The organism is Enterobacter sp. HK-058-C-ECC (genome assembly GCF_047531125.1).
GTDB lineage: Bacteria > Pseudomonadota > Gammaproteobacteria > Enterobacterales > Enterobacteriaceae > Enterobacter > Enterobacter quasiroggenkampii.
This window is the reverse complement of the sequence record NZ_JBLKCH010000013.1, coordinates 57672-100565: the sequence shown is the minus strand read 5'-3', so window position 1 is coordinate 100565 and position 42894 is coordinate 57672. Positions and strand designations below refer to the sequence as shown.

The 42894-nt window shown below is 55.3% G+C and carries 41 protein-coding genes and 1 rRNA gene (1 of these 42 cut by a window edge); 21 read left to right on the top strand and 21 right to left on the bottom strand.

Annotation, left to right across the window (positions count from 1 at the left end):
* Positions 1-94 (top strand): 5S ribosomal RNA (gene rrf / locus ACMWJS_RS19965); the annotation flags it as partial.
* A 98-nt stretch (positions 95-192) separates the two neighbouring features.
* Here rrf and mobB read toward each other — a convergent pair.
* A complete protein-coding gene (gene mobB / locus ACMWJS_RS19960; protein WP_414747463.1) occupies positions 193-696 on the bottom strand; it encodes a molybdopterin-guanine dinucleotide biosynthesis protein MobB in 504 nt (167 codons plus the stop codon).
* The gene (gene mobA / locus ACMWJS_RS19955) at positions 693-1277 is read right to left on the bottom strand and encodes a molybdenum cofactor guanylyltransferase MobA (RefSeq protein WP_414747462.1); all 585 of its coding nucleotides are present in this window, start codon (positions 1275-1277) and stop codon (positions 693-695) included. The genes mobB and mobA overlap by 4 nt, the downstream gene beginning before the upstream one ends.
* Positions 1278-1345: 68 nt before the next feature.
* Between mobA and ACMWJS_RS19950 the strand changes: the two genes are divergently transcribed.
* The 3 genes from ACMWJS_RS19950 (at position 1346) to dsbA (ending at position 3328) form a co-directional block, all read left to right on the top strand.
* Positions 1346-1615, top strand: a complete 270-nt coding sequence (locus tag ACMWJS_RS19950) for a YihD family protein (RefSeq protein WP_008501866.1) — start codon at positions 1346-1348, stop codon at positions 1613-1615.
* A 75-nt stretch (positions 1616-1690) separates the two neighbouring features.
* Complete coding sequence (locus tag ACMWJS_RS19945; protein ID WP_045909080.1) at positions 1691-2677, top strand: serine/threonine protein kinase; 987 nt, start codon at positions 1691-1693, stop codon at positions 2675-2677.
* Between the two features lie 27 nt (positions 2678-2704).
* Entirely contained in the window at positions 2705-3328 is a 624-nt protein-coding gene (gene dsbA / locus ACMWJS_RS19940) for a thiol:disulfide interchange protein DsbA (protein ID WP_045909081.1), read from the top strand.
* 23 nt (positions 3329-3351) lie between these two features.
* On the opposite strand, the gene ACMWJS_RS19935 is transcribed toward dsbA, so the two are convergent.
* Positions 3352-4260 (bottom strand): acyltransferase, encoded by a 909-nt coding sequence (locus ACMWJS_RS19935; RefSeq protein WP_024909221.1) that lies wholly within the window; start codon positions 4258-4260, stop codon positions 3352-3354.
* A 440-nt stretch (positions 4261-4700) separates the two neighbouring features.
* Between ACMWJS_RS19935 and polA the strand changes: the two genes are divergently transcribed.
* Positions 4701-7493 carry a DNA polymerase I gene (gene polA, locus ACMWJS_RS19930; RefSeq protein WP_063622897.1) on the top strand — a complete coding sequence of 931 codons (2793 nt, stop codon included), beginning with the start codon at positions 4701-4703 and terminating at the stop codon, positions 7491-7493.
* Positions 7494-7805: 312 nt separating this feature from the next.
* Here polA and yihA read toward each other — a convergent pair whose 3' ends face one another.
* A complete protein-coding gene (yihA, locus tag ACMWJS_RS19925; RefSeq protein ID WP_048226811.1) occupies positions 7806-8435 on the bottom strand; it encodes a ribosome biogenesis GTP-binding protein YihA/YsxC in 630 nt (209 codons plus the stop codon).
* A 577-nt stretch (positions 8436-9012) separates the two neighbouring features.
* Here yihA and yihI point away from each other — a divergent pair.
* On the top strand, positions 9013-9528 hold the full coding sequence (gene yihI / locus ACMWJS_RS19920; protein WP_414747461.1) for a Der GTPase-activating protein YihI: 516 nt from the start codon (positions 9013-9015) through the stop codon (positions 9526-9528).
* 188 nt (positions 9529-9716) lie between these two features.
* Positions 9717-11090: an oxygen-independent coproporphyrinogen III oxidase gene (gene hemN, locus ACMWJS_RS19915; protein WP_262797370.1), complete on the top strand. Its 1374-nt coding sequence runs from the start codon at positions 9717-9719 to the stop codon at positions 11088-11090.
* 100 nt (positions 11091-11190) lie between these two features.
* Here hemN and ACMWJS_RS19910 read toward each other — a convergent pair whose 3' ends face one another.
* The 4 genes from ACMWJS_RS19910 to glnA all read right to left on the bottom strand — a co-directional run bounded on the left by ACMWJS_RS19910 (position 11191) and on the right by glnA (position 15465).
* Positions 11191-11301: a YshB family small membrane protein gene (locus ACMWJS_RS19910; protein ID WP_032622955.1), complete on the bottom strand. Its 111-nt coding sequence runs from the start codon at positions 11299-11301 to the stop codon at positions 11191-11193.
* Between the two features lie 110 nt (positions 11302-11411).
* Positions 11412-12824: a nitrogen regulation protein NR(I) gene (gene glnG, locus ACMWJS_RS19905; protein WP_023309765.1), complete on the bottom strand. Its 1413-nt coding sequence runs from the start codon at positions 12822-12824 to the stop codon at positions 11412-11414.
* Positions 12825-12835: 11 nt separating this feature from the next.
* Positions 12836-13885, bottom strand: coding sequence for a nitrogen regulation protein NR(II) (gene glnL, locus ACMWJS_RS19900; protein WP_048028344.1), 1050 nt, complete (start codon positions 13883-13885; stop codon positions 12836-12838).
* A gap of 170 nt (positions 13886-14055) precedes the next feature.
* Positions 14056-15465, bottom strand: coding sequence for a glutamate--ammonia ligase (gene glnA / locus ACMWJS_RS19895; RefSeq protein ID WP_008501856.1), 1410 nt, complete (start codon positions 15463-15465; stop codon positions 14056-14058).
* 376 nt (positions 15466-15841) lie between these two features.
* Between glnA and typA the strand changes: the two genes are divergently transcribed.
* Complete coding sequence (typA, locus tag ACMWJS_RS19890) at positions 15842-17665, top strand: ribosome-dependent GTPase TypA (RefSeq protein WP_023331638.1); 1824 nt, start codon at positions 15842-15844, stop codon at positions 17663-17665.
* Between the two features lie 162 nt (positions 17666-17827).
* On the opposite strand, the gene ACMWJS_RS19885 is transcribed toward typA, so the two are convergent.
* Positions 17828-18604, bottom strand: coding sequence for a hypothetical protein (locus tag ACMWJS_RS19885; protein WP_262752630.1), 777 nt, complete (start codon positions 18602-18604; stop codon positions 17828-17830).
* Between the two features lie 405 nt (positions 18605-19009).
* On the opposite strand from ACMWJS_RS19885, the gene yihX reads away from it, so the two are divergent.
* The 4 genes from yihX to fabY are packed head-to-tail and all read left to right on the top strand — an operon-like array spanning position 19010 to position 21904.
* Complete coding sequence (gene yihX, locus ACMWJS_RS19880) at positions 19010-19609, top strand: glucose-1-phosphatase (RefSeq protein ID WP_414747460.1); 600 nt, start codon at positions 19010-19012, stop codon at positions 19607-19609.
* Complete coding sequence (locus tag ACMWJS_RS19875; RefSeq protein ID WP_414747459.1) at positions 19603-20484, top strand: virulence factor BrkB family protein; 882 nt, start codon at positions 19603-19605, stop codon at positions 20482-20484. The genes yihX and ACMWJS_RS19875 overlap by 7 nt, the downstream gene beginning before the upstream one ends.
* Positions 20481-20918, top strand: coding sequence for a D-aminoacyl-tRNA deacylase (dtd, locus tag ACMWJS_RS19870; protein WP_008501836.1), 438 nt, complete (start codon positions 20481-20483; stop codon positions 20916-20918). The genes ACMWJS_RS19875 and dtd overlap by 4 nt, the downstream gene beginning before the upstream one ends.
* 44 nt (positions 20919-20962) lie before the next feature.
* Positions 20963-21904, top strand: a complete 942-nt coding sequence (gene fabY, locus ACMWJS_RS19865; RefSeq protein ID WP_023309755.1) for a fatty acid biosynthesis protein FabY — start codon at positions 20963-20965, stop codon at positions 21902-21904.
* 8 nt (positions 21905-21912) lie between these two features.
* Here fabY and ACMWJS_RS19860 read toward each other — a convergent pair whose 3' ends face one another.
* A complete protein-coding gene (locus tag ACMWJS_RS19860; RefSeq protein WP_414747458.1) occupies positions 21913-22833 on the bottom strand; it encodes an alpha/beta hydrolase in 921 nt (306 codons plus the stop codon).
* Between the two features lie 198 nt (positions 22834-23031).
* Here ACMWJS_RS19860 and ACMWJS_RS19855 point away from each other — a divergent pair, with 198 nt between their 5' ends.
* Both ACMWJS_RS19855 and ACMWJS_RS19850 read left to right on the top strand, forming a co-directional pair.
* Positions 23032-23274 (top strand): ribbon-helix-helix protein, CopG family, encoded by a 243-nt coding sequence (locus ACMWJS_RS19855; RefSeq protein WP_045909092.1) that lies wholly within the window; start codon positions 23032-23034, stop codon positions 23272-23274.
* A 2-nt stretch (positions 23275-23276) separates the two neighbouring features.
* Positions 23277-23648 (top strand): type II toxin-antitoxin system VapC family toxin, encoded by a 372-nt coding sequence (locus ACMWJS_RS19850; protein ID WP_080347348.1) that lies wholly within the window; start codon positions 23277-23279, stop codon positions 23646-23648.
* Between the two features lie 39 nt (positions 23649-23687).
* On the opposite strand, the gene fdhE is transcribed toward ACMWJS_RS19850, so the two are convergent.
* The 4 genes from fdhE to fdnG are packed head-to-tail and all read right to left on the bottom strand — an operon-like array spanning position 23688 to position 29211.
* The gene (gene fdhE, locus ACMWJS_RS19845) at positions 23688-24617 is read right to left on the bottom strand and encodes a formate dehydrogenase accessory protein FdhE (protein ID WP_008501833.1); all 930 of its coding nucleotides are present in this window, start codon (positions 24615-24617) and stop codon (positions 23688-23690) included.
* Positions 24614-25249, bottom strand: a complete 636-nt coding sequence (gene fdoI, locus ACMWJS_RS19840) for a formate dehydrogenase cytochrome b556 subunit (RefSeq protein ID WP_014172232.1) — start codon at positions 25247-25249, stop codon at positions 24614-24616. Before fdoI ends, fdhE begins: the two co-directional genes overlap by 4 nt.
* On the bottom strand, positions 25246-26148 hold the full coding sequence (gene fdxH / locus ACMWJS_RS19835) for a formate dehydrogenase subunit beta (protein WP_008501831.1): 903 nt from the start codon (positions 26146-26148) through the stop codon (positions 25246-25248). The genes fdoI and fdxH overlap by 4 nt, the downstream gene beginning before the upstream one ends.
* Positions 26149-26160: 12 nt before the next feature.
* A complete protein-coding gene (gene fdnG / locus ACMWJS_RS19830; RefSeq protein WP_414747457.1) occupies positions 26161-29211 on the bottom strand; it encodes a formate dehydrogenase-N subunit alpha in 3051 nt (1016 codons plus the stop codon).
* Between the two features lie 372 nt (positions 29212-29583).
* Here fdnG and fdhD point away from each other — a divergent pair, with 372 nt between their 5' ends.
* A complete protein-coding gene (gene fdhD / locus ACMWJS_RS19825; RefSeq protein ID WP_414747456.1) occupies positions 29584-30420 on the top strand; it encodes a formate dehydrogenase accessory sulfurtransferase FdhD in 837 nt (278 codons plus the stop codon).
* Positions 30421-30534: 114 nt separating this feature from the next.
* Positions 30535-30747 carry a DUF1471 domain-containing protein gene (locus ACMWJS_RS19820; RefSeq protein ID WP_021242795.1) on the top strand — a complete coding sequence of 71 codons (213 nt, stop codon included), beginning with the start codon at positions 30535-30537 and terminating at the stop codon, positions 30745-30747.
* 40 nt (positions 30748-30787) lie between these two features.
* Here ACMWJS_RS19820 and ACMWJS_RS19815 read toward each other — a convergent pair whose 3' ends face one another.
* Both ACMWJS_RS19815 and ACMWJS_RS19810 read right to left on the bottom strand, forming a co-directional pair.
* Positions 30788-31111: an AzlD domain-containing protein gene (locus tag ACMWJS_RS19815; RefSeq protein WP_414747455.1), complete on the bottom strand. Its 324-nt coding sequence runs from the start codon at positions 31109-31111 to the stop codon at positions 30788-30790.
* Complete coding sequence (locus ACMWJS_RS19810; protein WP_045909098.1) at positions 31111-31770, bottom strand: AzlC family ABC transporter permease; 660 nt, start codon at positions 31768-31770, stop codon at positions 31111-31113. Before ACMWJS_RS19810 ends, ACMWJS_RS19815 begins: the two co-directional genes overlap by 1 nt.
* Positions 31771-31872: 102 nt before the next feature.
* On the opposite strand from ACMWJS_RS19810, the gene ACMWJS_RS19805 reads away from it, so the two are divergent.
* The 4 genes from ACMWJS_RS19805 to ACMWJS_RS19790 all read left to right on the top strand — a co-directional run bounded on the left by ACMWJS_RS19805 (position 31873) and on the right by ACMWJS_RS19790 (position 36984).
* Positions 31873-32421 carry a helix-turn-helix domain-containing protein gene (locus tag ACMWJS_RS19805; RefSeq protein ID WP_023309744.1) on the top strand — a complete coding sequence of 183 codons (549 nt, stop codon included), beginning with the start codon at positions 31873-31875 and terminating at the stop codon, positions 32419-32421.
* A 17-nt stretch (positions 32422-32438) separates the two neighbouring features.
* Positions 32439-33434: a LacI family DNA-binding transcriptional regulator gene (locus ACMWJS_RS19800; protein ID WP_045909099.1), complete on the top strand. Its 996-nt coding sequence runs from the start codon at positions 32439-32441 to the stop codon at positions 33432-33434.
* Between the two features lie 104 nt (positions 33435-33538).
* A complete protein-coding gene (locus ACMWJS_RS19795; RefSeq protein ID WP_414747454.1) occupies positions 33539-35662 on the top strand; it encodes an alpha-galactosidase in 2124 nt (707 codons plus the stop codon).
* A 44-nt stretch (positions 35663-35706) separates the two neighbouring features.
* Positions 35707-36984: an MFS transporter gene (locus ACMWJS_RS19790; RefSeq protein WP_414747453.1), complete on the top strand. Its 1278-nt coding sequence runs from the start codon at positions 35707-35709 to the stop codon at positions 36982-36984.
* Here ACMWJS_RS19790 and rhaM read toward each other — a convergent pair.
* The 5 genes from rhaM to rhaB all read right to left on the bottom strand — a co-directional run bounded on the left by rhaM (position 36972) and on the right by rhaB (position 42124).
* The gene (gene rhaM / locus ACMWJS_RS19785) at positions 36972-37286 is read right to left on the bottom strand and encodes an L-rhamnose mutarotase (RefSeq protein ID WP_048226835.1); all 315 of its coding nucleotides are present in this window, start codon (positions 37284-37286) and stop codon (positions 36972-36974) included. The two genes, ACMWJS_RS19790 and rhaM, sit on opposite strands and share 13 nt — an antisense overlap.
* Complete coding sequence (gene fucO / locus ACMWJS_RS19780) at positions 37283-38431, bottom strand: lactaldehyde reductase (RefSeq protein ID WP_414747452.1); 1149 nt, start codon at positions 38429-38431, stop codon at positions 37283-37285. The genes rhaM and fucO overlap by 4 nt, the downstream gene beginning before the upstream one ends.
* A gap of 41 nt (positions 38432-38472) precedes the next feature.
* Positions 38473-39303, bottom strand: coding sequence for a rhamnulose-1-phosphate aldolase (rhaD, locus tag ACMWJS_RS19775; protein ID WP_048028382.1), 831 nt, complete (start codon positions 39301-39303; stop codon positions 38473-38475).
* Between the two features lie 95 nt (positions 39304-39398).
* Positions 39399-40658, bottom strand: coding sequence for an L-rhamnose isomerase (rhaA, locus tag ACMWJS_RS19770; protein WP_045909105.1), 1260 nt, complete (start codon positions 40656-40658; stop codon positions 39399-39401).
* Complete coding sequence (rhaB, locus tag ACMWJS_RS19765) at positions 40655-42124, bottom strand: rhamnulokinase (RefSeq protein ID WP_414747451.1); 1470 nt, start codon at positions 42122-42124, stop codon at positions 40655-40657. Before rhaB ends, rhaA begins: the two co-directional genes overlap by 4 nt.
* Before the next feature lie 301 nt (positions 42125-42425).
* On the opposite strand from rhaB, the gene rhaS reads away from it, so the two are divergent.
* Positions 42426-42894, top strand: partial view of an HTH-type transcriptional activator RhaS gene (gene rhaS / locus ACMWJS_RS19760; protein WP_262781258.1) — the 5' portion only. The gene runs 368 nt beyond the window's last position; only the first 469 of its 837 coding nucleotides appear in the window; its start codon is at positions 42426-42428; the stop codon falls past the right edge of the window.

Below are 42894 nucleotides of genomic sequence, written 5' to 3'. Positions count from 1 at the left end.
TCCCACCTGACCCCATGCCGAACTCAGAAGTGAAACGCCGTAGCGCCGATGGTAGTGTGGGGTCTCCCCATGTGAGAGTAGGGAACTGCCAGGCATCAATTAAGTGAAGAGGCCATCCGAAAGGATGGCCTTTTTGCGTTTATACGCCAAAAAAACGGCAGGCCGGGTAAGGCAAAGCCGCCACCCGGCACGTCAGAGCGCACTCCACGTCACAATAAAACCCGCAATCCCATCCACATCATTTAAGTCCAGCACCGGAACCTCAAGCGGCAATACCACATCACTGGCCACCGCAATGACATGCTCATCCAGCGTTAACTCGCTGAAATCATGCCCGGCATCGCTTCTGAACAGCAGGATCTTAGGCACTGCCTCATGCTTAAATCCCTCAATCAGCACCAGATCCAGGGTGGAATGATCCATACGACTGACCAGATAAGCGAGATCCAGCGGCGCCTCGTCCGGCGTTTCTGTCATTAGCGCCCAGCGCTGAGGACTTGCTACCATCGTTTGTGCTGCTCCGGCCTTACGCAGCTCATAGCTGTCTTTTCCTGGCGTATCGATATCCATGTTGTGATGACTATGCTTAATCAATCCCGGACGAAGGCCTCTGGCACACAGCGCGGGTATCAGCTTTTTCAGCAGCGTGGTTTTCCCGGTCCCACTCCATGCGGAAATGGCTAAAAGAGGTATCATTTTTTCTCCTGCATCATCTGCAAATCTTCATGCGTATTCACGTTCACAAACGCTGATTTCACATCGCTAAAATCAACGGAATGGCCGCCAGACTCATGCATGAAGACCATCACTCTGCGCTCTCCCGCAGCCAGATAGCTCTGCAGAGCAGGCACTAGCGATCGATGCATCAACGCGATAGCAGGATGGTCACGCTCGCCGTCATGTACCCAAACCACAGGTGCTGTACCACGAAGCAGGAACAGACGCTCGACGAGATCGGAGGGAATAAACGGGTTATCGCAGGGACAGAAGATAAACCACTCTCCGTGCGACTGTTGCATGACCGAAAGCATACCGGCAAGCGGGCCCGGGTAATTCTCAAGGCTATCCTGATAAACGGCGTACCCGCTTTGCCGGTAAATGTCGATATGCCTGTTCGCGCTGATGGCCATTGTCGTCACCTGGCCGGCGAGCGTATCGGCGACATGCTGCCACAAGGGTTTTCCATTAAGAAGCTGAAGCCCCTTATCTTTACCGCCCATTCGCGTTGCTCTGCCGCCTGCCAGAACGACCCCGATGATTTCCTGGCTAACATTCACGAATATCGCCTCTTTTATTGTGGGATTGACCCTGCTAACGTGTCACTCTAAATGAAAGGAGCACCACCATGAAATGTAAACGTCTGAATGAAGTTATTGAACTCCTCCAGCCCGCCTGGCAAAAAGAGCCAGAACTCAATCTGATGCAATTTTTACAGAAACTGGCGAAAGAGTCAGGTTTTGACGGCGATCTGGCAGACCTTTCTGACGACATCCTGATCTACCACCTTAAAATGCGCGACTCCGCCAAAGATGCTGTTATTCCTGGTATTCAGAAAGATTATGAGGAAGATTTTAAGACCGCATTGCTGCGCGCCCGAGGCGTAATTAAAGAGTAAAAGCTTGTAAGCGGCGGCACCGAAATCGCCACAAGATGATATCCTGAATCATTCGTATAATTTCCGGATGATCGGATGAACGACCAGGCTTTTACTTTCCAGACATTACACCCGGACACCATTATGGATGCCCTGTTTGAACAGGGTATTCGGGTGGATTCCGGGCTAACACCATTAAACAGCTACGAAAACCGCGTCTATCAATTTCAAGACGAGGATCGTCAGCGCTACGTCGTAAAATTCTATCGTCCTGAACGCTGGTCCGCTGAACAAATTCAGGAAGAGCATCAGTTTGCTCACGATCTGCTGGATGACGATGTCCCCGTTGCCGCGCCCCTGAAATTCAATAACCAAACGCTCCTCACGCACGAAGGGTATTACTACGCAGTATTCCCAAGCCTGGGTGGTCGTCAGTTTGAAGCGGATAATATTGATCAGATGGAGTGGGTTGCCCGCTATCTTGGGCGTATACACCAGACGGGACGCAAAAAAGCCTTTATTGCCCGCCCGACGATGGGGATTCAGGAATACCTTCTTGAACCGCGCGAACTATTCGAAACGTCTGCAATGATCCCCGCTGCGCTAAAGGATGATTTCCTCAACGCCACCGATAAGCTTATTGCTGCAGTGAAAACCTGCTGGCGCGATGATATTTCCGTCCTGCGCCTGCATGGCGATTGTCACGCTGGGAATATTCTCTGGCGTGATGGCCCGCTGTTTGTCGATCTCGATGATGCGCGTATGGGGCCAGCGGTTCAGGACCTGTGGATGCTGCTCAATGGCGACAAAGCCGAGCAACGCATGCAGCTTGAAACCATTATTGAAGCTTATGAAGAATTTAGCCCGTTTAATTCAGACGAAATTGCCCTGATTGAGCCTTTACGTGCGATGCGTTTTGTTTATTATCTCGCATGGTTAATCAGGCGTTGGGACGATCCGGCATTTCCTCGCAATTTCCCGTGGCTTACCGGAGAGGATTACTGGCGTAGCCAGATATCTACATTTACTGAGCAGGTTAAGGTTCTTCAGGAGCCCCCTCTGCAATTAACGCCGATGTATTAATTGGACACACCCAGGAGAGAGTTAATCATGAAAAAAATTTGGCTGGCGCTGGCAGGTATGATTCTGGCATTTAGCGCTTCTGCTGCGCAGTTTACCGACGGCAAACAGTTCATCACGCTGGACAAGCCGGTCGCTGGCGAGCCACAGGTTCTGGAGTTCTTCTCGTTCTATTGCCCACACTGCTATCAGTTCGAGCAGGTGCTGCATGTTTCTGACAACGTGAAGAAAAAGCTGCCGGAAGGCACCAAAATGACCAAGTACCACGTTGAGTTCCTGGGCCCATTGGGTAAAGACCTGACTCAGGCATGGGCGGTGGCGATGGCACTGGGCGTGGAAGATAAGATCACTTCGCCAATGTTTGAAGCCGTACAGAAAACCCAGACCGTTCAGACCACTGCGGATATCCGTAAAGTGTTCGTTGATGCGGGCGTGAAAGGTGAAGAGTACGATGCCGCATGGAACAGCTTCGTGGTGAAATCACTTGTTGCCCAGCAGGAAAAAGCGGCTGCTGATCTCCAGCTTCAGGGCGTTCCGGCGATGTTTGTTAACGGCAAATATCAGCTGAACATGCAGGGCATGGACACCAGCAGCATGGATATTTTCGTACAGCAGTATGCAGATACCGTGAAATACCTGGTTGAGAAGAAGTAATTTCGTTGATGTAAAAACGCCGGTCACTGACCGGCGTTTTTGTATGAAGATTTTATCTTGTCTATCTGTTCGTCTTTCTCTTTCCAGAGCGTATTAAGCCACTGCTGGAAACGACGTTTGAAGTTCTTATCGTTTACGTAATCACCGTGCAGTTCAGCGTCAATCGGAACCAGATCGACGTGCACGACAATGCGCGTCAGTTTGCCGCTGAGCATATCGAAGAACGGCGTCCTGTCGTTTTCCGGATAGCAGAGCGTGACGTTAAGAAGTTTATCGAACTGTGCTCCCAGTACGTTAAGCGCCATCGCAATCCCTGCCGCTTTTGGCGGCAACAGGTGCTGATAAGGAGAGCGAGTTTGCTGGCGCTTCTCTTCCGTAAACCGGGAACCTTCAACAAAGTTCACGATGGTCGTAGGATGTGCACGAAACTTTTCACAGGAACGGCGCGTGGTCTCCACATCCTTACCGCGACGTTCCGGATGACGAATCAAATAGCTGCGCGAATAGCGTTTCATAAACGGCATATCGAGCGCCCAGCAGGCCAGCCCGATAAAAGGCACCCAGGCGAGCTGCTGTTTCAGGAAGTATTTGTTCATCGGGATGTGTTTGCGAAAAAGCACGCATAACACCACGATGTCCGCCCAGCTGTGGTGATTGCAGATCAGCAGGTACCAGTTCTTTTTGTTGAGACTCTCGAGCCCTTTGACATCCCACTTCAGATGCGGGTTAAGGCACAACAGGATCGCCAGCCCTTCGCACCAGCAATACATCATGAAGTTACAAAATGCGGACACGGCTCGCCACACCACGGGTACGGGCAGCAGCAGTTTAATGATCCCGGCGAGAATGATCGGCACGGAACAGGCGATCGTCACCAGGATAGTTAAAATGATGCTTAGCAGTAATGTTATTGCAGCGAGCAATCTCGACATGATGAGCTTTTTCAAATAGTTAGCTGTAAGTGAGCGACCGGCTAGTCGACGCTGGGCGCTGATTTTACCAGAAAACAGACGAATGAATGGCGCTTTCACATGATGATTTGGCGGCTTTTACCCTGGCGCAGCAGATTTCTCTGGGGTTCTGCGCGAATCAAGGCTTATATCCACATAGACTAAATTGCCATCAGTTGACCATATAGATAAGATCTAACAACATAACAGCATGATAATTAAGATCTAAATATTACCTCATATGTGTTTTTCGCGTCTGTTATTCATATGAAGTGAAAATATTCACAAACTTATCCACAGTTTTATTTTTGCGAGCGATCCTCACGATCGCAAAATCTTTTCCTGTATCTGGCGCTAATAACTGATGTTTTCATCCTTCTGTGGCATCCTTTACTCATAAATTGATTAAAGGCACGGACATTATGGTTCAGATCCCAGAAAACCCTCTTATTCTCGTCGATGGCTCTTCTTACCTGTATCGGGCATACCATGCGTTTCCTCCTCTGACCAATAGCGCAGGGGAACCTACCGGCGCAATGTACGGCGTGCTGAATATGCTGCGCAGCCTGATCCTGCAGTATCAGCCAACCCATGCGGCCGTCGTTTTTGATGCAAAAGGCAAAACGTTCCGCGACGAGTTGTTTGAACATTACAAATCCCACCGTCCGCCAATGCCTGACGATCTGCGTGCGCAGATAGAGCCGCTGCATGCCATGGTAAAAGCCATGGGGCTACCGCTGCTGGCCGTTTCTGGCGTTGAAGCCGATGACGTCATCGGTACGCTGGCGCGTGAAGCCGAAAAGATGGGTCGTCCCGTGCTGATCAGCACCGGTGATAAAGATATGGCACAGCTGGTGACGCCAGGGATCACCCTGATTAACACCATGACCAACACCATTCTGGGGCCTGAAGAGGTCGTCACTAAGTATGGCGTGCCGCCAGAGCTGATTATCGACTTCCTCGCGTTGATGGGCGACTCCTCGGATAACATCCCTGGTGTTCCTGGCGTCGGAGAGAAAACCGCGCAGGCGCTGCTTCAGGGGCTGGGCGGGCTGGATACGCTCTACGCCGAATCAGACAAAATCGCCGGGCTCTCCTTCCGTGGCGCAAAAACCATGGCCGGAAAACTGGAAGAGAACAAAGAGGTGGCTTACCTCTCCTATAAGCTGGCAACCATCAAAACCGATGTCGAACTGGAGCTGGGCTGTGAGCAGCTGGAAGTGCAGCAGCCTTCTGCGGACGAGCTTCTAAGTCTGTTTAAGAAATACGAATTCAAGCGCTGGACCACTGACGTGGAAGCTGGCAAGTGGCTGCAGGCAAAAGGGGCGAAACCTGCGGCAAAGCCGAAGGAGACGATTGTCGTTGATGCAGAAGAGCAGGCGGAAGAAGAAGCTGTGGTGCTTTCCTTCGACAACTACGAAACCCTTCTTGAAGAGTCGCAGCTCATTGCCTGGATCGAAAAACTGAAAAAAGCGCCGGTCTTCGCCTTTGACACCGAAACGGACAGTCTCGATAACATTTCTGCCAATATGGTAGGCCTGTCATTTGCGACAGAGCCTGGTCATGCGGCCTATGTTCCCGTGGCGCACGATTACCTGGACGCGCCGGAACAGATCTCCCGTGAACGCGTGCTTGAGCTGCTGAAGCCGATCCTGGAAGACGAAAAGGCGCTTAAGGTTGGGCAAAACCTCAAGTACGACCGCGGTATTCTGCAAAACTACGGCATTGAACTGCGCGGGATCGCCTTCGACACCATGCTCGAATCCTACATTCTGGACAGCGTCGCGGGCCGCCATGATATGGATTCCTTATCTGACCGCTGGCTCAAGCACAAAACCATCACCTTTGAAGAGATTGCCGGTAAAGGGAAAAATCAGCTCACCTTTAACCAGATTGCTCTCGAAGAGGCAGGACGCTACGCGGCGGAAGACGCTGACGTCACGCTGCAGCTGCACCTGAAGATGTGGCCAAAGCTGCAGAAGCACGAAGGTCCGCTGAATGTGTTCCAGCATATTGAGATGCCGCTGGTGCCCGTGCTGTCCCGCATTGAGCGCAACGGCGTGAAAATCGATCCAACGGTGCTGCATAACCACTCCGGGGAACTGGCGCAGCGTCTGACCGAGCTGGAGCAAAAAGCGCATGAGCTTGCAGGCGAGCCGTTTAACCTCTCTTCGCCGAAGCAGCTGCAAACCATTCTGTTTGAAAAGCAGGGCATCAAGCCGCTGAAGAAAACCCCTGGTGGTGCGCCTTCAACCTCTGAAGAGGTGCTGGAAGAGCTGGCGCTGGATTACCCGCTGCCAAAAGTGATTCTGGAGTACCGTGGTCTCGCGAAGCTGAAGTCTACCTACACTGATAAGCTCCCGCTGATGATTAACCCGAAAACGGGCCGCGTGCACACCTCATACCATCAGGCCGTCGCGGCGACCGGTCGTCTCTCGTCAACCGATCCCAACCTGCAGAACATCCCGGTACGTAACGAAGAGGGCCGCCGTATTCGCCAGGCTTTCATCGCACCAGAGGATTATCTGATTGTCTCGGCGGACTACTCGCAAATCGAACTGCGCATTATGGCGCACCTGTCCCGCGACAAAGGCCTGCTGAGCGCTTTTGCCGAAGGGAAGGATATCCACCGGGCGACTGCAGCCGAAGTCTTCGGTCTGCCGCTGGACAGCGTAACCAACGAACAGCGCCGCAGCGCTAAGGCGATCAACTTCGGGCTGATTTACGGCATGAGTGCATTCGGACTTTCGCGCCAGCTCAACATTCCGCGTAAAGAGTCGCAGAAGTATATGGATCTCTACTTCGAGCGTTATCCGGGCGTGCTGGAATATATGGAACGTACCCGCGCGCAGGCGAAAGAGAAAGGCTACGTTGAAACCCTGGACGGCCGCCGTCTCTATCTCCCGGACATCAAATCCAGCAACGCCGCGCGCCGCGCGGGTGCAGAGCGTGCCGCGATCAACGCCCCGATGCAGGGTACTGCGGCGGACATTATTAAGCGTGCAATGATCGCCGTTGATGCCTGGCTCGAGAAAGAGAAACCGCGCGTGAAAATGATCATGCAGGTACACGATGAACTGGTATTTGAAGTGCACAAGGACGACCTCGACGCCGTGTCGAAGAAGATCCACGAACTGATGGAAAGCAGCATGACGCTGGACGTGCCGTTGCTGGTGGAAGTGGGAAGTGGTGAAAACTGGGATCAGGCTCACTAACGGTTCTTCGCATAACGCGCTGTTTATGTAAGTTTGCAACATAAGAACGCGCGTTTTGTGACGATCATTAGAATTCCCTATGTAAAGAATGAAAAAAAACTACAAAAAGTGCTTTTTCTGCAGCACAAAAAGGGGTAGAGTTATCGGCGTAGGGTACAGAGGTAAGATGTTCTATCTTTCAGACCTTTTACTTCACGTAATCGGATTTGGCTGAATATTTTAGCCGCCCCCGTCCTGAATGACTGGGGCGTTTTTTATTGCGGCAAAGAAACTTTCGGGCAAAAAAAAGCGCGGCCATCGCCGCGCCCGGTATTACTCTTCTTCCGCTTCCGTCGCGGGTTCCAGCTCGTTAAACCAGGTGTCGAGCTTTTGACGCAGCTTGTCCACGCCCTGCTTTTTCAGCGAGGAGAACGGTTCAACCTGCACATCGCCGTTGAACGCCAGCACCGCTTCGCGAACCATATTCACCTGCGCTTTACGCGCGCCGCTTGCCAGCTTATCGGCTTTTGTCAGCAGCACCAGCACGGCGATATCGCTTGCCACCGCCCAGTCGATCATCTGCTGATCCAGATCTTTCAGGGGATGGCGAATATCCATCAGCACCACCAGACCTTTCAGGCACAGGCGTTTTTCCAGGTATTCACCCAGCGCACGCTGCCACTTGATTTTCATCTCTTCGGGTACCTGCGCGTAACCGTACCCCGGTAAGTCGACCAGGCGTTTGCCCTCTGCGACTTCAAACAGGTTGATCAGCTGGGTACGGCCAGGTGTTTTTGAGGTACGCGCCAGGTTCTTCTGATTGGTCAGCGTATTCAGGGCGCTGGATTTCCCCGCATTAGAGCGGCCAGCAAAGGCCACTTCAATACCGGTATCAGAGGGGAGGTGGCGAATATCGGGCGCACTGGTGACAAAATGCGTCTGTTGGTAGTTCCAGGTAGTCACGTGGTCGTCTCCAAAATCGTAATCTGAGGGGGATTATACCTGAATGCAGGCAAAAGGCTTTTCTGATTGCTATGCCCTGTAGGCGAATGCCTCCACCGGTGTGAGAGATCGGCCAGTGATGCTATGGGAGATTTCAGAGAATTCGCAGGCGTTAAAAAATGCAAACTGTTTTAAATCATAAGCTTATTTTCGGGTAATTGTCTGAAAATCTCTTTTTATACCGTTTCGTTGCTTGTTAGTTTAACGGAACAAGGTAAAGTGTGCGTCAGGGCGAGGAAGCCAACAGGAAATCGACTTAAGGATTAGGGTCAGGAGCGCCAGGAGGCGAAGACGCAGGATTGTCAGGACGACCAGCGCCTGGAGGCGTTTTAACAGGAAATGGAACCGTATCACGGACGGTATTAGCCAAGGGATAAACAGGGTTTGTTGTTGGCAAACATGGAATGTCTGACCCGCTAAGGGTTGTGAGTCAGGAAAAAAGGCGACAGATTGCTCTGTCGCCTTTTTTCTTTGCTTGCTTTCTGCTAGATTTCGCCGCAATTCTATACTGAAGAAAACGACTTAAAGATAAAACATCATGAAAAAACCAACCACCGCTGCGGGCGCGAAACGCCCTGCAAAAGCACGCCGCAAAACGCGCGAAGAACTGAACCAGGAAGCGCGCGACCGCAAACGCGACAAAAAACATCGCGGTCATGCTGCGGGTAGCCGTGCCAACGGTGGTGGTGCAGCGGGCGCTTCTGCAAAAAGCAAACAGCAGAAAGATCCTCGTATCGGCAGTAAAACTCCCATTCCACTGGGCGTGACAGACACCCCGGTCACTAAGCAGCACAAACCAAAGAGCGAGAAACCTATGCTTTCACCGCAGGCTGAGCTGGATTTGCTGGAGAACGATGAGCGCCTGGACGCGCTGCTGGAACGTCTTGAAGAGGGTGAAACCCTGACCGCTGAAGAGCAGTCATGGGTGGATGCCAAACTGGATCGCATCGACGAGCTGATGCAGAAGCTGGGTCTGTCTTACGATGATGAAGACGATGAAGAAGAAGACGAAAAGCAGGAAGATATGATGCGTCTTCTGAAGGGTGGAAACTAACATTTGCACCCGGCAGGCACGATAGTCCTGCTTATAACCCTTCCGGTTATATGTTATCTGGTGTGGTTATTCGTTAAACTACGGCGGTTGTCGCGGCGACAGAAGTGGCTGCGCACCCGAATGATGGCCCGCAATGGGGTCAGAACGGGCCGCCGTATACGAACGCGACACCAACGGAAGGAGTGAGCATGTCAGCACCAACTATCGACTGGGATTTGGCCCTAATCCAGAAATATAACTATTCCGGGCCGCGTTATACGTCATACCCCACCGCGCTGGAGTTCTCCGATGCCTTCGGCGAGGGGGATTTTCAGCAGGCTGTTGCGCGCTATCCTGAGCGTCCGCTGTCGCTCTACGTCCATATTCCGTTCTGCCACAAGCTTTGCTATTTCTGCGGCTGCAATAAAATCGTGACCCGCCAGCAGCATAAAGCCGACCAGTACCTTGACGCGCTCGAACAGGAAATTGTGCATCGCGCGCCGCTGTTTAAAGGCCGTCACGTCAGCCAGCTGCACTGGGGCGGCGGTACGCCAACCTATCTGAATAAAGCGCAAATCAGTCGCCTGATGACGCTTCTGCGCGATAATTTCAGTTTTAACGACGACGCAGAAATCTCGATCGAAGTCGATCCGCGTGAAATTGAGCTGGATGTCCTCGATCACTTACGCGCAGAAGGCTTCAACCGCCTGAGCATGGGCGTACAGGACTTCAATAAAGAGGTTCAGCGTCTGGTGAACCGCGAGCAGGACGAAGACTTTATCTTTGCCTTACTCAACCATGCGCGTGAAATTGGCTTCACCTCGACCAATATTGACCTGATTTACGGCCTGCCAAAGCAAACGCCGGAAAGCTTCGCCTTCACGCTGAAGCGCGTGGCCGAACTCAACCCGGACCGTCTGAGCGTCTTTAACTATGCGCATCTGCCGACGCTGTTTGCCGCCCAGCGTAAAATCAAAGATGCCGATCTGCCTTCTGCCCAGCAGAAGCTGGATATCCTGCAGGAAACCATCACCTCGCTGACCGACACCGGCTATCAGTTTATCGGCATGGATCACTTTGCCCGTCCGGACGACGAACTGGCGGTCGCTCAGCGCGAAGGGGTCCTGCACCGCAACTTCCAGGGCTACACGACCCAGGGCGATACCGATTTGCTGGGAATGGGCGTCTCCGCCATCAGCATGATCGGCGACTGCTACGCGCAAAACCAGAAAGAACTGAAGCTGTATTACCAGCAGGTTGATGAGACGGGCAACGCGCTGTGGCGCGGCATCGCATTAACGCGCGATGACTGTATCCGTCGCGATGTGATTAAGGCGCTTATCTGCAACTTCCGTCTCGATTTCAGCGACGTGGAAGCGCAGTGGACGCTGAACTTCAGCGATTATTTCGCGGAAGACCTGAAGCTGCTGGCGCCGCTGGCGAAAGACGGGCTGGTGGATGTGTCGGAGAGCGCGATTGAGGTCACGCCAAAAGGGCGTCTGTTGATCCGCAATATCTGCATGTGCTTCGACGCGTATCTGCGTCAGAAAGCGCGTATGCAGCAGTTCTCGCGGGTGATTTAAACTGCAATGCCGGGTGGCGGCTTCGCCTTACTCGGCCTACAAAAGTGCGAAATGTAGGCCGGGTAAGCGAAGCGCCACCCGGCTTTTCATCGCCAACTCGCTAGCTAAACAGCCCAACCAGCGCCGCGCACAGTACCGCCGCAACGGCAGTTTGTGGCGTGTGGCTTTCAGCGGCTCCGCTAGAGAGCATATTCACGAATGTTTCCAGCATGATGTTCACCCCCAATTTCCGGGCACGATCATACAAAACTCATCGGAACAGTAAAGCGCAAAATAACGGCAATTTGCGCTCAATTAATAACCTTTACACAAGCGCTGATATTACTCCATTCCCAGCTCTTTCAGCTTGCGCGTCAGGGTATTGCGTCCCCATCCCAACAGGCGAGCGGCTTCCTGCTTGTGGCCCTGCGTATGACGAAGCGCGGTAGTTAACAGCGTACGCTCCATCTCAGGCTGCGCTTCAGACAGCAGGTTTTGATGACCGGAACGCAGCGCGCGGTCGGCCCACTGCGCCAGCAGCGTTGCCCAGCTGTCCGGCAAAGCATGCCCGGTGCTGCTTTCAGGCGCGGTCGCTTCAAACAGCTCGGCCGGTAAATCCTGAATCAGCACTTCCTGCCCGGCGGCCATCACGGTTAACCAGCGGCAGGTATTTTCCAGCTGACGCACGTTGCCCGGCCACGCCAGGCGCGTCAGAGCGGCATCGGTTTCCGGATGAAGCTGCTTGGCCTCCACACCCAGCTCGCGGGCGGCTACCTGCAGGAAATGGCGCGCCAGGCGGGGAATATCTTCCCGGCGTTCACGCAGCGGCGGCAGATGAACGCGAATGACGTTCAGTCGATGGAATAAATCCTCACGGAATTTGCCTTCCTGCACGCGCTGCTCCAGGTTCTGGTGGGTCGCGGCGATAATACGCACGTCCACCTTCACCGGCGCATAACCGCCCACGCGGTAAAACTGCCCGTCCGCCAGCACGCGCAGCAGGCGGGTCTGGACATCCAGCGGCATATCGCCGATCTCATCCAGGAACAGCGTGCCGCCATCAGCCTGTTCAAAGCGCCCCTGGCGAATGGTATTTGCGCCGGTAAACGCCCCTTTTTCGTGCCCGAACAGTTCGGATTCAATCAAATCCTTCGGGATCGCCGCCATATTCAGGGCAATGAACGGTGCTTTTGCCCGCGGGCTATGGCGATGCAGGGCATGCGCCACAAGCTCTTTACCAGTTCCCGATTCGCCGTTAATTAAGACGCTGATGGAGGAGCGGGACAGACGGCCAATAATGCGAAACACGTCCTGCATCGCCGGCGCTTCGCCGATGATGTCGGTGGTTGGCCCAAAATCGGGCGCGTGGCGCGGCTGCTGCTGCTCCTGATAGTGGCTAATCGCGCGCTCGACCAGCGCCACCGCCTCGTCGATATCAAACGGTTTTGGCAGATAATCGAATGCCCCTTGCTGGTAAGCGCTCACCGCGGCATCCAGATCGGAATGTGCCGTCATTATGATGACCGGAAGCATAGGGTGGCGTTGTTTGATCTGCTTTAACAGCGCCAGCCCGTCCATGCCCGGCATGCGAATATCCGACAGCAGAACATCGGGCGTTTTGGTGGTGAGTGCGTCGAGCACTTCGCTGCCGCTCTCAAACGTCGTGCAGCTTAATCCCGCCCCCGTGAGCGCGCGTTCAAGCACCCAACGGATGGAGCTATCGTCATCGACTACCCAGACTATCCCTCGTTGCATAAACGTCACCTTTATTTTTTAATCGGCAGGAAAACCGAAAACTCGGTATGTCCCGGCCAACTGGTAAATTCAATTTTTCCAGAGTGTTGATCGATCAAACTGCGGGCAATGGATAAGCCCAGGCCGGTTCCGCCTTCGCGACCGCTGACCATCGGGTAGAACAGAGTGTCCTGCAGATGCGATGGAATGCCGGGCCCGTTATCCTCGACGTCGATTCGGGCCGCAAGCCGGTAGCGCACGCCGTGTAACGTGAGCTGGAAGGCGGTACGGGTGCGTAAAATAATCTCGCCCCCGTCGGACCCCAGCGCCTGCAGGGCATTGCGCACAATGTTCAACAGGACCTGCTCAATCTGATCCGGGTCATGGGCCAGTTCCGGCAGGCTTGGGTCGTAATCACGTACCAGCGTGACGTTCTCTGGCAGCTCCATCGAGACGAGCTTCACCACCCGTTCAGCCACTTTATGGATGCTTTCTGTGACGTGCATTCCCGGCTGCTGTGGCCCGAGAAGGCGGTCAACCAGATTCCGCAGACGGTCCGCCTGCTCAATGATGACGTTGGTGTACTCCGCCAGCGCAGGGTCGGGCAGCGCCTTGGTCAGAAGCTGCGCCGCACCGCGTAATCCGCCCAGCGGGTTTTTGATTTCATGCGCCAGACCGCGCACCAGGTCTCGGGCGGCAATTTGCTGTGCATGCTGAAGCTGTTCCTGGCTCAGTCGGCGCTGATTATCCATCGGCGCCATTTCCAGCAGGATCAGGCCTTCGGGAAGACGTTGCGCGGTCAGCGACAGAATGTGCGAACGCCCGTCGATCACCAGCGTCACTTCGTTATCGGTGAAACCCTGGCCTGCCTGTAAACTTTCCTGCATCAGGCCAATATTCAGCGAAAAATAGCTCAGGAGTTCCGGAAGTGGGGTGCCGAACAGTTTACGTGCGCTTTGGGCAAGCAGCTGCTGTGCCGCCGGGTTGGCGTAATGAACGGCCAGCTCGTCATCGACCAGCAAAATGCTGTTAATCAAAGAATTGAGGATCTGCCCAGCATCGGGCAGCGTGCCAGTTGCCATTCAGCAGTCTCCTGGAGTCGTTTGCACTAATTTAGTGCAGTATAGCGTTTTCGGCGTCAAAAGCGCGTGAGATCAGATTGTTGGTGGAGAAAAAAGCCCATCCGGAGATGGGCTAAAAGTTTCCACGGCAACTACTCCCGGCGCTTGTCACGCCGGGTAAAACAACTTAATTAAACGCTGTAGTACAGTTCGAACTCAACCGGATGCGGAGTCATACGCACGCGGTCGTTCTCTTCAGTGCGCAGCGCGATGTAAGCATCGATAGCGTCGTCAGTGAATACGCCACCTGCAGTCAGGAACTCGCGGTCTGCGTCCAGCGCCTGCAGGGCTTCTTCCAGAGAGCCAGCAACCTGTGGGATCTCTTTCGCTTCTTCTGGCGGCAGGTCGTACAGGTTTTTGTCCATCGCTTCGCCCGGGTGGATCTTGTTCTTGATACCGTCCAGACCGGCCATCAGCAGTGCTGCGAAGCACAGGTATGGGTTAGCCGCTGGATCCGGGAAGCGCACTTCGATACGACGCGCTTTAGGAGACGCCACCACCGGGATACGGATAGAAGCAGAACGGTTACGCGCAGAGTAGGCCAGCATCACTGGCGCTTCGTAGCCCGGGACCAGACGCTTGTAGGAGTTGGTGGTTGGGTTCGCCAGGGCGTTGATCGCTTTAGCGTGTTTGATTACGCCGCCAATGTAATACAGCGCCTGCTCGGACAGACCGGCATATTTGTCACCAGAGAACAGGTTGGTACCGTTCTTGGACAGAGACATGTGGCAGTGCATACCGGAACCGTTGTCGCCAAACATTGGTTTTGGCATGAAGGTCGCGGTTTTACCGAAACGGTGCGCAACGTTGTGCACAACGTATTTGTAGATCTGAATTTCGTCCGCTTTTTTGGTCATGGTGTTGAAGCGGGTAGCCACTTCGTTCTGACCCGCCGTCGCCACTTCGTGGTGGTGCGCTTCAACAACCAGGCCCATCTCTTCCATCACCAGACACATGGTGGAACGAATGTCCTGTGCAGAGTCGACCGGAGGAACCGGGAAGTAACCGCCTTTCACGCCTGGACGGTGACCTTTGTTACCACCTTCGTATTTGGTGGAGGAGTTCCATGCGCCTTCGATGTCGTCGATAGCCACGTGTGAGCCAGAAATAGACGCACCAAAACGGATGTCATCGAACAGGAAGAACTCTGGCTCTGGCCCGAACAGAACGGTGTCTGCGATGCCGGTAGAACGCAGGTACTCTTCAGCGCGTTTCGCGATAGAACGTGGGTCGCGGTCGTAGCCCTGCAGGGTGCCTGGCTCGAGGATGTCGCAACGGATGATCAGGGTAGGTTCTTCGAAGAACGGATCAATGACCGCAGTGGTCGCATCTGGCATCAGAACCATGTCGGATTCGTTAATGCCTTTCCAGCCACCAATGGAGGAGCCGTCAAACATTTTGCCTTCTTCAAAGAATTCGGCGTTCACCTGATGAGCAGGGATTGTGACGTGCTGTTCTTTACCTTTGGTATCGGTGAAGCGCAGATCAACAAACTTCACTTCATGTTCGTTCAGCATCGTCAAAACGTGTTCAGCGGACATACTTAACTCTCCAGATTGGTCATTGTCGTCGTGGTAACGAGGTCTTCAATTTCTGTTTGTACTGGCTGGTGCCATGTATTTTATAAAGCGAAATCTGTGCCAACTTTTAAAACACCCCAAAAAGGCGTTATCATGCGCACCATAGTGCAAAAGGGCTGCACCACGATGGATTTGTTGCACCAGTATAGTGCTTCAATGTGAACATTGAGCACCATATTGGTGCAATTTACGTTAAAGTGCCCTTTTACCGCTCCGTGAAAGCGATCACAAAGCATCTCTGCAATACTTGTTTGCGGGGGATGTTTGTGATCCTGTTTTGTAGTGCGATTAATCCGTGTACAATAACGCGCTATTTCTAAATGCCTGAGGCAAAGTTGTGATCGAAAATTTGCGTAACATCGCCATCATCGCGCACGTTGACCATGGTAAAACTACCCTGGTCGATAAGCTGCTGCAGCAATCCGGTACGTTTGATGCGCGTGCCGAAACCCAAGAACGCGTGATGGACTCCAACGATTTGGAGAAAGAGCGTGGGATTACCATCCTCGCGAAAAACACCGCGATTAAATGGAATGACTACCGTATCAACATCGTTGATACCCCAGGGCACGCCGACTTCGGTGGTGAAGTTGAACGTGTAATGTCCATGGTAGACTCCGTTCTGCTGGTCGTTGACGCAATGGATGGCCCAATGCCACAGACGCGCTTCGTGACCAAAAAAGCATTTGCCCATGGTCTGAAGCCAATCGTTGTTATCAACAAAGTTGACCGCCCTGGCGCGCGTCCTGACTGGGTTGTTGACCAGGTATTCGACCTGTTCGTTAACCTCGACGCGACCGACGAGCAGCTGGACTTCCCTATCGTTTACGCCTCTGCGCTGAACGGTATCGCAGGTCTGGACCACGAAGACATGGCTGAAGACATGACCCCGCTGTATCAGGCGATTGTTGACCGTGTTCCTGCGCCAAACGTCGATCTCGACGGTACCCTGCAGATGCAGATCTCTCAGCTCGATTACAACAACTACGTTGGCGTTATCGGCATTGGTCGTATCAAGCGCGGTAAAGTGAAGCCGAACCAGCAGGTTACTATCATCGATAGCGAAGGCAAAACCCGTAACGGTAAAGTTGGTAAAGTACTGACTCACTTGGGTCTTGAGCGTATCGAGAGCGACATCGCTGAAGCGGGCGACATCATCGCTATCACCGGTCTGGGTGAACTGAACATCTCCGACACCATCTGCGATCCGCAGAACGTCGAAGCGCTGCCAGCCCTGTCCGTTGATGAACCAACCGTATCCATGTTCTTCAACGTCAACACCTCTCCGTTCTGTGGTAAAGAAGGTAAGTTCGTTACCTCTCGTCAGATCCTTGACCGCCTGAACAAAGAGCTGGTGCACAACGTTGCGCTGCGCGTTGAAGAAACCGAAGACGCTGATGCATTCCGCGTTTCGGGTCGTGGTGAGCTGCACCTGTCTGTTCTGATCGAAAACATGCGTCGTGAAGGTTTCGAAATGGCGGTTTCCCGTCCGAAAGTTATCTTCCGCGAAATCGACGGCCGTAAACAAGAGCCGTTCGAAAACGTGACGCTGGACGTTGAAGAGCAGCACCAGGGGTCTGTGATGCAGGCTCTGGGTGAGCGTAAAGGCGACCTGAAAAACATGAATCCAGATGGCAAAGGCCGCGTACGTCTCGACTACGTGATCCCAAGCCGTGGCCTGATCGGCTTCCGTTCTGAGTTCATGACCATGACTTCAGGTACCGGTCTGCTGTACTCCACCTTCAGCCACTACGACGACGTGCGTCCGGGTGAAGTGGGCCAGCGTAACAACGGCGTGCTGATCTCCAACGGTCAGGGTAAAGCGGTTGCGTTTGCGCTGTTCGGTCTGCAGGATCGCGGTAAGCTGTTCCTGGGTCACGGTGCTGAGGTTTATGAAGGCCAGATCATCGGTATTCACAGTCGTTCTAACGACCTGACCGTAAACTGCCTGACCGGTAAGAAACTGACCAACATGCGTGCGTCCGGTACTGACGAAGCAACGGTTCTGGTTCCACCGATCAAGATGACTCTGGAGCAGGCTCTGGAATTCATCGATGATGACGAACTGGTCGAAGTGACTCCACAGTCAATTCGTATCCGTAAACGTCACCTGACCGAGAACGATCGTAAACGTGCTATGCGCGGTGCGAAAGAAGACTAATACGGTTAATCCGTAGGCCGGGTAAGCGCATGCGCCACCCGGCAGGTAAAAAGCCGCTGATCCCTCAGCGGCTTTTTTTATTCGATGATCGCCAGAATACTTCATTACCCGGGACATTATGTCCCAAAGCTAGCTTTTTCCTGCGATTGAGTTCACGCATTATTAATTTTCCTTGCAATAGTGAGCAAAAGGTATACCCATAATATCCATAGACCTTTTCCATACCATTTCACCATCCGTGAATGAAATGTTTTTTACGCCAAAACGCGTAAAATCCTTTTCGCTGTACGTCGACAGACCAGTGTCTGGATCACCAATATTTTCTTTTTGCCCGCAAAGTGGCAACATCCATGACACTTTTATATCTTTGTAGAATGCTTTATCCGTTTTTCTTATTTCTGAGAAAATACGATCTGTTATCGTTGTGTCTGTATTGATTTCACCGTTAATCGTCGTTGTTAACTTATTGTCATCAGAATTAGGCGACCCATGGAAACCAATAATGGAACCATAGTTGATGATTTTGTTTTTTGCCGCTGGGAAAAGATAGTTAGCACAGGAAGAAAGGCATAATCGCCTGACCTCAATGTTAATTTCTTTATCATGAATAACTTGTGCTAGTTTGATTGCTGTTTCGACATCGCCACCACCGCTGTTTATCGATATCGTCCTGACAGGGATAAGGTTTTTTCTGATAAGCCCCACAATCATTTTGTCATCATCTTTGGATATGTTTCCGTCGATATATAACGTATCAAAAACGAGGTGGGTTGAAAGTTTTGGTTCAAGCCCTTGCTTCACAATCAGTTGGCTAGAGAGTTGATATAAAATATCTCTGTTGGCTTTCTTAAATCGGTAGGCATTGTATGAATAAATAGCGGAAGCGCAGAGTATAGCTATTAAAACGGCACTGAGGACGTATCCCTTTTTAATCTTCACGAAAGTGCAGCTCCATGCGTAAAGTAATATAAACTTATCATTATAAAAAAGAAAATAGATAAAACCTTTGTGTCTAAATGTAAATTTAAGTGAAGTCAACTTGTTGCGATTTCGAGCAAAGCCGCGAGAAATGGGATTGCCATGGCAAAAAATGGGGGAATATGGTGATGAGAAAAAAATTTACGGAAGCGTTTTTCTGTAATTTTTTGCAGATAGAACTAAAACGTATATCTTCGCAAAGTCAAACTTAAATAAAACTCATCCCTGCCTATCGCCCGAAAGCCACTATCATCTTCCTGGGCTAAATTTTTTCTTCATACTGCTCCCTCTAAGCTGAATCACGTGCATAGCCAAACTTTAGCTTTCCCGCTACAGTTACCTCTCCACGGCGAGCAGGAGATAAACATGCTTTATATCTTTGATTTAGGAAACGTCATCGTCGATATCGATTTTAATCGCGTGTTGGGTGCATGGAGCGACTTTAGCCGCGTGCCGCTGGCAACGTTAAAGCAAAATTTCGCGATGGGTGAGACCTTCCATCAGCATGAACGCGGCGAGATCAGCGATGAAGAATTCGCTGAACGTTTCTGTCAGGAGATGGATCTACCGTTAAGCTACGAGCAGTTTTCACACGGCTGGCAGGCCGTATTTGTCGCCATCCGGCCTGAGGTGATCGACATCATGCATAAGCTTCGCGAGCAGGGACATCGGGTCGTTGTGCTGTCAAACACCAACCGTCTGCACACCACGTTCTGGCCTGAGGAGTACCCTGAAGTTAAGGCGGCGGCGGATAAGATCTATCTCTCGCAGGAGATGGGGATGCGTAAGCCTGAAGCGCGAATTTATCAGGCTGTTCTGCAGGCAGAGGGATTCAACGCGGCCGATGCGGTCTTTTTCGATGACAACGCCGATAATATAGAGGGAGCTAACCAGTTGGGTATTACGTCAATTCTGGTGACCGGAAAAGAGACGATACCTGACTACTTTGCGAAGCAGCTATGCTAAAAACCGTTCATCAAAAAGCCACGCACCATACTCACCCGCTGCGGGCCTGGCTGAAACTGCTCTGGCACCGGATTGATGAGGACAATATGACCACGCTGGCGGGTAACCTCGCCTACGTGTCATTGCTCTCGTTAGTGCCGCTGGTGGCGGTCATCTTTGCCCTGTTCTCCGCCTTTCCGATGTTTGCGGACGTCAGCGTGCAGCTTCGTCATTTTGTCTTCGCGAATTTCATTCCGGCAACCGGGGATGTTATCCAGAACTACATTGAGCAGTTTGTTGCCAATTCCAGCAAGATGACGGCAGTGGGGGCGTGCGGTCTTATCGTCACCGCGCTGCTGTTGATGTATGCCATCGATAACGCGCTAAACACGATCTGGCGGAGTAAAAAAGCGCGGCCAAAGGTCTATTCCTTTGCCGTGTACTGGATGATCCTCACGCTGGGACCGCTGCTGGCCGGGGCGAGCCTGGCAATCAGTTCTTATCTGCTCTCCCTGCGCTGGGCGAGTGATTTAAACGGCGCTATTGATAATGTGCTTCGCATCTTTCCGTTGATCCTGTCGTGGCTCTCGTTCTGGCTGCTCTATAGCGTCGTGCCGACCACGCGCGTGCCTAACCGCGATGCGGTCGTGGGGGCGCTGGTGGCGGCATTGCTCTTTGAGCTCGGTAAGAAAGGGTTTGCCCTCTACATCACTATGTTTCCGTCCTATCAGCTGATTTACGGCGTGCTGGCGGTGATCCCCATTTTGTTTGTCTGGGTCTACTGGACCTGGTGTATCGTCTTGCTTGGTGCTGAAATAACTGTCACTCTCGGTGTATACCGCGAACTTAAAAAAGCAGCAGCAGCTGAAAAACAACAAGAAGCAGACCAACCATGATTGCATTGATACAGCGCGTAACCCGTGCCAGCGTCACCGTGGAGGGAGAGGTGACGGGTGAAATTGGCCCAGGACTTTTGGTGTTGTTAGGTGTCGAAAAGGATGATGACGAACAAAAGGCCAACCGCTTATGTGAGCGCGTGCTGGGCTACCGTATTTTCAGCGATGCGGAAGGCAAAATGAACCTGAATGTCCAGCAGGCAGGCGGCAGCGTGCTGGTGGTTTCCCAGTTTACGCTGGCAGCGGATACCGAGCGCGGCATGCGCCCGAGTTTCTCCAAAGGGGCCGCGCCGGATCGTGCAGAAGCACTTTACGAGTACTTTGTTGAGCGTTGTCGCCAGCAGGAAATGAATACGCAAACCGGACGATTCGCTGCAGATATGCAGGTATCGCTGGTGAACGACGGCCCCGTCACATTCTGGCTCCAGGTATGAGCATACTTACGGCATGGCCGCGGGTAACAAGAGAGAGTACAGCTATGTATCACCTTCGAGTACCGCAAACGGAAGAAGAGTTAGACGCTTATTACCAGTTCCGCTGGGAAATGCTGCGCAAGCCACTGCATCAGCCAAAAGGCTCTGAACGCGACGCCTGGGACGCGATGGCCCACCATCAGATGGTGATGGACGAAGAGGGCAACCTCGTGGCCGTCGGGCGTTTGTATATCAACGCCGATAACGAAGCGTCTATTCGCTTTATGGCGGTTCATCCCTCCGTGCAGGACAAAGGTCTGGGTACGCTAATGGCGATGACCCTGGAATCCGTCGCCCGTCAGGAAGGCGTTAAGCGCGTCACCTGTAGCGCCCGCGAAGATGCCGTTGAGTTCTTCGCTAAACTCGGTTTTGTGAATCAGGGGGAAATCACGACCCCGCAAACCACGCCGATTCGTCATTTTTTGATGATCAAACCCATCGCCACCCTGGACGATATTCTGCATCGCGCCGACTGGTGCGGACAGCTCCAGCAGGCCTGGTATCAGCACATCCCGCTCAGTGAAAAAATGGGCGTGCGCATTCAGCAGTACACCGGACAAAAATTTATTACCACCATGCCGGAAACCGGCAATCAGAACCCGCACCACACGCTGTTTGCCGGCAGCCTGTTCTCACTGGCCACGCTCACCGGCTGGGGACTGATCTGGCTGATGCTGCGCGAGCGCCATCTGGGTGGCACCATCATTCTTGCCGATGCTCACATCCGCTATAGCGCACCGATCAGCGGCAAGCCGAGTGCGGTGGCCGATCTGGGGTCGCTGGGCGGCGATCTGGACCGTCTGGCTCGTGGCCGCAAGGCTCGCGTCCAAATGCAGGTTGAACTGTTTGGCGATAAAACACCGGGCGCGGTGTTTGAAGGCACCTACATTGTTCTTCCGGCGAAGCCTTTTGGCGCGTATGAAGAGGGTGGGAACGAGGAGGAGTAATCTCCTGTTCACGCTCCCCGGGTGTGCTGAATCCGCCCGGCGACATCCCGCATAACGTCTCGCGCTGACTGGCTAACGCCGCCAAGCTGAAAGAAGCCATGGATGACGCCCAGCCAGCGCTGAGCGGTACACTTCACACCCTGCTCCGTCAGATGCTGGAACAACATTTCGCCCTCATCGCAGAGCGGATCGTACTCTGCGGTAATAACGTGCACAGGCGGAAGACCGTAAAAATCATCGCGCCACAGCGGACTTGCTTCGGGGTGCTGGCGGTCGGTGTCAGCGAGGTACATTTCATACCCACTGAGCAGGGTATCGCGGGTGATGATGTAATCCGTGCCATTGAGGGCATAGCTTTCAAAACTGGCCGTGGCGTCGAGCATGGGGTAGATGAGAATGAGCTGCGCAGGTTGCCACAACCCTTTAACCTTAAGCCGCAGCGCCGTTACCAGCGCAAGATGTCCCCCTGCGCTGTCTCCGCAAAGGGTGATCCGGTTTTTATCCACGCCCAGTTTGTCCGCATAGTGCCAGACCAGATCTGCACCTCTTTCCGCATCGTCATGTGCGGCGGGGAAAGTATGCTCCGGCGCCAGCCTGTACTGAATCGCAATCACCCGGCAGTTGCCGTAGCAGGCTAACTGACGGAGTTGGTTGTCATGGGTATCAAAGCCGCCGCTGATAAAGCATCCGCCGTGGTAGTAGATGGCAGCAGGCAATAGTTCAGGTGCATTGAGAGGTGAAAATACCCGAATGGTAAGACCCTCAAGAACAAGCGTCTCCACCTGAACGCGCGTTTCGGTCTCCCCGGCAAGCCCCGTGCTGGCAATATAGCCTGCTCGTCGCACCTCAATGCTCTGGCGACGTGACGAGGGCCGACCTGCAGCGATAAACCCCTGAACCAGCTGTGCAATACCCTGTTCCAGCGCCATGAATAATCCCTTTTACTGTATGGATGAACAGTTTTATAGCCTGGTTTGATTCAAAAGAAAACAAGAATAGTGTTGAGGGCAACAATCTGGAAAGCGCCTCGCAAATGGAAGGCTAACTATTGCCAGGGACTTTAACCCTACTGAGAGAAAGCGTATGTTGCCTTGAAAATAGACAATGGTGATATACTGAGGTGATATATGAGTTTACTGGCGGAGCTTAACATGGGCAGAATTCTGATCGATTTGTCGGATGACGTTATTCAACGTCTCGATAACCTCAAACAGCTGCGTAACCAACCTCGTGCCGAATTACTGCGTGAAGCAATTGAGCAGTATCTCGATCAGCAAAGCTCGTCCGTTATCCGTGATGCGCTTGGTCTTTGGGGGAACCAGCAAGAAGATGGTTTAGAGTATGAGCGCAAGCTGCGTGAGGAGTGGTAGTGATGGAACACATGGCGGTTTTTGATACCAATATCCTGATCGACCTTTTCAACAATCGCGTCGAGGCAGCAAATACGATCGAAAACACAGCATCGCACCGGTCAATCAGTCTAATCACATGGATGGAAGTCATGGTAGGGGCGCGCAAACATGGCCACGAAGCGAAAACCGCGGCGGTAATGGGCGCATTTGAGGTTATCGATGTAACCCGAGAGATCGCAGAAAGAAGCGTCGTGCTCCGTGAGAAGCATGGCATGAAACTGCCGGATGCCATTATTTTAGCGACTGCCCAAAGCAGAAATTGCCCGTTAATCACCCGGAATACCAAAGACTTTCAGGGGATTGCCGGGGTGGTTTTACCTTATCAATTGTAGGCCGGGCAAGCACGCGCCGCCCGGCACTGTCACAGGGAATTACTCCCCTTCACCCGGGAACAGGAACGGGTTGATCGAGCTGCGGGCAAAGCCCTCCTGCTCCATCTTCGCGTCCAGAATCAGCGAGGCGAGATCGTCGGCCACCGCTTCGACTTTCGGGTCTTTTTCCTGATACAGAATCTTCAGGTAAGTGCCGCAGTCGCCGCAGCTTTCGGCTTTCACCGCCGCGTCTTCATTTTCCAGCGACCAGTAGTTCAGATCGCGGGTCTGTTCGCAGTTGCTGCACTTGATGCGCACCACGTGCCACTCGGTTTCACACAGGTTGCAGTGCAGGTAGCGCAACCCCTGCGTGGTGCCGATTTGCACCATGCTGGAAACCGGCATTGAGCCGCAGACCGGGCAGAACTGGCGCGCTTCGCCGTATTCGGCGCGCGCTTTACCCGGGATCAGGCTCGCCATTTGCGCCCAGTAAAGCGACAGCGCAGCCCAGATAAACGGCGCTTTATCGCTACTGACCAGCGAGAAGTCAGAGGCAAACAGCGCGCTCGCCATCTCTTCCAGCTCTTGTTCGGACGCTTTTTCCAGATTCTCAATGACCGCCAGCGCGGTACCGCTCATCTCCGGCTTCAGCTCGGCAATGAGCGAATGCAGCAGCTTTTGCCAGTGCTTGTCGCGCGGCAGGACGTGAATGTCCAGCGGTGGCTTGCCCTGCGCGTTGGCTTCTTTGATGCGCGCGGTCAGATCCATTTGCAAGGGGTGGTCATACAGCACCACTTCCTGCGCGTGGGCGACCAGTGCGGCAAAACGCAGAAAATCGCCCAGCGGGTTGTTCTCTGCCAGCTCGCGCAGACGCTCTGCGCGGCGGTTGTAGAGGTTCTTGAGTCTGGGGAATAACAACGGCGGAATATAATCCGCCGTGCGTTTCTCGCTCGACCCCAGCTCATCTTGCGGGATTATGCGAATACTCATTCAGATGACTTTTCCTGTTTCTGGCGGACTTCACGGTACCAGCGCGGGTGATGCTTCTTCGCCCACGTACTGGTTACCCATCCTTCCACCATCGCGGTAATGGTGCCTTTCACCCAAAGGGCGGCGTAGATATGCACCATGATAACCACAATTAACGCCACTGCGGCAAATGAATGCAGCATCAGCGCGAATCGGATCACCGGGATTGAGAAAGCAGGCGCAAAGTACGGACGCCAGATGATCACGCCGCTCACCAGCAACAGGACCAGGAAGATAATCGCCGCCCAGAATACGCATTTCTGGCCGAAGTTATAACGCCCGGTGTCACCCACTTCCTCGTTGACGACGATCTTACGAATATTCTTCGCCCAAAAGATATCATCCCGATTGATTAGGTTATGGTGCCAGTAGCGGAAAAACATAATGATGAACGACGCGAACATGATGACGCCCACAAACGGGTGCAGAATGCGCGCCAGCTGTGGTGTCCCCATGATCTGCATCAGCCAGTTGAAGGACGGGAAGAAGAACCCCAGCCCGCTTATCGCCGCCAGCATGAAGCAGAAGGCGGTGACCCAGTGGTTGATGCGTTCCGGCGCGGTGTAGCGCACGATGGTGTCACGTTTTTTCATTTGCGCACCTCGTCTTTCTCTTCATGCAGGTTGTCGTCTTCCTCTTCCGCGCGGTTCGGACCGACGCCGACGTAGTGGAAGATGCTCGCTGCGAAGGTGGCAGCAAAGCCCACCGCTGCCAGCGGTTTCCAGATGCCTTTCCAGAACTTCACGGTGGCGCTGATTTCCGGGTTCTCCGGCAGGCCGTGATACAGATTCGGCTTGTCGGCGTGGTGCAGCACGTACATCACGTGCGTACCGCCAACCCCGGCCGGATCGTACAGGCCCGCGTTGTCGTAACCACGGGTCTTCAGCTCGCCCACGCGCTCTGCTGCCAGCGTTTTCATATCCTCTTTGGAGCCAAAGTGGATCGCGCCGGTTGGGCAGGTCTTCACGCATGCAGGCTCCTGGCCGACGGTAACGCGGTCCACGCACAGGGTGCATTTGTAGACGCGGTTGTCTTCCGGGTTCAGGCGCGGTACGTCGAACGGACAGCCCGCGATGCAGTAGCCGCAGCCGATGCACTGTTCGGACTGGAAGTCGACGATGCCGTTGGCATACTGAATGATAGCCCCTTCTGACGGACATGCCTTCAGGCAGCCCGGATCCGCACAGTGCATACAGCCGTCTTTGCGGATAAGCCATTCCAGTTTGTCGTTCTGCTCCACTTCCGAGAAACGCATCACCGTCCAGGACTTGGCGGTCAGGTCTGCCGGGTTGTCGTACACCCCGACGTTGTGACCCACTTCGTCACGCAGGTCGTTCCACTCAGAGCAGGCCACCTGACAAGCTTTACAGCCGATACAGGTCGTCACGTCGATAAGCTTCGCCACTTCCTGCTGGTGGTCCCGCGCCTGAGGCGCGGGCGTGAAACCGTTAGTCGCGGAACGACGGATAATGTCTTGAGATTGATAAGCCATAAGTCGTCTCCGTTACACCTTTTCCACGTTCACGAGGAAGGCCTTAAACTCCGGCGTCTGCGTGTTCGCATCACCGACGAACGGCGTCAGGGTGTTCGCAATGAACCCTTTCTTCGCCACGCCCTCATAACCCCAGTGAATCGGAATACCGATGGTATCCACCTGCTGACCGTGAACGTTCAGCGTGCGAATACGCTTGGTCACCACCGCCTTGGCCTTAATGTAGCCGCGGTTAGAGGAGACCTTCACGGTATCGCCATGGGCAATCCCGAGCTTGTTCGCCAGCTTCTCGCCGATCTCCACAAACTGTTCCGGCTGCGCGATGGCGTTAAGCAGCGCGTGCTTGGTCCAGTAGTGGAAGTGCTCGGTCAGACGGTAGGTGGTACCCACGTACGGGAACTTGTCTTTTTTACCCAGCGCGTCGAAATCGCCCTTAAAGATACGGGCTGCCGGGTTAGAGACCACGTTCGGGTGCAGCGGGTTGGTGCCCAGCGGCGTCTCAAACGGCTCGTAGTGTTCCGGGAACGGACCTTCCGCCATCTTATCGATAGCAAACAGACGTCCCATCCCTTCAGGCTGCATGATAAACGGCCCAACGTCGCTGCCCGGTGCGGCAGTGCTGTAGTCCGGAATATCCACGCCGCCCCATTTCGCACCGTCCCACTTCAGAAGCTGACGCTTCGGATCCCACGGGTTGCCCTGCGGGTCAGCGGATGCGCGGTTATAGAGGATGCGGCGGTTAAGCGGCCATGCCCATGCCCAGCCCAGCGTATTGCCAAGGCCTGACGGATCGGCGTTATCGCGGTTGGCCATCTGGTTGCCCTTCGGCGTCCAGCTACCGGCAAAGATCCAGCAGCCGCTTGACGTGGTACCGTCATCGCGCAGGTGCGCGAAGGTACTGAGCTGATCGCCTTTCTTCGCCAGTACGGTGCCGGTGGCCGGGTCGATAACGTCCGCCAGCGCCTTACCGTTGCTCTCCATCGCCACTTCTTCTGGCGCAGGGTTTTCCGGCGTCGAGTAGTTCCAGGTCATGTTCAGGACCGGTTCCGGGTTCGCGCCGCCTTCTTCCGCGTACATCTTACGCAGGCGCAAGAAGATTCCGGCCAGGATCTCGCCGTCGTTCATGGCGATGCCCGGGGCGTCCGCGCCTTTCCAGTGCCACTGCAGCCAGCGTCCGGAGTTAACGATAGACCCGTTCTCTTCCGCGAAGCAGGTAGACGGCAGACGGAACACTTCGGTCTGAATCTTCGACGGATCGACGTCGTTCGATTCACCGTGGTTCTGCCAGAAGGTCGAGGTCTCGGTATTGAGCGGGTCAATCGTCACCAGGAACTTCAGCTTCGACAGAGACTCAACAACCTTGTTCTTGTTCGGGAACGAGGCCACCGGGTTAAAGCCCTGGCACAGATAGCCGTTCACTTTGCCCTGGTGCATCATCTCGAAATACTGCAGAACGTCGTAGCCTTTGTCCCACTTCGGCAGCCAGTCAAAGCCCCAGCTGTTTTCCGCCGTCGCTTTATCGCCGAAGAACGCTTTCATCATCGAGACGAAGAACTTCGGATAGTTGCCCCAGTAGTTCACCTGGCCTTCAAGCAGCGGTTTAGGCGTGCTGGCCGTCAGGTAGGTTTGCAGATCGGTCTGTTTCTCGCTTGGCAGGTTCATGTAACCCGGCAGGCTTTGAGACAGCAGGCCGAGGTCGGTCAGACCCTGAATATTGGAGTGACCGCGCAGGGCGTTCACGCCGCCGCCTGCCATCCCCATGTTGCCGAGCAGCAGCTGAACCATCGCCATGGTACGGATGTTCTGCGCGCCGATGGAGTGTTGCGTCCAGCCGAGGGCGTACAGGAACGACGCGGTTTTATCTTTCGCGCTGGTTTCGGCGATCAGCTCGCACACCTTCAGGAAGTCCGCCTTCGGCGTACCACAGATGTTTTCGACAACCTCCGGCGTGTAGCGGGAGACGTGCTCTTTCAGCAGGTTCCACACGCAGCGCGGGTGTTGCAGGGTGGTGTCGCGCTTCGCAAAGCCTTTCTCATCCAGCTCGTAGTTCCAGCTGGTTTTATCGTATTTGCGTTTTTCGGCGTCGTAACCGCTGAACAGGCCATCTTCGAAGTGGTAATCCTCACGCACGATCAGGCTGGCGTTGGTATAGGCTTCGGTGTATTCGCGGTTGTATTTTTCGTTGGTCATCAGGTACAGCAGTACGCCTGACAGGAAAGTGATGTCAGTACCTGAACGAATAGGGGTGTAGAAATCCGCCACTGACGCAGTACGCGTAAAGCGGGGATCGATCACAATCAGTTTCGCACCGTTGTGGATTTTGGCTTCCATCGCCCAGCGGAACCCGACAGGGTGCGCTTCAGCGGCGTTACCGCCCATCACCACAATGAGGTTGGCGTTCTTGATGTCGACCCAGTGGTTGGTCATCGCACCGCGACCAAATGTTGGAGCAAGACTTGCTACCGTTGGTCCGTGTCAGACACGCGCCTGGTTGTCGACCGCGAGCATACCGAGTGCGCGCGTAAATTTCTGGGTTAAATAACCGGTTTCGTTACTGGAAGCAGAAGCACACAGCATCCCGGTGGAGAGCCAGCGGTTGACCGTGACGCCGTCGGCGTTCTTCTCAACAAAGTTGGCATCGCGGTCTTCTTTAATCAGTTTAGCGATGCGGTCAAACGCCTCTTCCCAGCTGATTTGCTGCCATTTGTCGGAACCCGGCGCGCGATATTCAGGGAATTTCAGACGGCTTTCGGAGTGGATAAAGTCCACCAGACCGGCCCCTTTCGGGCATAATGCGCCGCGGTTAACCGGGTGATCCGGGTCGCCTTCGATATGGAAAATAGACGCTTTGGCGTTTTTAGCACCGTCGCCGAGGCTATACATTAACAGCCCGCAACCGACAGAGCAGTACGTACAGGTATTACGGGTTTCACGGGTGCGCAGCAGTTTATACTGCCGCGTTTCCGCCAGCGCTACGCCGGGCGCAAAGCCCAGTGCCGCTGCCGTGGTGCCTGCCATACCGCCAGCGCAGATCTTAAAGAACTGCCTTCTGCTGACCTGCATGGGTCACTCCTTGTTTCGACATTGCTTACATATGTAGTTTTGACTTCGCGGTTGAAGAATGACCGCAAAGGAGAAAAATTTGCGTTAATCCCTCAATTCCACGAGGGATATCATCAGAATACCACATTGTCGGTACCGCTGTTCTAATGGCGTTAATACAAAGTGAACGTATTATCACCATGTTGATTATAAAGTGTGATATCGATCACATTAACAGCTCTGCATGTTAAAGCGATGTAGCCGGTGTCAGGTTGCACCCCTGCTAAATGAGTAGGAGAATGGTTGTCGAAAAGTTGATCCATACTATGCGTACAGCCTGTGGTTTATGCTGCAATAGCACGCTCGCTTCCGTGGTTGTTCAGGAATACCGCTGTGTCTAAACAAAACCGTGATCCCCACTCGTCACCCCTGCCTGCCGGCATTGTGGAACTGTCGGTACACCGACCGCCCCGCATAACCGATGCCACGCCCGATTTTCTGGCGGAAGAAGTGCCCGTTGCGCTCGTTTACAACGGCATCTCGCATGTGGTGATGATGGCATCTCCGAAAGATCTTGAGCTGTTCGCCATCGGTTTTTCCCTCTCGGAGGGCATCATCGAGCATCCGCAAGAGATCTACGGCATGGACGTGGTCCAGGCCTGCAACGGTCTTGAAGTGCAAATCGAACTCTCCAGCCGCCGCTTTATGGGACTCAAGGAGCGCCGTCGCGCGCTGGCCGGGCGTACCGGCTGCGGCGTGTGCGGCGTTGAGCAGCTTAACGATATTGGCAAGCCCGTTGCGCCACTGCCGTTTACTCAGACCTTTAATCTGGCGCACCTCGACCCCGCCCTTGAGCATCTCAACGACGTACAGCCCATCGGCCAGCTGAGCGGCTGCACGCACGCGGCGGCGTGGGTATTGCCGTCGGGAGAAATTGCCGGTGGGCATGAAGACGTGGGTCGCCACGTGGCGCTGGATAAGCTGCTCGGTCGTCGTGCGCGTGAAAGTCAGGTCTGGCAGCAGGGCGCGGCGCTCGTTTCCAGCCGGGCCAGCTACGAGATGGTGCAAAAGTCCGCCATGTGCGGTGTGGAAATTTTGTTCGCGGTGTCGGCGGCGACCACGCTGGCGGTAGAGGTAGCGGAGCGCTGTAACCTGACGCTGGTGGGCTTCTGCAAGCCGGGAAGGGCGACGATTTATACCCATCCTCAGCGATTAATACTTGATCAGTAATTTTGAATGATATTAGCAAATCCTTCCGCTTTTAGTTGTTCGCGATGAGGTCTAGTATTTATCTCATCAAGGCACGGTGCCTTACCTAAACAACTTAATGAAAGGGTTTAAATCATGAAAAGCATCAAAACTTTTGTCGCTGTAATCGCTCTGGCTGCTTCTTTCGGTTCTTTCGCTGCGCAGACTGTGACCGCAACCGCCTCTACCATTGATGGTGCAGAAGCGAAAATCGCGGCTCAGGCTCAGGAAGCGGGCGCATCATCGTACAAAATTACCCAGGCATTCTCCGGTAACCGCGTACACATGACTGCTGAACTGAACAAATAAGCGAGTCACACCGTCGAAAGAGCGCCCCCGGGGCGCTTTTTTAGTTTATGCCCGCCACGCGCAGCAATGCCGTCACCACCGCCGCGGCCACAATGACCACGATTAACGGCATTTTCCGCCAGGCCAAAAACACCGCAAACGCCACGCCCAGCACGCGCGCCATGCCTGCGAAGTGTTCTCCCTCATAAAAGGTGGTCGCCAGCGCGACGGAGAACAGCAATACCGTTGCCGCATCTGACAGCAGCGCCTGAGAACGCTCCGACAGCGCCAGCCGGTTGCCGAGTTTGGCGCCGCCAAGGCGCATTAAATAGGTTCCGGCAGAAAGAATGGCGATGCTGAGAATAAAGACCGTCATGTTTTCCATTATTTTTTCCTCGCGGCAAGACCGAGTAAAGAGAGCAGTACCGGCAGGCCTACCGGGGCAAACGGCACGGCGGCCAGCGATAACACAGCGCCGCTGCAGGCGCGGATCAGCGTGGTACGGTTTTTAAATGCGGGAACCACTAATGCCAGCAGAATGGCCGGAAATACCGCGTCCAGCCCGATGGTTTCCGGGTCGGGCAACAGTTTGCCCACCATGGCCCCCAGCAGCGCGCCCAGCGGCCAGATGATGGCAACGCCTAAGCCGCACAGCCAGTAGGCGGCTTTACGCTGTTCGGCGGTTTTTTGCGACAGGCCAAACACCACGCTTTCATCGTTCATGATGTGGCAGCCCAGCAGGCTCAGACCGCGCTTGCCCACCAGCTCACGCACCGTCACGCCAAACGGCACATGCCGCGCGTTGACCAGCAAACCTGCCGCCGCAGCTGCCAGCGGATTGCCGCCGCTCGCCACGATGCCGATAAACATGAACTCAGACGCGCCCGCCAGCACGGTAATGGAGAGCACAAACGGCACCCAGACCGGGAAACCGTAGGCCATCGCCAGCGAGCCGTAGGACATTCCGACCACGCCCACCGCGAGGCAGACCAGAATGATTGCTTTTATGGTGTCGCCTTTCAGACAAGAGAGATGATGCTTCATACAATTTTAGCCATATCGAACGTGTATCCATTATAATGAACGCAACGAAACTGATTTTCAAGACGAACGATTTGTTCGTTTTATAGAACGCGAGGCCGTTATATGACGCAGCCGATCAGCCTGATCGCCAAAAGTCTGGTGCGAGAACGCCTGCGAACCGGGCTTTCACTGGCGGAAATTGCCCGCCGTGCCGGGATCGCAAAATCCACGCTTTCCCAGCTGGAGTCCGGCAACGGTAACCCTAGCCTGGAAACGCTGTGGTCGCTCTGCGTGGCGCTGGATATTCCTTTCGCCCGTTTGCTTGAGCCACAGTTGCCGACCACGCAGGTGATCCGCCGTGGTGAAGGGACAAAAGTGGTGGCTGGACAGGCTAACTATGAAGCCATTTTACTGGCGGCATGCCCCCCCGGCGCGCGCCGCGATGTCTATCTTCTGATGACCCAACCGGGAGCAGACCGTATTTCACAGCCGCATCCACCGGGCTCGGTTGAACATATTATTGTGACGCAGGGGCGGGCGCTGGTCGGTCTGCTCGACGCGGCGGAAGAGCTCGGCGCAGGGGATTACATTTGTTATCCCGCCGACCAGCCGCATATCTTCAAGGCCCTGGAGCCAGACACTTACGCGCTGCTGGTGGCGGAACAAAACTAACAGAGATACGGAAACTCATGTCGCTTAAAGCCATTGCCAAAGAACTGGGGCTGTCAGTCACCACCGTCAGCCGCGCCCTCAACGGATATGACGACGTCTCCGCCGAGACGCGCGCACGCGTGGAAGCAGAGGCCCAGCGCCGTGGTTACCGACCGAACACCTTCGCCCGCCGCCTGAAGATGGGCAAAATTGACGCCGTTGGGCTGGTGTTCCCGGTCCATCCTGTTCCGCTCAATAACAGCGTATTTATGGACATGGTCGGCGAAATTAGCCACGAACTGGCGCGACATGAAATCGATTTGTTGCTGATTGCCGATGACGATCTGGCCGATAAACACAGCTACATGCGCATGGTGCAAAGTCGCCGCGTGGATGCGCTGATCGTGGCACACACGCTGGATCACGATCCCCGTCTTGAGCAGCTGCAGGCGGCCGGTTTTCCTTTCCTGGCGCTCGGACGCAGCCATCTCCCGCAGCCGTACGCGTGGTTTGATTTCGACAACTACGCCGGTACGCATCAGGCTACCCGCTGGCTGATCGAGAAAGGCCATCAGCGTATCGCGCTACTTGGCGAAAGCAACAATCAGGCGTTTATCACCCAGCGCCGTCAGGGTTATCTGGATGCCCTGCGGGAAGCCGGGCTTTCCAGCGAATGGCTGCGCGCTATGCCGCCTTCGCGCCGCGTCGGGTATGCCATCACGAAAGAACTGCTTGCCCTGCCGCAGCCGCCCACGGCCATCATCACCGACTGCAACACCCACGGCGACGGCGCGGCGATGGCGCTGGCGCAGATGGGGCGTTTATCCGGCGACAACGCCGTCTCACTGGTGGTCTATGACGGACTACCCCAGGACAGCATCGTCGATATTGACGTGGCGTCGGTGATCCAGTCCACCCGCCAGGGCGTCGGGAAACAGATTGCCGATATGGTGCGCCAGCTGATTAACGGCGACGATATTGAACAGCTTCAGGTGCTCTGGCAGCCAGAATTCTCTCCGGGCCAGACGGCTTAAATAGCGCAAAATTTTAAACCCGATCACAGAACCGAAACGTTTTGGTTTGTATCCGAAACGTTTCGGATCAACACTCAGATCATCCCGATGACAGGAGATGTCTGATGCAAGATTCCGTTTTACGTCTCGAAACCACGACGGTAGACGTGGTGATTAAAACCCATCCGTTCGCCGAAATTCTCTACTGGGGGCCTCACCTTCGGCACTTTTCGCCGCAAGATGTTGCTCTGCTCGCGCGTCCTGTTGCCAACGGCAGGCTTGACGTCGACTCCCCGGTCACGCTGATGGCCGAGCTGGGGCACGGCCTGTTTGGCTCACCGGGCATTGAGGGGCATCGCCAGGGGCTGGACGGTTCCCCGGTGTTCAAAACTACCCAGGTGCAGCAGGGCGTAAATACCCTGACGATAACCGCCGAAGATGAGCATGCGGGACTGCGCCTGACCAGCGAGCTGGCGCTGGATGCCAGCGGCGTGCTGGTGGTTCGTCACGGTTTAACGAATCTGAAAGCGATCCCCTGGCAGGTGGACCGTTTCGCCGTCACGCTGCCGGTGGCCGAGCGCGCGCAGGAGGTGATGGCCTTCCACGGACGCTGGATCCGTGAATTCCAGCCGCACTGCGTAAAGCTTGAACACGACAGCTTCGTGATTGAAAACCGCCGGGGTAAAACCTCCCACGAGCACTTCCCGGCGCTGATTGCCGGTACGCCGTCGTTCAGCGAAATGCAGGGTGACGTCTGGGGCGTGCATCTGGGCTGGAGCGGTAATCACCGCCTGCGTGCGGAAGCGAAAACCGATGGTCGTCGCTACCTGCAGGCCGAAGCGCTCTACCTGCCGGGTGAAATGGCGGTTGAGGAGGGCGATACGCTCTGGACGCCGCACCTGTATGCCAGCTACTCCACGCAGGGCCTGAACGGCATGAGCCAGCCGTTCCATCGCTACCTGCGCAACAACGTCATACGCTTCCCGGAAAACAAACCGCGCCCGGTGCACCTCAATACCTGGGAAGGGATCTACTTCAACCACGATCCGGAGTACATCATGCGCATGGCCGACGAGGCTGCCGCCCTGGGCGTGGAGCGCTTCATCATTGATGATGGCTGGTTCAAAGGCCGTAATGACGACCATGCCGCGCTGGGCGACTGGTATCTGGATGAGAAGAAATACCCGAACGGCCTGACGCCGGTGATCGACCACGTCAAGCGGCTCGGCATGGAGTTTGGCATCTGGGTAGAGCCGGAGATGATCAATCCGGATTCCGATTTGTACCGCGCGCATCCTGACTGGGTACTGGCGCTGCCGGGCTATCCCCAGGCGACCGGACGACACCAGCTGGTGCTCAATCTCAACATCCCGGAGGCCTTTGATTACCTGGTGGAGCGCATGAGCTGGCTGCTGGGCGAGCATGCGGTCGACTACGTGAAGTGGGACATGAACCGCGAGCTGGTGCAGCCGGGACACAACGGTAAAGCCGCTGCCGACGCGCAGACCCGCCAGTTTTACCGCCTGCTGGACGTGCTGGGCGAGCGCTTCCCGCACATTGAGTTTGAATCGTGCTCCTCCGGCGGTGGGCGCATTGATTATGAGGTACTGACCCGCAGCCACCGCTTCTGGGCGTCTGACAACAACGACGCGCTGGAGCGCAGCACCATCCAGCGCGGCATGAGCTACTTCTTCCCGCCGGAGGTGATGGGCGCGCATATCGGTCATCATAAATGCCACGCCACCTTCCGCCAGCATAGCATCCAGTTTCGCGGCTTGACGGCCCTGTTTGGCCATATGGGGCTGGAGCTGGATCCGCTCACCGTGGACGCGCAGGAGCGCGAAGGCTATCGCCATTACGCCGCGCTGCACAAGCAGTGGCGAGAGGTGATCCACCATGGTACCCAGTGGCGTATTGATATGCCGGATGCCACCACGCTGGCTCAGGGGATTGTGAGCGAAGATAAGGCGCAGGGGCTGTTTATGGTCAGCCAGCTCGCGATGCCGGATTACAGCCTGATGATGCCGCTGCGCATGGCGGGGCTGGAGGCTAGCGCGCGGTACCGCGTCATGCTGCTCGATCACCCGAATATTCAGATTACGGGCGAGGGAGGGCACACCATGCGCAAGCTGCCAGCGTGGATGGAAACGCCTCAAACGGTGAGCGGCGAGTGGCTGATGCAGGCGGGCATTGCGTTGCCGATTCTGGATCCGGAAACCGCCGTTCTGATTGGCGTTGAACGCGTGTAAAGGTGACGGGCCGGGAAGCCGGCCCTCCGTTGAGGATAAAAATAATGAACACAACAACCTGTACCCACAAAGACAACCCTAACTTCTGGATCTTCGGGCTGTTCTTCTTTCTCTACTTCTTCATCATGGCCACCTGCTTTCCGTTCCTGCCGATTTGGCTGTCGGACGTCATCGGCCTGAATAAAACCCATACCGGGATTGTCTTCTCCTGCATCTCGCTGTCGGCCATCGCGTTCCAGCCGCTACTGGGCGTTATTTCGGACAAGCTGGGGCTGAAAAAACACCTTCTGTGGATCATCGCGGTGCTGCTGGTTCTGTTCGCACCGTTCTTCCTGTACGTCTTCGCGCCGCTGCTGAAAGCCAATATCTGGCTGGGCGCGCTGAGCGGCGGGCTGTATATCGGTTTTGTATTTTCGGCCGGATCGGGGGCGATTGAGGCCTACATCGAACGCGTGAGCCGCAACAGCTTCTTTGAATACGGCAAGGCGCGGATGTTTGGCTGTCTCGGCTGGGGCTTGTGCGCCTCCACGGGCGGCATCCTGTTCGGCATCGATCCGTCGTATGTTTTCTGGATGGGATCGGGAGCGGCATTGCTGCTGATGCTGCTGCTGGTGGTCGCGAAGCCGAAGCCCAACCAGACGGCGCAGGTCATGGATGCCCTGGGCGCGAACCAGCCGCAAATCACCGCAAAAACCGTGTTCAACCTGTTCCGCCAGCGCAGAATGTGGATGTTTATCCTCTACGTGATTGGCGTGGCCTGCGTGTATGACGTTTTCGATCAGCAGTTTGCCACCTTCTTTAAAACCTTCTTCGCCACGCCGCAGGAGGGGACCCGCGCCTTTGGTTTCGCAACGACTGCCGGGGAGATTTGTAATGCCATCATTATGTTCTGTTCGCCGTGGATCATTAACCGCATCGGCGCGAAGAACACGCTGCTGATCGCCGGGGTGATTATGGCGACACGCATTATCGGCTCGTCGTTCGCCACCACTGCCGTGGAGGTGATTGCCCTCAAGATGCTGCACGCGCTGGAAGTCCCGTTCCTGCTGGTGGGCGCCTTCAAGTACATCACCGGGGTGTTTGATACCCGACTGTCGGCGACTATCTATCTGATCGGCTTCCAGTTTGCCAAACAGTCGGCGGCGATTATTCTCTCCGCTTTTGCCGGGAATATGTATGACCGGATCGGCTTCCAGGAGACGTATCTGATGCTGGGCTGTTTCGTGCTGGCGATTACGGTGGTGTCGGCGTTTACGCTGAGCAGCAGGCAGGAGATTGCCGCCGCCGCGGGGGCGGCAGCGCTAACACATCAGTCCAGGTAAAAGACCTCTTTAAGCTCCGCACTCACCGGGCTGTTATCCGGGTTCGACGGCATGACGTCGCCCATATGTTTCCACCAGCGCTGGCAGACGTCGGTATTCGCTACCGCGCTCCAGCGCTCCTCCGATTCAATCTCCACGGTCGCAAACAGCAGGTTACGTGCTTTGTCGAGATAAATGGCGTAGTGGTGAGCGCCGTGGTCTTTCAGCACCGCTTCAAGCTCGGGCCAAATTGGATTGTGGCGACGCGCGTACTCCTCGTGCGCGTCCGGGTTCACCTGCATCACAAACGCTTTGCGGATCATAATGCCTCCAGATAGAGCTCGCGGACTTCATCGCGGCTGGCGGTGCGCGGATTGCATGGCGCACACGGATCCGCGAGGGCTTTATCCAGCCAGCCTTCGATATCGGCTTTAGTGACGCCGAGCTGGCTGAAGCCCGCAGGAATGCCGACGCGAGCGCTCAGGTCGCGAATCGCCTGAATGGCGGACATGCTGGCGGCTTCATCACTCATGCCGCGGGTATCGACGCCCATCGCCTGCGCCACGCGGGCGAAGCGGGTGATGGCGTGCGGGCGGTTAAAGCTTTCGACGATCGGCAGCAGAATGGCGTTGCACACGCCGTGCGGCAGGTTATGCGTCGCGCCCGGCTGGTGCGCCAGAGCGTGTACCAGACCCAGACCCGCACTGTTAAACGCCATGCCCGCCAGATATTGGCCAAACGCCATCTGCTCGCGCGCCTCAAGGTTATGACCGTTATCAACCGCTTCCGGCAGCCAGAGGCCGATCAGGCGAATCGCCTCCAGCGCGTTGGCATCGGTCAGCGGGTGCGCGCCAACGGACACATAGGCTTCAATGGCGTGGGTTAATGCGTCCATACCGGTTGCGGCGGTCACGGAGGCCGGAATATCCAGCATGACGCTGGCATCGTCCACGGCGATATCCGGGATGATGTTCGGGTCGATGATCACCTCTTTCACCTGACGCGCGGAGTCGATGATCACCGCATTACTGGTCATCTCCGCCGCCGTCCCTGCGGTGGTGTTGATCGCTACCAGCGGCACCCCCGCATTTTTCACCTTGCCGACGCCGGAATAATCGGTTGACGGGCCAGGGTTAGCGGTGAGGATTTTAATCGCCTTGGCGGTATCAATCGGGCTGCCGCCGCCAAAGGCAATGACGTAATCACACTCTGCGTCCCGGTAAGCCGAAAATCCTTTTTGCACCAGCGCTTCTGTTGGGTTCGGGAACACCTCATCGAACAGGTGATACGACATCTGATGGGCGTCCAGCGCGGTAAACAGGCTGTCGAGCAGACCCAGCTTCACCAGTTGGCCGTCGGTGACAATCAGCGCTTTTCCCCACTGCTTGTTCGCTACCAGATTGACCATATCGCCGATTGCGCCCGCGCCGTGAAGGCTGATTTTTGGAAGCGACAACATAAAGCTCATGATAATTCTCCTTAACGATCAACGTTTGTCCTGCAAAGGCGTTATGCGTATAAATCCAGCGCGGATTGCAGCGGGCTCACGCCAAAGCGCTTGCCGAGGGCGATGAGCGCTTCCCGGGGAATGGTCTGCTTCATGCCGCCCATGGCGTACACCTTCACCAGCACTTCCGCTGATTTCTCGGCGGTGTCGATCAGGCCAAAGGTTTCATCCAGCGTTGGACCGCTGCCGAACACGCCGTGGAACGGCCATAGCACCAGAGAATGTTTTTGCATATCAACGGCGGTTGCCTGGCCGATTTCGTCGGTACCCGGTACCATCCACGGCAGAATGCCCACGCCATCCGGGAATACCACCAGACACTCGGTACTGCCTTCCCAGAGCTTGCGGGTGATGACATCGGCGCTGTTTTCCAGCACGTAGGTCAGGGCGATCAGGTTCGTGGCGTGGCAGTGCATGATCACGCGGTCCTTGCCATTGGTCGCTTTGATGCGCTCGCAGTGGGAGAGGAAGTGCGCCGGCAGTTCGGAGGTGGGCACCGCTTCATCCGTCAGCCCCCACAGAATGTGGTAACCCGCGCCGTCGCTGTCCACTTTCACCACGCCGAGGTTGGCCTCCGGGTCGAGCTGGACGTTACGGAAAAACTTGCCGGAACCGGTGACGATAAACGGCGTGTTGGCGAGCAGCGGCATCGGCTGGCTCAGCGCGATATAGCGCGGCTTCGCGTGGAAATCGGCCGCGAAAGGTTCGATATCCGCGTCGTCCAGGCGCAGCGTCAGGTTGCCGCCGTTGCGCTCGTCCCAGCCTTTCAGCCAGGCGTCGGAGGTGGCTTTGATCATGCCCTGGACGAACCAGGAGTGGGTGATAGTCTGCATACTGTGGTTCCTTTGAAAATGCCGGGTGGCGCTACGCTTACCCGGCCTACTCTTACCCGTAGACCCGGCAGGCAACGTGCTGCCGGGCGATGTTTTTACTGACGAGCGGCGAGAACGTCTTTCTCATACGCCCGCACGTTGTTCAGCCACTGGCTGCCCGCCGGGGCATCGTTACGCTGGCAGTACATCTCCCACACTGCCTGCCACGGCAGGGATTTCTGCTCTTCCAGCAGCGCCAGACGTGCGGTGTAGTCACCGTTAGCCTCCAGCTGTTTCAGCGTGGCGACAGGCTCCAGCAATGCGCGCAGCAGGGCTTTCTTCATATTGCGGGTGCCGATAACCCACGCCGCGATGCGGTTGATGGAGGCATCGAAGAAGTCGAGGCCGATGTGTACGCGGTCAAAGAGGTCGTGGCGGATGATTTCGCTGGCAATCGCCTGGGTTTCGTCATCCAGCAGCACCACGTGGTCGCTGTCCCAGCGCACCGGACGGCTGACGTGCAGCAGCAGACGCGGCACGTAGAGCATGGCGGCGGAGATTTTGTCGGAGATCACCTCGGTCGGGTGGAAGTGGCCAGCATCCAGACACAGCGCGGTCTGGCGGCTGGTGGCGTAACCCATATAGAACTCGTTCGAGCCCACGGTATAGCTCTCGGCGCCTATGCCGAACAGCTTGCTCTCGACGGCGTCGATGTGGTGCGCCGGGTCCAGCTTCTCGCTGAGAGCCTCATCCAGCGCGGCCAGCAGGCGCTGGCGCGGAGCCAGACGATCGACGGTGATATCCTTCATGCCGTCCGGGATCCAGATGTTCATCACCGACGGTGTGCCGAGCTGCTCGCCGAAATACGCCGAAACGCGGCGGCTGGCCTTCACGTGATCGATCCAGAACTGGCGGATGTCGTTGTCCGCGTGGGCGAGAGTAAAACCGTCCGCACTCAGCGGATGTGAGAAGCAGGACGGGTTAAAGTCCAGGCCCAGCCTGTTGGTTTTGGCCCACTCTACCCAGTTCTTAAAGTGTTCCGGTTTGATTTCGTTGCGCGCCACTGGCTCATCGGATTCGAGATAAATTGCATGCAGGTTCAGGCGCTTTGGCCCCGGGATCAGGCTCAGCGCCAGTTCAAGGTCGGCGCGCAGTTCGGTCGCGTTACGCGCTTTGCCTGGATAGTTACCCGTGGCCTGAATACCCCCTGTCAGTGAACCGCCTGGGTTCTCGAAGCCAGCGACGTCATCGCCCTGCCAGCAGTGCATGGAGACGGGCAGACGGTCGAGCTGGCGCAGCGCCTCTTCGACATCCACGCCGACGGCGGCGAAACGCTGTTTAGCCAGATCCCAGGCTTGTTCTAATTGAGTTGTCATGCACAAAGCTCCTTAGTCAGTCGGTTTTGCTGAAACTGCGCGCGAAAGCGAGCAATTTCATGGCAGGGATTGGGTGTGAAGGTGGTCAGACTGGCGTTCGCCGTCACCACCGAACGGAAGTCGTCAACGTTGGAAAGTTCGTCCAGAGCCATCAGCTGAATGCCGATATTGCCGAGCGTGGAGGCCTCCACGGGACCTGCCACCACGGTGATGCCGCAGGCATCGGCGCATAGCTGGTTCAGCAGTTGGTTCTGGCTGCCGCCGCCCACGATATGCAGCTGGCTGAAGGGTTTTCCGCGAAGGCTCGCCAGCTCGCTGAGGATGTCGGCATACAGCAGGGCGAGGCTGTCAAAAATGCAGCGCGCCAGTTCGGAAGGGCTGGACGGCACCGGCTGCCCGACTTCGACGCAGGCGGCCTGAATTTCGGCGCTCATGTGCGCCGGATTGATAAAGCGCTCATCGTTCGGATTGATCAGGAACGTGCAGGCCTTCAGCTTCTCGGTTTCGGCGATAAGCGCAGGCAGGTCGGTAATGTTCTGTTCTTTCAGTACCCGCTGGAGCAGCCACAGCCCCATGATGTTTTTCAGTACGCGGTAGCGGCCTTCGGCACCCCCTTCGTTGGTAATGTTTGCGGCCATGGCAGCATCGCTGGCGTACGGGGTTTTGCTCTCAAAGCCCATCAGCGACCAGGTACCGGACGAGAGATAAGCCGCGTCTTTGCTCGCAAGTGGGGATGCGATCACCGCGCTGGCGGTATCGTGGCTGGCGACGGCAACGACAGGAATTGCGTTCCCCTGTGGGCAAATCCAGTGACCGATCACATTACCCGGGTGGGTTGGTGTGCCGAACCAGGAAGGCGACGCTCCCGTCCAGGCCAGCAGATGTTCATCCCAGTTATCCGAGTTGATGTTGACCAACTGCGTGGTGGTGGCGTTGGTATATTCCCAGTTCATGTTGCCGGTCAGGCGATAGCTCAGGTAGTCCGGGATCAGCAGCGCATGGGCCACGTCCGCCACCAGCTCTGGCTGTTGCTCGACCAAAGCACGCAGCTGATAAAGAGTGTTAAACGGCAGAAACTGAATGCCGCTGCGTCTGTAGATGTTGTCCTTGCCTAGCTGGGCGATAGCGTGCGCCATCAGGCCATCGGTGCGGCTGTCGCGATAAGAAACCGGCAAGCCGACGCGTTCGCCATGGCTATCAAGCAGAACGTAGTCCACGCCCCAGGTATCAATGCCGATGCTGTCGATGCGAATACCATCGTTGCAGACGTTGTTCAGTCCGATACGGATCTCCGCCTCCAGGGCATCGATATCCCAGGCCACAAAACCGTCCTGTTTTTGCAGGCAGTTGGCGAAACGGTGCATTTCGCGAAGCGCAAGCGTGTGCTGCTCACGGTCCCAGCTCGCGAGCATTACGCGCCCGCTGGATGCGCCTAAATCGACAGCCACACAATGGCGAAAAGTCATAGTCGGGTCCTTTCTTAAGTCATTAGCGGTGAGTGTAAAAAAGGGAAGAAAAAGTCACCTTCTCACCACTGACAGGCCAAATCTCGCGCTGGCAAGAAAGCAAAGGTGAATGTGAGGGAGTTCACAGTTTCCAGTGGTGGCGGGATTTTCAGGCAGTGTGACGCTGACCGCATTTCCCGATCTTTCCCCCTGTTTCTTGAAAAATGGACAGCTTTTGCGAGGTTTACTGCCAAAAATTGAAGGTGAGTGCGGAAGGCCTTAATTACTATTTTGAGAACATTTTTCATTGGTGGAGGCCGTTATGACCGTACTGCACAGCGTGGATTTTTTTCCTTCAGGAGGGGCGCCTGTCGCGATTGAGCCACGGCTTCCTCAGGCCGCGTTCCCGGAGCATCACCATGATTTTCATGAAATTGTGATTGTTGAGCGCGGGACAGGTATTCATGTCTTCAATGGCCAGCCTTATACCATCAGCGGCGGTACGGTGTGCTTCGTGCGCGACCACGATCGGCACCTGTATGAGCATACCGACAACCTGTATCTGACGAATGTGCTCTACCGTTCCCCGGATGCGTTCCAGTTTCTTTCGCGGCTGAATCAGCTGTTGCCCCAGGAGCAAGACGGACACTATCCGTCGCACTGGCGCGTGAATCAGTCCACCCTGCAGCAGGTGCGTCAGCTGGTGGAGCAAATGGAGAAGAGCGAGGACGGGGGGGAGACGCACGCCATTGCCACGCGCGAACTGCTGTTTATGCAGCTTCTGGTGCTGC

Coding starts and splice junctions, on each gene's coding strand:
- mobB (WP_414747463.1), bottom strand. CDS start 696: ATGATACCTCTTTTAGCCATTTCCGCATGGAGTGGGACCGGGAAAACC.
- ACMWJS_RS19950 (WP_008501866.1), top strand. CDS start 1,346: ATGAAATGTAAACGTCTGAATGAAGTTATTGAACTCCTCCAGCCCGCC.
- ACMWJS_RS19945 (WP_045909080.1), top strand. CDS start 1,691: ATGAACGACCAGGCTTTTACTTTCCAGACATTACACCCGGACACCATT.
- dsbA (WP_045909081.1), top strand. CDS start 2,705: ATGAAAAAAATTTGGCTGGCGCTGGCAGGTATGATTCTGGCATTTAGC.
- ACMWJS_RS19935 (WP_024909221.1), bottom strand. CDS start 4,260: ATGTCGAGATTGCTCGCTGCAATAACATTACTGCTAAGCATCATTTTA.
- polA (WP_063622897.1), top strand. CDS start 4,701: ATGGTTCAGATCCCAGAAAACCCTCTTATTCTCGTCGATGGCTCTTCT.
- yihI (WP_414747461.1), top strand. CDS start 9,013: ATGAAAAAACCAACCACCGCTGCGGGCGCGAAACGCCCTGCAAAAGCA.
- hemN (WP_262797370.1), top strand. CDS start 9,717: ATGTCAGCACCAACTATCGACTGGGATTTGGCCCTAATCCAGAAATAT.
- ACMWJS_RS19910 (WP_032622955.1), bottom strand. CDS start 11,301: ATGCTGGAAACATTCGTGAATATGCTCTCTAGCGGAGCCGCTGAAAGC.
- glnG (WP_023309765.1), bottom strand. CDS start 12,824: ATGCAACGAGGGATAGTCTGGGTAGTCGATGACGATAGCTCCATCCGT.
- glnL (WP_048028344.1), bottom strand. CDS start 13,885: ATGGCAACTGGCACGCTGCCCGATGCTGGGCAGATCCTCAATTCTTTG.
- glnA (WP_008501856.1), bottom strand. CDS start 15,465: ATGTCCGCTGAACACGTTTTGACGATGCTGAACGAACATGAAGTGAAG.
- yihX (WP_414747460.1), top strand. CDS start 19,010: ATGCTTTATATCTTTGATTTAGGAAACGTCATCGTCGATATCGATTTT.
- ACMWJS_RS19875 (WP_414747459.1), top strand. CDS start 19,603: ATGCTAAAAACCGTTCATCAAAAAGCCACGCACCATACTCACCCGCTG.
- dtd (WP_008501836.1), top strand. CDS start 20,481: ATGATTGCATTGATACAGCGCGTAACCCGTGCCAGCGTCACCGTGGAG.
- fabY (WP_023309755.1), top strand. CDS start 20,963: ATGTATCACCTTCGAGTACCGCAAACGGAAGAAGAGTTAGACGCTTAT.
- ACMWJS_RS19860 (WP_414747458.1), bottom strand. CDS start 22,833: ATGGCGCTGGAACAGGGTATTGCACAGCTGGTTCAGGGGTTTATCGCT.
- ACMWJS_RS19855 (WP_045909092.1), top strand. CDS start 23,032: ATGAGTTTACTGGCGGAGCTTAACATGGGCAGAATTCTGATCGATTTG.
- ACMWJS_RS19850 (WP_080347348.1), top strand. CDS start 23,277: ATGGAACACATGGCGGTTTTTGATACCAATATCCTGATCGACCTTTTC.
- fdhE (WP_008501833.1), bottom strand. CDS start 24,617: ATGAGTATTCGCATAATCCCGCAAGATGAGCTGGGGTCGAGCGAGAAA.
- fdoI (WP_014172232.1), bottom strand. CDS start 25,249: ATGAAAAAACGTGACACCATCGTGCGCTACACCGCGCCGGAACGCATC.
- fdxH (WP_008501831.1), bottom strand. CDS start 26,148: ATGGCTTATCAATCTCAAGACATTATCCGTCGTTCCGCGACTAACGGT.
- ACMWJS_RS19820 (WP_021242795.1), top strand. CDS start 30,535: ATGAAAAGCATCAAAACTTTTGTCGCTGTAATCGCTCTGGCTGCTTCT.
- ACMWJS_RS19815 (WP_414747455.1), bottom strand. CDS start 31,111: ATGGAAAACATGACGGTCTTTATTCTCAGCATCGCCATTCTTTCTGCC.
- ACMWJS_RS19810 (WP_045909098.1), bottom strand. CDS start 31,770: ATGAAGCATCATCTCTCTTGTCTGAAAGGCGACACCATAAAAGCAATC.
- ACMWJS_RS19805 (WP_023309744.1), top strand. CDS start 31,873: ATGACGCAGCCGATCAGCCTGATCGCCAAAAGTCTGGTGCGAGAACGC.
- ACMWJS_RS19800 (WP_045909099.1), top strand. CDS start 32,439: ATGTCGCTTAAAGCCATTGCCAAAGAACTGGGGCTGTCAGTCACCACC.
- ACMWJS_RS19795 (WP_414747454.1), top strand. CDS start 33,539: ATGCAAGATTCCGTTTTACGTCTCGAAACCACGACGGTAGACGTGGTG.
- ACMWJS_RS19790 (WP_414747453.1), top strand. CDS start 35,707: ATGAACACAACAACCTGTACCCACAAAGACAACCCTAACTTCTGGATC.
- rhaM (WP_048226835.1), bottom strand. CDS start 37,286: ATGATCCGCAAAGCGTTTGTGATGCAGGTGAACCCGGACGCGCACGAG.
- fucO (WP_414747452.1), bottom strand. CDS start 38,431: ATGAGCTTTATGTTGTCGCTTCCAAAAATCAGCCTTCACGGCGCGGGC.
- rhaD (WP_048028382.1), bottom strand. CDS start 39,303: ATGCAGACTATCACCCACTCCTGGTTCGTCCAGGGCATGATCAAAGCC.
- rhaA (WP_045909105.1), bottom strand. CDS start 40,658: ATGACAACTCAATTAGAACAAGCCTGGGATCTGGCTAAACAGCGTTTC.
- rhaB (WP_414747451.1), bottom strand. CDS start 42,124: ATGACTTTTCGCCATTGTGTGGCTGTCGATTTAGGCGCATCCAGCGGG.